A 57671-nucleotide genomic window follows, 5' to 3' on the forward strand; every position below is an offset into this window, starting at 1 on the left:
GTGGAGTTTTGCTCATGGCTATATATACATTATATGGAGGTGAATTTTATGCAAACACAGGTAAAAGCATGGGGAAATAGTCAGGGAATCAGACTTCCAAAAGATATTTTACAAGAGGCCAATGTAGAAATAAATGATATGCTGGAAGTAAAAGTATCGGATGGTATGATTATGCTTGTTAAGACTTTCAGGCATCAAAAATTAGAAGAAAGAGCTGAAAAGTTTGGTGGTAAGTTAAATCTTGATGGAGAATATGAATGGGATAAGCCGGAAGGAAGAGAGGTGTGGTAGAAAATGGAGATACAGCAGGGGGCTGTTTTAAAAGTGGAAAAAATTAAGGATCCTGTATTTGTTGCAAGTAAAAATTTTTTTAATCAGTCGGGAGAAATAATTGGCTGTCCAATATTAGGAGAGAGTACAGAAAGCCCACTTCACATTTATGTTGAAATGGATGAAAATAAAGGTTATATCCAATGTGAACAAATGAAAATGTTAGACTTGAGAGTCAGGGGGTATAAAATAATAGATCGTGTAAAAATGGCAGATGTAATTAATGTAACAGACGCAATACAGAGTATATTCGACTATATATAAATGCAGGGAACCAATCCGAAACCCTGCATTCATAATATCTGCTATTAAGCCATCATTCCTGTGAGAATATCATTCACAAGCTTTCCGTCAGCTTTTCCTTTTACTTTCGGCATCAGTTCTTTCATAATACGTCCTTTATCCTTTGGTGTCGGAGCATCAATTCCAAGACCGGAAAGGACACCTGCGATCACTTCTTTGATCTCAGCTTCGTCCATCATCTTCGGAGCATACTGCTCAAGAACAGCGATACGTTTCTCGCATTCTTCAATAATGTCTGTACGATCAGCAGGAGTCATCTCCAGAGTTTCTTTTGTCTGTTTGATCTCTTTTAAGATAACCTGAACTTCTTCTTCTTCGGTAAGATCGGCACGTTTGTCGATGGCTTTGTTCTTAAGGGCTGCAAGAAGAGCAGATAATGTCTCTTTTGTGTCCTTATCCTTTGCTTTCATGGCTGCGACCATAGCGCTTCTTACTTCATCAATTTTACTCATTGTATATTCCTCCAAACTTGAGGCAAAATGCCTGTCTGCACTTTATTGTAGCAGATGGGAAAAGAATTTTCAATCTCTGGAAGAGGAAAACTTGGGTGGCTATTTTTCAAAAAGTGCGGTATACTGATAGGAATGAATCAGGGATAGATGAGAGGTTAAGCGATAGGATGAGTGGCTGTACATTATGTCCGCGGATGTGTGGGGCGGACAGGGAGAATGGAAAGACAGGTTTTTGCGGAGAGACAGGGGAGATCCGGGCGGCGAGAGCGGCGCTTCATATGTGGGAGGAGCCCTGTATTTCTGGAAAGGAAGGATCAGGGACGGTCTTTTTTACGGGATGTACCTTAAGATGTGTGTTCTGTCAGAACCATGAGATTGCGGGAAGCAAGGTTGGCAAAGTGATCTCAGAAGAGCGGCTTGCGGAGATCTTTCTGGAACTGCAGGGGAAAGGTGCGAATAATATCAATCTTGTGACGCCGACGCATTTTGTGCCGCAGATCATCCGGGCGCTTCAGAGTGCGAAGGAGCAGGGGATGTATTTGCCGGTTGTTTATAATACAGGCGGTTACGAGAGAATGGAAACTTTGAAAATGCTGGATGGTCTGGTGGATATTTACCTGCCGGATTTCAAATATTTAAATACAGATCATGCGAAAAAATATTCGATGGCGGAGGATTATCCGGAGATTGCGAAGGCGGCTCTTGCTGAGATGGTAAGACAGACAGGAGAGCCGGTATTTGATGAGCGCGGAATGATGAAGCGTGGCGTGATCGTGCGTCATCTGCTTTTGCCGGGATGTCTTGCGGATGGAAAAAGAGTGGTGAAATATTTGCATGAAACTTATGGAAACCGGATTTATATGAGCCTGATGAGCCAGTATACGCCACTGGAGAGTCTGGATGCGGTAAAATATCCGGAGCTGAACCGGAAAGTGCCGGAGTATGCGTATGAGAAACTGGTGGACTATGCGATCTCGCTTGGTGTGATGCAGGCGTTTATACAGGAAGGGGATACGGCAAAGGAGAGCTTTATTCCACCGTTTACACTGGAAGGAGTATAGGAAAGGAGATTGATATGAAAAGACAGGTGACAATGGAAGAAATTTCAGATGGAAAATTATATACCAGCAATGATCTGGTAAAAGCAGACTGTGGCGATTGTGAGGGATGCCACGCCTGTTGTACGGGGATGGGAAGCTCAATCGTGCTGGATCCGCTGGATATTGTCCGGATTTGCAGGGGAACAGGAGCGGCTTTTGAGACTTTGCTTGCAGGAAAGATTGAACTGAATGTGGTAGACGGAATCATTTTGCCGAATCTGAAGATGGCAGGAGCGGAAGATGGCTGTGGTTTTCTGACTGAGGAAGGAAGATGTGGGATTCATCCATTTCGTCCGGGAATCTGCAGGCTTTTCCCGCTTGGAAGATATTATGAGGAAAATGGTTTCCGCTATTTTCTTCAGGTACATGAATGTCAGAAAGAGAACCGGGCGAAAGTAAAGGTCAAAAAATGGCTTGATACACCGGAACTGAAAAAGTATGAAGCGTATATTGCCAGATGGCATGGATTACTGATTCAGTTACAGGAATACATTGCAGCACACCCGGAGAGTGCGAAGGCGGTCAGCATGGATGTACTGCAGAGATTTTACCTTACTCCGTATCAGACGGAAGAATTTTACAGTGAATTTTTCCAGAGAATGGACGAAGCAAAAAAGGCATATTGTTAAATACAATTGAAATAATCGGCAGCCAGGGAGATGAATTCTTTGGCTGCTTTTTAATACCCGTTGTGAGGGTGAAGGAAAGGCTGTCCTGTTTTTTGACGAAAATCTGTAAGTAAACTTATTTGTTAAGAATATTTTCTTATATGGACAAACCTGTACACGGATATGGAAGATGTGTGCACAGGAATCCGTGTCTGGGATTTAAAAATATCACAACTGCAAGGCAAGATATAAAAGCACCGCATCCTTGAAAACACGCGGATTCAGCCTGCATTTCTGATAAATATGATTCAGCTTGTACTGCACTGTGTTTTTGTGAAGAAACAGCTTCTGGCTGGTTCCGAGAAGAGACATATTTGCTTCAAAGTAAGTCTGAAGCAGATTTTTTTCTTCATCAGAAAGTGCAGAGATCGTTTTTTGCAGATAAGCATTTTTTTCCTGCTCCGAGATGGAAGAGAGCAGAATTTCCAGTGTCATATCATCGAAAAAAGCAATCCCGTTTTCCGAACTCCGGCAGTATTTCAGCGCAGTGAGTGCAGACTGGTAAGAAAGAGAAAGCTGGAAAAGCTGACATTTCTTTCCGACTGCAATGGAGAGCAAAGCTCCACAGTTTGCGGTAAAATCAGCCAGTATCTGATAGAGAGCGGCTTTGCCGGAGTTTTCCAGCACGGCAAGATATTCATTTGGATAATAAAAGGTATAAAGAGTAATACCAAGCGTGCCGAAAAGTCCGATGATCTTCTGTTCAAGGGAAGAAGAGTTGTTGTGTCCATCCGGTGATGACTGGATGATCAGAAGCCGTTTCTTTGTCCCTGGATTTACCTGAAGATCTGAAAGGCAGGTGTCCAGATAATCCGGATCAGCAATCTCATTCCGGATCAGGGCATCGATAACAAAGTGTTTTTTATCTTCCAGAGAGCGGCTCAGTCGGTTCAGCTCTTTTTCACGGATCAGCAGATGGGTAATCCGGTCGGCAAGATGGACGTACTGGCGGACCTGGTCCGGTTCTCCGGTAATTCCGATTACTGCAAGAAAACTGCCGTGATAATAGAGTGGCATATTGATCCCTTTTTGTGTTCCGGGAAAATCATCATCTGAAAAAACTTCGATTGTCTGTTCTGTCTGGGCGGCTTTGTGACCGATGGCATGAAACGTACCAATCCGGTCGGCGTTGGTACTTGCAAAAATCATTCCCTGCTTATCGATAAAATTGATATCCTGTCCGCAGGTGTCTTTGATTGTGTTTACTACCTGAAAGGCAAGTGATTTGTCTAACTTCATTTTAAACATCCTCCGATTTTGGAAAAGAAGTTGTGGGAATGATGCAGATGCTTATCCAGCATTTAACAGGATAAAGAGAACGGTATCATTACCACTTATTTAAGAATTGTAGCATTATTTGGAGAGAGGAACAAGGTGGAAAGGTACAAGGGGAAGAATTGTAAAGAATACATAAAAAAAGTACATAGGTATTGATGAAAGCGTCAATAGAATTTGTGTCTTTTTTTCGTACAATAGCATTGTCAGATAAATGACAGCGCGCTGACATAATGAACGAGTAGAGGAAAGATTAGTAAAGAGGTAACCAAATATGAGCGAATCAACTAGAATAATGCTGGGACTGGCAATCGGTAAAAAGAAAGAAGAATGGGCACTTGCAATTCGGTTTGGAAAGTGTCCCTTTATGGATAATATGTAGGCAATTTGCGTTATGGAAGTTGCCTGTATATTTGTCATTACTTAAAACTACATAGGCGGATTGTTTACGGCAAAACTTAATCTGCAATATTTGCGATCACTGAGAGGTTTGCAGAGTCATCCAGAGAAATGGTAACAGAAGAACTGTTATCAATGGTTCCGGAGAATGTGTTAGAAAAGGATGTCCCATTTGCAACTTTTCCGGAAACATGGATAGAATAAACACTGGATCGAGGAAGTTCTACAGTTTCGGAAGAACTTGTCTTCACAAGTGAAAGCTCTTCATTTGATGAAGAATCATTGTTACAGATGAAATGAAGATCTGTCAGGTCGTAGATTGTTGTGTTGTTGATGGTCAGTGTAGGAAAAGAAGAAAATCATAAAGAAAAGAGAGTATTTCTGTAAAAACTATACAAAAACACTCTCTGAAATTTGTAAATAATATTAAAACTATAACAGACGGAATACCTGTTCTACAGCTGCTGTCATATTTGATTTTGCATTTTCGGGATCCATTGCTTCAGCTAGTGTTGTGATCCCACGAACGATCGGGAAGAATGCATCGATTCCGGCCGCATTGCAGGCTGTTGCTTCCGGGGTGACGCTTCCGGCAAAAGCAACGACTTTGGAGCCGTATTTTTTTGCAAGTCTTGCCACACCGACAGGAGCTTTTCCCATAGCGGTCTGGTGATCGAGGCGTCCCTCGCCGGTAACAGTGATATCTGTATCTTCTAATTCTTTTTCCAGTTCGACAGCGTTAAGAATCAGATCGATTCCAGGAGTCAGCGTAGCATTTAAATAACTGAGAAATGCAAAGCCAAGACCACCTGCAGCACCAGCACCTTCTGCAGATGCATAATCATTATGAAGAAATTTGGAGGTAATAGAAGCATAATGATTCATTGCCTGATCCAGTTCTTCTGCTATTTCCAGTGTGACACCTTTTTGCGGACCATAAATATAGGTAGCTCCGTTCTTTCCGCAAAGTGGATTAGTTACATCACAGGCAATATGAAAATTGCATTCTTTGAGAATTGGGTTAGCTTTTTCTATTATAATAGAAGATACCCGTTCAAGCGCCTGTCCGCCTTCGCCGACATCCTGTCCATTTTCATCGGAAAATTGATAGCCAAGTGCCTTAAGCATTCCAATTCCACCATCATTTGTTGCGCTTCCTCCAATTCCAATAATGAAATTGCGGATACCGCGTTCCATGGCATCTGCGATCATTTCACCGACACCGTAAGTGGTTGCAGTAAGTGGATTTTTTTCAGATTCTCTTACCAGGATAATTCCGGCAGCGGCAGCCATTTCGAGGATGGCAGTATTTTTTTCTGCCAAATATCCGTAATGTGCATTTACCGGAGTACCAAGAGGACCAGTCACTGTAAGATCAATACGCTCACCACCAAGTCCTGCAATCAGGGCATCTGTGGTGCCTTCACCACCATCTGCAAGTGGTTTTACGACAACATTCGCATCCGGATGTGCTATTAAGATTCCTTCTTTTGCAGCCATTCCGGCTTCAATCGAAGTGAGACTTCCTTTAAATGAATCAATTGCAACTACAACTTTCATAATTTCTAATCTCCTTATCATTGAATTTATTTTATGATAAATCCAGTGTATCATGGATTGAAGAAAAAAAGAATGTTATAAGAAATAATAAAAAGAATAAATAAACATAAAAATATGTCTCTTATAACATTTGCAAAAAGTGGGATATTTCCTATAATATGATGTAAGTGTCAAAAGTAGCAATTGCGTTTGTGCTTGCACAAATAAGCAATTGATACTTACTGACACGTTGAACACCGAAACCGGAATAAAATGGTGTGGATAGGCTATTTTATGGGAGTTTGAGGTGTTCGAGGATTGCGGGAATTGCATGGCAATGGGGCAATCCGGTTACATCAGTGAGTGGAAAAATTTATTTTTGACACTCATATCATAAGATAGTAAAAACAGACAGTAAGGAACAGAAAAACAAAATGCAGGGAGTGGAAATCATGAATAAAAAGGAGATAAAACTGAGTAATGGATGTGATTGCCATTCCAAGAAGTGGAAGGGCAGAACATGTACTGCAGAACTTGGAGGCGGGAAAGGTTCATCTGACAGCGGAGGAATATGCCAGATTAGATGTTGCTTTTCCGGCACCTCGGAAAAAAACATATCTTGATATTGTGTAAATCCCAGTGGAATGTGGACGGTGAGATACAAATTAAAAAAATAGAGAAAGACCACATTTATAGATAAACAAAATAAAACTTATTGAAAATTCAAAAAATTGTTTTGCATTCTTGTTCTTTTTATGATATTGTCTTTAGAGGTACAATAATTCAGGGAGGAACAAGAAATGAATAATTACATGTATCTGGTCCCGATTGCAGCTGTTATTGCTTTATTATTTGCAGCATATCTTGCTGGTAAAGTAGGAAAACAGGATGCAGGTACGGACCGCATGAAAGAGATTGCAGGCGCAATCGCGGAGGGCGCAAGAGCTTTCCTCATGGCTGAATACAAGATTCTGGTCATTTTTGTAGTAGTGCTTTTTGTACTGATCGGATTTGGTATCAGCTGGGTAACAGCAGTATGCTTTGTAATTGGAGCACTTTTCTCAACAGTTGCAGGATACTGTGGTATGACAGTCGCTACAAAAGCGAACGTAAGAACTGCTAACGCAGCAAAAGAAAGCGGAATGAATAAAGCATTATCAATCGCTTTTTCTGGCGGGGCCGTTATGGGAATGTGCGTAGCAGGTCTTGGAGCACTTGGCGTAAGCCTTGTGTACATTGTTACAAAGAACGTAGATGTGCTTTCAGGATTCAGCCTTGGTGCATCTTCAATCGCACTTTTCGCCCGTGTTGGTGGTGGTATCTACACCAAAGCAGCAGACGTTGGTGCAGACCTTGTTGGTAAAGTAGAAGCAGGTATCCCGGAAGATGATCCGCGTAACCCGGCTGTTATCGCTGACAATGTAGGTGATAACGTAGGTGACGTTGCAGGTATGGGAGCTGACCTTTTTGAATCTTATGTTGGTTCACTTGTATCAGCACTGACTCTTGGAGCAGCAGCAGGAGCTGTATCCGGAGTTCTTTATCCGCTTGCGATCGCAGGATGTGGTCTGATCGCTTCTATCATCGGAACCTTCTTTGTAAAAGGTGATGAGAATTCGAATCCACAGAAAGCTCTCACCAAGGGAAGCTATGCAGCTTCTATCGTAGTTATTGTTGTAGCACTTGTACTGAGTAATGTACTCTTCGGAAAGATGAGTGCGGCAATTGCCGTTATCGCAGGTCTGGTTGTTGGTGTGATCATCGGTAACATCACAGAGTACTACACATCAGCAGACTACAAACCGGTTCAGGGAATCGGAGAACAGTCAGAGACTGGTGCAGCTACTACAATCATCAGTGGTATTGCGGTAGGAATGAAATCTACAGCAATCCCGCTTCTCCTGATCTGTGTAGGTATCTTTGTATCTTACTCAGTTGCAGGACTTTACGGAATCGCACTTGCAGCAGTAGGTATGCTTTCTACAACAGGTATCACAGTTGCCGTTGATGCATACGGACCGATCGCAGACAATGCAGGTGGTATCGCAGAAATGTCAGGATTGGATGAATCTGTTCGTGAAATCACAGATAAGCTTGACTCAGTAGGAAATACAACTGCAGCTATGGGTAAGGGATTCGCGATCGGATCAGCAGCCCTTACCGCACTTGCACTTTTCGTATCTTATGCACAGGCAGTTGGTCTTGAAGCAATCAACCTTCTTGACTACAGAGTAATCATCGGTATCTTTATCGGTGGTATGCTTACATTCCTCTTCTCAGCATTTACTATGGAGTCTGTATCAAAGGCTGCATACAAGATGATCGAAGAAGTAAGACGCCAGTTCCGTGAAAAACCGGGCATTATGAAAGGTGAAGAAAAACCGGATTATACATCATGCGTTGCAATCTCTACCACAGCAGCTCTTCATGAAATGCTGCTTCCGGGTGTGATGGCAGTCGTAGTACCGCTGATTGTTGGTATCGTTCTTGGTGTGGAATCCCTCGGTGGATTACTTTCCGGAGCACTTGTTACAGGTGTACTTATGGCAATCTTCATGTCCAACGCTGGTGGAGCATGGGATAATGCTAAGAAATATATCGAAACAGGACATCATGGCGGAAAAGGAAGCGAAGCTCACAAAGCAGCAGTTGTTGGTGATACAGTAGGTGATCCGTTCAAGGATACATCAGGACCGTCTATCAACATCCTGATCAAACTTATGACAATTGTTTCACTTGTATTTGCACCGTTATTCTTATCAATCGGTGGATTACTGTAAGAATTGAATAAAGTAAAAGAAATCCTTCATTTGCGGGAAACCGCAGATGAGGGATTTTTTTGTAAAAGGCACGAATTATTTGATTTATAAATAAGACGAGCAAATTATAGTTAAATACGATAAGACAATCTATAGAAATAGGACTGGTTTGATGTTAGAATGAAAAAGTGATGTAAGATGACAAAGGAGAGAGAAAAATGATAGAAGAAAGTATGATTCGGGAAAAATTTATAAAAGGATATGATTGCTCTCAGGTCGTTCTGTCTTATTTCGCAGAGAGACTTGGGATTACGGAAGAGATGGCGAATAAAGTCTCGGCTTGTTTTGGAGGTGGAATGATGCATGGGGATACATGCGGTGCATTTACCGGAGCAATCATGGCTGTTGGATTAAAATATGGACACTGGGATGTGAATACTCTGCTTCGGCAAAAAGAAGAAATGATGAACAAATATGCAGAATTTAGAGCATTGTTTCTGGAAAAGTTCGCAACAAACAGTTGCAAAGAGTTATTAGGCTATGATGTATCGCTTCCAGAACAGCTTGAAGAAGCACTTTCGAGTGGCAGAATGCTGGATTTTTGTCCTAAAGTAGTGGAAAGTGTGATTGAAATGTTGGAGGAAATATTATAGATGAAAGATGCACTTATTTTATTTACGAGGGTGCCGATACCAGGACAGACAAAGACCAGGCTGATGCCTTTTCTAACTGGGGAAGAGTGCGCGCGTCTACATGCCTGTTTTGTAAAGGATATATATGAAAAAGCAAAGCAGGTGGATGCGGATATTTTCGTGTTTTTTACACCAAAGGATGAAAAGAAGCTGCTACAGCAAGTTCTTGATAATGAGACAGTATGTCTTCCACAATTTGGTGATGATCTTGGTGAAAGGATGAAGAATGCGATTGGAATCGTACTGAGAATGGGGTATGAGAAAGTAATTCTGATCGGGACAGATATTCCGCAGATTCACCCGGAAACACTAAAAAATGCATTTGATAATCTTGGGGGAAAAGATATTGTGATTCATCCTACATTTGATGGAGGGTACTATCTGATCGGAATGAAAAAAGAATATGATTCTATATGGAAAATTGAACGATACGGAACGAATACAGTTATTTATGATACCTTACAGCACATGAGAAATGAAAAGCTCTCTACGGCGGTAGGTCAGATGTATTATGATGTGGATGATAAGGGAGATTTGTACCACCTGTATGAGGATATTGAAAAGGGAGCAATTTGTAACTGTCCAATTACGATTGATTATCTGGAACTGGGACTGAAAGGAAAGCTGGATAAAAATTATGAATAAGTGGGATTTGGATGCATGTATCCATTGTGGAAAATGTACCAGAAGTTGTCTGTTTCTGGAAAAATACGGAATTGATCTGCCGGTATTAAAAGAAAAACCGGAGCTGGCATATCATTGTTTCTTGTGTGGAACCTGCGGGTGTGTCTGTCCAAAAGGAATTGATGGAAAAGAGATTGCACTTGACAGTCGGAGAAAATTGGTTGAAGACGGAGGTGGGAAGCTTCTTGATAATTCATATGACGGACTGCTCTTAGAAAAGAATCCGTACAAATTTGCAAATTACCGCCATTCAAAAAAGAAAGCAGTTTTTTTTACGGGATGTAATTTTCCGTCTTTTTTTCCGAAAACGACAGATAAGTTGGTGGAAGAATTCGCAAAATATGATGTGGGAGTTGTATATGACTGTTGTGGGAAACCGATTGAAGAACTGGGACTTGTTTCAGAGGCAGCGGGGATCATTGAGCGAATCAACTGGAAATTAAAAGAGTCAGGAGTAGAACAGGTGATCATGGCATGTCCGAACTGCTATTATTTTTTAAAAGGACGACTGGATGCGGAGATTATCAGTGTTTACGAAAAAATGGCAGAGCTTAAAATTGGAAATATTTATCAAAAAGAAAGGATTCCAATGTATTATCCATGTCCGGACCGAAAAGACAGAAAGTTTGAATATGATATGAAGCCATTCCTTGTCGGAAAGGTAGAAGATGCATTCAGAGATGTACAGTGTTGCGGGCTTGGTGGATGCGCAGCTGGAAAAGAAGCGGATGTGGCACAGGCACTGACAGACCGTGTAAAAGCATCGAGGGAGCCGGAACTTTATACATATTGCGCTTCGTGCATCTGTAGTTTCAGAAGGAGAGGATATGAAGATGCAAAGCATTTGCTACCGCTTATTATGGGAATCGATGAAAAGGTACCTCTTGGGAAAACACCTATTTTGAATCGGGCAAAATGTAAATTTAAATAGGGGAGTCGTGGGAAAAGAATGACGATTAAAGAATTAGAGGAATTTCGGATGATTTGTCAAAGAGGAAGTCTTGCGAGGGCTTCAAAAGAGCTTTTTATGTCACCACAGGGACTCAGCCGTGTACTGAAAAATCTGGAAAATGAACTGGAATGTACGTTACTTGACAGGGTTGCCTCCGGGATAGAACTGACAGAGAGCGGACAGAGGCTGTATGATTATGCGAATACGGTTCTTAGCGAATATGACAAATTGAAAAAAGAAATTGATATGATACGTGCGAGTGAGGAAGGGACAGTAGAACTTCTGGTTGCCTATGATATCCTGCGTTACCTGACGCCAGACTGTATTCTGGAATTTCAGAAGAAATATCCGAATGTGACATTTTCTTATATGGAATATCCGGATCGGATCGTAGAGAAAATGCTGCTTGACAAAGAAGGGAATGTGGCATTGTCGATCGGACCATTTGCAGGAGATTGTTTTGATATGAAAAGTTTAAAAAAATGCAGTCTGGGGCTTCTGGTCTATGAAGAACATTCTCTGGCGAAAAAAAGAGAAGCAACTATTCTGGATCTGGAAGGCGAGCCTCTTTATCTTGAAAACAGCAGTTTTAAACTCAATGAGTTTATTCAGAGCAGATGCTGGAACCGGGGATTTGAACCGGATATTGTATTTGAGACAAATGGATTTGATCTCTGCTATAAAATGTGCCGGCTGAAGAGAGGGATTTCTGTGACGATTGACTTTGTCCATGAAGATATGAATACAGAGGGGTTGGTCATGATTCCTTTCGCAGAAGATGATATGATCTGGGAAATCGGTCTTCTTACGCTGAAGGACAGAGCAATGGAATCATCGGTAGAAAAATTCTATAAGTATATAGAAAATTACAATAACTAAACGAAGTGTTGAGGGGTAACAACAAAGCAGGAATGAAAAACAGCGTGCTTTTTGTTAATAATTTGTTATAATGAAGGACGGAGAAAATGAAGGAGGAAAATTTTAATGAAAAAGAGAATTGCAGCGCTGCTTTTAAGTACTGTGATGGCGTTTTCCTTAACAGCATGTGGAAACAGCGCAAAGACAGAAAAAGCAGACAACAAAGAAACCAAGCAGACAACCGAAGCCGTAGAGGATATGAGCTTCGATGAAATGGTGGATGCAGCCAAGGGTACAACCGTTACATTTTACGGATGGGGCGGAGATGATAGCTTAAATGACTGGCTTGACAACTACTATGCACCGCGTCTGAAAGAAAAATATGACATCACACTGGAACGTGTACCGATGGATATTGATGCGATTTTAAGTCAGCTTTCTGGTGAAATTTCAACAGATAAAAAAGATGGCGATATCGATATGATCTGGATCAACGGAGAAAACTTCAAGACCTGTAAAGAAAACAACATGCTTTACGGACCGTTTGCAGAAGAACTTCCGAACTTCCAGTCTTATATTGATACAGATGATGAAGAGACAAATGCAGACTTCTGCTTTCCGATTGAGGGATATGAAGCTCCATACGGAAAAGCACAGCTTGTTATGATCGCAGATACAGCAGTAACACCGGATCTTCCGACAAACACAGATGAGTTCATGGAGTTCTGCAAAGCGAACAAAGGAAAAGTAACTTATCCTGCATTACCTGACTTTACAGGAAGTGCATTTGTTCGTAATGTGATTTACGATATCTGCGGATATGAACAGTTCATGGATATGGAAGCTGATAAAGAGACTGTAAAAGCAGCAATTGAGCCAGCTCTTGAATATCTGCGTGAACTGAATCCATACCTGTGGAATGAAGGAAAGACTTTCCCGAAGGATTCTACGGCACTGACCAATATGTACTCTGATGGAGAAGTTGTGATGGATATCTCTTATGGTGCATACTCAACAGCTACCAACATTGAAAATGGTACTTACACAGAGACATCTCAGTCTTTTCAGTTCGATAAAGGAACAATTGGAAATACAAACTACATTGCAATTGCAGCAAACTCAGGAAATGTAGCAGGAGCACAGGTAGCAATCAATGAGATGCTTGATCCGGAAGTACAGGCAGACCGTTTCACAGAGATCCGTACCATTCCGGTTGTAGATTACAACAAATTAAACGATACACAGAAAGAAGCATTTGATAAGGTTGAGATTGGTAAGGGTGTAATCCCTCAGGATGAACTTTTATCAAAACGTCTTCCGGAAATGCCTTCCGCACTTGTACCGATCATCGAAGAGATCTGGGCAGAGGAAGTAGTAGGAAAATAAAATGAAGAAAAAAATGACACCTTATATACTGTTGGTGCCGCAACTTATATTAGGCGTAGTTTTTATTATTGGTCTGGGAACTGGAATCATCCAAAGTTTAGGGGTGATTCCAGCTTTTGGATTAACGGAACCGACGCTGAAATATTATAAGGAGGTACTGACCAGACCGGATCTTTTGCAGTCATTAAAATATAGTCTGTACATTGCATTTATGTCGGCTTTTCTTGCCACAGTAACAGGAACATTTCTGTGTGCAGTTCTGGTGAGTGCCGGAAAAGTGCGCGGAATCATTATGCGGATCGTTCAGATTCCAATCATTGTTCCCCATGTTGTTGTGGCACTCTTTATTGTAAATATTCTTTCGCAAAATGGAATCCTTGCGAGAATCCTTGCAAATGCAGGATTGATTACGGATCAGCAGCAGTTTCCGATGCTGCTCTATGACAGATATGGACTTGGTGTAATTCTTGCCTATCTGTGGAAGGAAATTCCATTCATAATCTATTTTGTGATTGCTCTGATGGCGAATATCAATGGCAGTCTTGGAGAAGCAGCGACCAATCTTGGAGCGAATAAACTTCAGGCCTTCATGAAAGTAACGCTTCCTTTATGTATGAATACAGTGCTCAGTGGTTTTCTGATCATCTTTGTATTTGCACTTGGAGCATATGAGCTGCCGTTCATACTTGGAGCAACGATACCAAAGGCGCTGCCGGTTCTGGCTTATCTGGAATATACCAAACCTGATCTTCGGGCGCGACCGTATGCGATGGCGATCAATGGAATCCTGATCGTGATCTCTCTGATTGCAGCAGTTTTATATTACATATTACTTCGCCGGAGCACGAAGAAGCTGGCAGGTTAGGAGGAACAGGAAGATGAAAAGAAAAAAGAACATCTGGGAAGGCCTGATCATAGGCATTTTTATTTTCCTGGTGATTGTACCAATTCTTACGATCCTTGTCTGGGTAGGGACAGAGAGATGGGCATGGCCGTCACTTATCCCGCAGAAATTTTCGATGAGAGCGGTGAATGGAATACTGAGAAACAGGCAGCAGCTTGTGCGACTTTGTATGTCCAGTCTTTTCATATCGGCTTCGGTCGCGTTCCTGTCGGTTGTGATCGGAACAATGACGGCGAGGGCGCTGGAATGCTATGACTTTTTTGGAAAGCGGCTGTTTTCATTTATGTCGATGCTTCCGTTTCTTGTTCCTGGAACCGTGTTTGCGATGGGGGTTCAGATTACCTTTATCAAATGTGGATTAAGCGGAACCGTTCAGGGAGTCATTATTGTCCATCTGATCTGTTCTCTTCCGTATGCAGTTACGCTGATGCAGGATGGAACAAGAGCAATGGGGGTAAAGCTGGAGGAGCAGGCAAGAGTTCTGGGGGCTGGTGCGCTTCAGGCGTTTTTTAAAGTGACACTTCCGAATCTGTTTCCGATCATGCTTTCTGTGTTTTCGATGGCATTTGTTGTTTCGTTCAGTCAGTATTTCCTGACGTTGATGATCGGCGGGGGAAATGTCAAAACATTTGCGATCGTCATGGTTCCATATCTCGGAAGCGGAGAACGTAATTTTGCCAGCATTTACAGTGTGATATTCCTGGTGATCATGCTTCTGGTGTTTGGAATACTGGAATGGATCGTGGGACGTTTTACAAAGGCACAGGAAGTAGAATATTATTAGGCAGGAGGAGCACATGAGTCTTACAATTAAAGAACTTTGTGTAGATTTACAAAAGACAAGAATACTGAAGAATATAAATCTGGAGATTAGAACGGGAGAATTTGTTTCGCTTCTTGGCGCTTCAGGCTGCGGAAAGACAACACTGTTAAAAAGCATTGCAGGTCTTCTTGAAACGCAGGAAGGGGATATCCGGATCGATGACACATCGATTACAAATCTTGCACCGGAAAAAAGAGGAACCGTGATTGTTTTTCAGGATCTCAGACTGTTTCCGCATATGACGGTAGAACAGAATATCAGCTTTTCGATGGATCTGAAAAAAATCCCGAAAAAAGATAAGCAGGCGCAGGTAGGAGAACTGTTAAAAGCTGTCCAGCTGGAAGGATTTGAGAAGCGTAAGATCCGGGAAATGTCCGGTGGACAGCGTCAGAGGGTCGCGCTGGCAAGAGCGCTTGCGGCAGATCCGAAAATTCTTCTTCTTGATGAACCATTTTCAAGCCTGGATGAGAATCTGCGGTGCGAGATGGCAGATCTGGTAAGAAAGCTGCATCATGAGATGGGTCTTACGGTCGTTATGGTCACGCATGATAAAGAAGAAGCGATGAAGGTGTCTGACCGGATCGCTCTGATGAAAGCTGGAGAAGTGCTTCAGTATGATAAGCCGGAGAGGATGTTCTACCATCCAGAGTCCAGAGCGGTGGCAGATTATATGGGACAGACAAATTATATTTTTGGGAAAGTGGAGAATGGCAGATTCGTAAGCCGGGCAGTTTCATTTGAGACGCAGAAAGCGGAAGGAGAGTATGAACTGATGGTCAGACCATCGGCGATCACGCTGACCGTAGATGAGACGGAAAGAATGTATCAGATTGAAGAAGTTATGTTTGAGGGGGAAACAGCAGAAATCCTGTTGAAGTATGCAGATGGAAAGCTGACAGTATGGATGCTTCACCGTGACTGGATGAAACTGGGGGTAAAAACAGGAGAACTGGTTGGCATCAAAATTGATGAAAGACAGGGGATTTTGTTTCAGAAGTGATAAAAGGAGAATGGTATGCGAAAAATAATTCATGATTGTGACTGTACGTTTGGAATTAACGGGTGTGATGTAGATGATGGACTGGCACTGCTGTATCTTCTGGGGGATCCGGAAGCAGAGGTCCTGGGAGTGACGACAACTTATGGGAACAATACGCTGGAGAAGGTTTACGAAAATACAAAGAAGTTTGTAAAGAAAATCGGGCATGACGAGTTGCGCGTTTACAAAGGTGGAGCAACACCGGGAGAAACCGAAAGTGAAGCGGCACATTATCTTGCCGAGATGGCAGAAAAGTATGCCGGGGAGCTGGAAATTCTGGTGACGGGTTCCGTGACAAATCTTTATGGAGCCTGGAAACACAATCCTGAGTTTTTTCATCAGGTGAAGAGTATCGTATTGATGGGAGGAACAACAGAACCACTGATCTTTGCAAAGCGGGAAATGGATGAACTTAATTTCTCCTGTGATCCGCTGGCAACTTATACGACACTTACCAGTGGAACGGATGTTGCGGTTATTACGGGTAATAATTGCCTGAAGGTACTTTTTACAAGAGAAGAGTATGAAAGAGAACTTTCGGATCTGAGTAAGGGAGTTGTAAGGCTGATCAAGAATGAGACGGATTACTGGTTTGACAATAACTGGGATGAATATGGAATTCCCGGATATTATAACTGGGATGCGATTGCTGCGGCTTACATGATGCATCCGGAACTTTTTGAGATACAGAGAGTGGACATGCAGCTGTCAACAGAAAAGCTTACAAAGGGAAGACTGATTTTGGCAGAGGATGAAACGAAAAAGAACTGCACCCTCAAGATCCCGGTGATTAGAGATGCGGACGAGTTCCGTAGAAATCTGTATGATACCTGGATGAACGTAGAAATTGAAACCGTGAAGTAGAGATGAAAATATCAATTATTATACCAACATACAATGAAGAATCGACAATTGAAAGGCTGATGGAGACACTGGAGCCGCTGAATGAAAGATGTGAGATTCTGTTTGTAGACGGGGGAAGCACGGATGGAACACTGGCACTTTTGAAGGACCGGTATCCGGTGATTCAGTCCCCGAAAGGAAGGGCAAAGCAGATGAACATGGGAGCGGAAGAAAGCAGTGGAGATGTACTTTTTTTCCTGCACTGCGACAGTGAAGTTCCACCTACAGCATTAGAAGAGATTGAGACTGTAATGAAAAAATACCGGGCAGGGTGTTTTGGAATTGCATTTCATTCATATAACTTTTTTATGTTCACCTGCAGGGTGATCTCCAATCACAGGATTAAAGACAGAAAAGTAATGTTTGGAGACCAGGGGATTTTCATTGACCGGAAGTTGTTTTTTGAAGTGGGAAAATTTCCAGAGATGCCGATTCTGGAGGATTATCAGTTTTCACTGATCCTCAAAGAAAAAGGGATTCCGCTTGGGATGACAAGACACAGGATTTATACTTCAGACAGAAGATTTGGCGGAAATACAATCGAAAAGCTGAAAGTAATGTGGCTTATGAACCGGCTGAGAGCCATGTACCGGGATGGTGTTCCGGCAGAAGAGATTGCAAAATTATATAAGGATGTCCGTTAGGGAGTCTGCTTTATGCAGACTCCTTTACTTATTCGGAAAATCAATAAAAGAAATAGAGAAAATCAATGATAAGTGTAAGGGATTTGATTGAATAAAGACTGAAAAAATAATATAATTATAATTTAAAGGGGAAGAAAATATGTCAGTTTATATTCAAAATTTTGTCAAATTTAAGCCGTTTTTAAAAGAACTGGTTTCAAGAGACGTGAAGGTGAAATACCGGCGTTCCATACTGGGGGTTTTATGGACACTGCTGAATCCACTTCTTATGATGACGGTTTTATCCATCGTTTTCTCAAATCTGTTTAAATTTGATATAGAGAATTTTCCGTTGTATTTGTTATGTGGGCAGGTTATTTTTAACTTTTTCAATGACGCTACGACAAATGCAATGTCAGCAATTATCGGGAGTGCATCTCTGATAAAGAAGGTGTATGTACCGAAATATGTATTCGTGATGTCAAGGGTGTGTTCCAGTCTGATCAATCTGATGGCATCCTGTGCAGCGTTATTTCTGATTATGATCGGTATGTGTGCGGAGCTTCACTGGACAATGCTTCTTTCAGTTGTGCCACTTTTTTTGCTGGTGGTTCTGGCTCTGGGGATTGGACTGATTCTGGCGACGATTGCGGTGAAATACAGGGATGTTCTGCACTTGTATTCGGTGCTGATGGCAGTGCTGATGTATCTGACACCGGTTATCTATCCAATGTCGATTCTGCCGGAATGGTTATACCATCTGGTAATGATAAACCCTCTGACCAGTATTCTGATCATGTTCCGGAATGTTGTGATCTATGGCAGACTTCCAGGTCTGGTGATGTTTCTGGTGACAGCAGCAGAAGCTGTACTGTGTCTTGGAGTGGGATGCTGGGTTTTTTATAAGCATCAGGATGGTTTTATCTTTGATTTGTAGGAGTAAGGATGGAGAAAAAAGTAATTGTAAAAGTAGAAGATGTTTCCATCAAATTCAGTCTGGCATCAGAGAAATTTGATGGATTTAAGGAATATTTTATACAGAGAGTAAAGAAAAAGATTACCTATCAGGATTTCTGGGCACTGCAGGATGTGTCGTTTGAAGTCTATAAAGGAGAAACACTGGGACTGATCGGTGTAAACGGAAGTGGAAAAAGTACGATGTTGAAAATCATTGCCGGTGTCATGAAACCAACCTGTGGCAGTGTTAAGACTTCCGGTGTGATCGCGCCGCTGATCGAACTGGGAGCAGGGTTTGATTTTGACCTGACTGCGAAGGAGAACGTATTTCTGAACGGGACGTTGCTTGGATATACCAGGGAATATCTGGAGGAGCACTATGAAGAGATTGTAGAGTTTTCAGAACTGGACCAGTTTATGGATGTACCGGTGAAAAATTTTTCATCGGGAATGTTTTCGCGTCTCGCGTTTGCGGTAGCAACAATCGGACAGCCGGATATTCTGATCGTGGATGAAGTATTATCGGTAGGCGATTTCCATTTTCAGCAGAAATGTGAAGCAAGAATTAACCGGATGAAGGAGAATGGAGCTACGATTTTGTTTGTTTCGCATAATATGGAGCAGGTGAGAAATCTGTGCAGCCGGATTGTATGGCTGGAACATGGAAGAGTTCGCAGTATCGGGGATGCAGATGAGTTGTGCAGAGAATATCAGGAAGCAGAATAAGAGGGAAAAATGAAAAAAATAAAAAAGATGGCAGCAGTCATTATACTGATTCTGATTGCATTTATTTATGGGCATATTCATAAGACCCATGCGATTTATGACCGGACGGTTGAAAATGATCAGTATATCATGCTGGACGGATCACAGAGTCAGATAACACAGGAGTTTATCTGTGAGGAAGATTCGCTGGATGGAATTCAGGTGAAATGCCAGAATTTGCAGGAAGATCCAGAAGCAGAGATCCGAATTTATCTTCAGGATTGTGAAAATGGAGAAACGGTTGCGGAATCTGTGAAGAAGGTGGGAGATATAAAAACGGGCAAATTCAATGAATTTTCGTTTGATACGGTAACCAGATGCAGGGGGAAGGCGTATAAAGTAGTATTTGAAAAAGATTCTATTGCACTTTATACGGAAAAGACATCAGAGGAAGGAACAAATTTGAAAATAAATAGTGAAGAAAGTGAAGGAACTTTAATTTTAAAGACGGTTACATATCGGTTTGATATAGAAACATTTTGTGTATTTCTGCTGTTAGTATTGTATATCTGTGTTTTCTTTCAGTTTTTGAACTGGTTATTTTCCAGATAGTGTGGAAGTGAGAGGATTTGAAAAATGGAAAATGCTTTTTATATCGCAACATGTCGGTTTCATGTAAAAGAAAAAGACAGATTACTTATTACGGGATATTTTCTGGATAACAGACCAGATGGAAACCGGATTGAAATCCGGCTGGATGGAAAGAAACTATTTTATACAACGGATGGAATCCGTCTTCATCCGTTGAAGTTCCGTAAGATAAGAAAAAGACTTATAACCAAACAGTTTTTTCTTTGGATACATCTTCCGAAAGACTGGAGAGAAGCGTCCAGACTGGAAGTATTGCAGTCGTATCGTGGAAAAGAAGAATTGATGAAGACCTTTGCAGTCAGTGAATTGAAGAACCTGGAGAAATGGCTGGCAAACAGCATAGATAAGGTGAATACTGAAGAAAAAGGATTTTCAGTCGAGGGATGGTATTATAGAAGGAAAAATGCATCGATTCGGTTTCTGGATGAGAATCAGAATGAACTGGAGATGAAAGAAGAAAAAATCCGGCGTCTGGATGTGCTGCGAGAGTATCCGGAATGTAAAAAGGAAGAGATTGCCGGGTTTAAGGCATTTTATGAGGAAGGTATTCCGCGAAAACTGGAAGTATGCTTTGAAGAAGAAGAGAAAAATGCGGAAGAGATCATGAATCTCAAAAGAAAACTGCGACGTCAGAAAATGCTGGATGATTTTCGCAAAGTCAGAATCTATTATCGTCAGTTTGGAATCCGTGCAGCGTTTATCAGGGCGGGTGACAAATTGAGTGGGAAAAACGGTACAGAGTATGAAGAATGGCTGCGAAGACATGAGCCGTCCAGGATCAGACTGTACCGGCAGAAGAGAAAGCAATTTACCCGGATGCCGAAGATTTCGATTGTTGTTCCTCTTTACCGGACACCGGAAAGATATCTGCGGGAAATGCTGGATTCTGTAAGAGGACAGTCCTATCAGAACTGGGAGCTCTGTCTTTCAGATGGAAGCGGGGAAGATTCGTCGATTGCAGGGATTCTGGAAGAATACACAAAGAAGGATAGCCGAATCCGGGTGAAGGACAATAAAAAACAACTGCATATTTCGGATAATACAAATGTGGCACTGGATATGGCAACGGGAGATTATATCGCTTTTATGGATCATGATGATCTGCTGACACCGGACGCATTGTATGAGTGTGTGGCAGAATTGAATGAATATCCGGATACAGAGCTTATTTATACGGATGAAGATAAGATTACGATGGATGGAGAAGAGTATTTCTTCCCTCATTTCAAATCGGATTTTAATCCAGATATGCTTTGTACAACAAATTATTTCTGTCATCTGGTGGTTGTTAAAAAGGAATTATATCAGGCGGCAGGAAAATTGAACGGCGAATACGATGGTGCACAGGACTATGATTTTGTACTCCGGTGTGTTGAGAAGACCGATAAGATCCGGCATATACCGAAAATCCTATATCACTGGCGAGCATGCGAAGGATCTACAGCAGGCAGTGCAGACAATAAATCCTATATTGTGGATGCAGGTGCAAAAGCGGTAAGAGCGCATTACAGAAGAATGGGAATTGAAGCAGAAGTCATTCCAACGAAGTATCCGGGAATGTACCGGACGAAATATCCGGTAAAACAAACACCTAAGATATCGGTTATTATTCCGAACAAAGATCACACAGATGATCTGATCAAATGCCTGCGATCGATCCGGGGAAAAAATACCTATGAGAATATAGAAATTCTTGTTATAGAAAATAACAGCCAGAAAAAGAAAACGTTTAAAGATTATAGAAGGATCATGCATGAGTATCCAAAAGTTAAGGTTTTGTACTGGAAAGGAGAAGGATTCAATTATCCGGAGATCAATCAGTATGGAATTGATCATGCGACCGGCGAATATCTGCTGTTTCTGAACAACGATACAGAAATGATCGGCAATGACTGTATTAAAGAAATGTTGAGCTATTGTATGCGGGAAGATGTAGGTGCTGTCGGGGCGAGAATGTATTATGAAGATGGAACGCTTCAGCATGGAGGAGTGATCATCGGGCTTGGAGGAGTGGCAGGACATGCATTCCTTGGAATGGACGGAGATTCGCCGGGATATTTTGCGAGGGCGCAGGTGATCCATGATCTGAGTGCAGTGACAGCAGCCTGTATGATGATAAAAAAACAGGTGTATGAAGAAGTCGGAGGATTTGATCCGAAGTTTGCGGTGGCATTTAATGACGTAGATCTGTGTCTGAAAATACGGAAAGCAGGATATCTGATCGTATATGATCCATATGCGGAACTGATTCATTATGAGTCCAAGTCAAGAGGATATGAAGACACAGAGGAGAAAATTGAACGTTTTAACAGAGAAATTAAATTGTTTCAGACTAGGTGGAAAAAGATTCTGGAAAATGGAGATCCGTATTACAGTCCGAATCTGACACTGGATCATAATGACTTTGGACTGAATCATCTGGCAAAAGTGGAGAGGAGATAGGAGATGTTCAATAAAATGTCTCTGTATCGGGTAAAAAAAGGGCTTGTATATCTTCGGTACTTTGGACCAAAAGAGTTTATGATACGTTTAAAAGAAAGGATCCGTTTTCAGAAGATTGATTATGAAAAATGGTATCAGAATCACAGGCGGACCAAAGAAGAGATGGAAAGACAAAGACAGGAAGCGTTTTCGTATGCACCCCTGATCAGTATTGTTGTTCCGGTATATCAGGCACCGGAAGAATTTTTGAGACAGATGATTCTGTCTGTATGCCGTCAGACGTATAAAAATTGGGAATTATGTATGACTGTTTCAGATGAAGAGAGACACAGAATGGAAGAAATTCTGGAAGAGGATGAGTTCAAAGAAAAAGCGATTCACCTGATCGGTATTTCAGAAAACAGAGGAATTTCTGAAAATACAAATGCAGCGATAAAGGAAGCTACCGGAACATATATCGGTTTTTTGGATCAAGATGATCTGCTTGCGCCGGATGCATTGTACGAGATGGTAAAGAAGTTGAATGAGTATCCGGAGGTCGGACTTCTTTATTCAGATGAAGATAAAGTGACGGCAGATCTGAAAAAACATTTTCAGCCGCATTTTAAACCGGATTTCAATCTGGATCTGTTGCGGGCGAATAATTATATCTGTCATTTTTGTGTGATAAAAAAAAGTCTGATTGAAGAAATGGGCGGTCTGAGAAGTGAATTTGACGGAGCGCAGGATTACGATTTGGTTTTCAGGTGTGTGGAAAAAACGATAACGGCGCATGTGCCGAGGATTCTTTATCATTGGAGGGTACATCAGGTTTCTACTGCGGACAATCCAATCAGTAAAACTTATGCATTTGAAGCTGGACAGCGTGCCATAGAAGCACATCTGCTAAGATGTGGTGAACATGCAGAAGTTTTACCGGAACTGGATAGAGGGTTTTATCGTGTCCGGTATAAGGTGCAGGGGAATCCGAAGATTTCCATTCTGATTCCCAATAAAGATCATGTGAAAGATCTGGAAAAATGTCTGCAGTCCATTTCCAAATCGATTTATAAGAATTATGAGATTACGATTATTGAAAATAACAGTAAAAAGGCAGAGACGTTTGCTTACTATGATAAAATAGAATCGGACCATATCCGAATTCTGAGATGGGATGGGCCATTTAATTATTCGGCGATCAACAACTACGCAGTAAGCGAGACTGATGGAGAATATCTGGTACTTCTGAATAATGATACAGAAGTGATTGGAAAGGACTGGCTAGGAGAAATGCTTGCGAACTGCCAGAGAAAAGAAGTCGGGATTGTCGGAGCAAAGCTTTATTATCCAAATGGTCAGGTGCAGCATGCTGGAGTCATTGTTGGGATTCGGGGAATTGCTGGTAATATGTTCCGGGGACTTCCAAAAGGTTATTCCGGGTATCTGCACAAAGCAAGTACTCAGCAGGATTTGTCAGCGGTGACCGCAGCATGTATGATGGTAAAGCGTTCTGTATATGAAGAAGTGGGTGGATTTGAAGAGCAACTTGCAGTGGCGTTCAATGATATTGATTTCTGTCTGAAGGTACGCAGATGTGGATATCTTGTAGTGTATGATCCTTATGTGAAACTGTATCATTATGAATCCAGATCGAGAGGGGCAGAAGATAATGAGGAAAAGATCAGAAGATATCAGTGTGAGATTGATTATGTACGCCGGAACTGGTCTGAAATCATGGAAAAAGGAGATCCGATGTACAATCCTAATCTTACGCTGGTGAAGTGTGATTATTCTTTGCGTGAAAAAGAAGATGGATAGAGAAAAGATGGTGGTATTTTGATAAAGAACAATCAGCGGATGTTAAATAAAGCGCAGGTATGTATGGATGCGGGAATCATTGGTGCTACATATTTTTTCTCATGGTATCTGAGATTTAAAAGTGGGTTTTTTGTGCAGGACGTAGGGGTTCTTCCGGCGAAAACGTATTTTTCAGCTTTGTTTTTAATAATCCCTGGATATCTGCTTTTGTATAGTATTTTTCAGCTTTATATGCCAAGGAGGGTAAAAAGTTACCGTAAGGAGCTGATGGATATCATCCGTGCCAATGGAATTGGATTTATGATCTTTATCCTGGTACTTTATTTTATAAAGCAGGAGCATTTTTCAAGACAGATGCTGTGTATTTTCTTCTTTATAAACATCTCGCTGGAATTTGCTTCGAGATATCTGATTCGCACAATTTTGTGGAAAATGCGAAAGCAGGGACTGAATCAGAAACATATCCTGATGATTGGAGAGAGTCAGATGGCAGAACAGTATATGGACAGGCTGAGAGAGAATCCAAAGTGGGGATATCAAGTGTTTGCCCATCTGAAAGATGAAGAGAAACTGGAAAGAATACTGGAGGGGAATGAACTGGATGAGGTTGTGATTGCGCTTCGTGCAGAGGATTATGGAAAACTGGAGCGGATTGTGGATGTCTGTGAGAAGGCAGGGGTACACACGAAAATGATTCCTGATTTTGGAAATGTGATTTCTACCAGGCCTTATATTGAGGATGTGCAGGGGATTCCGGTGATCCATGTCCGCAGAGTTCCACTGAATATCATGCGGAACAGGGCGGCAAAGAGGGCAGTTGATCTGATTGGGGCAACGGTTGCAATCATTCTTTTTTCACCGGTCATGCTGCTTACTGTGCTGGTGGTTGCCTTGACAGAGGAAGGGAGTGTGATCTACCGGCAGGAAAGAGTTGGACTGCATAACCAGGTATTTTATATGTACAAATTTCGGTCTATGATCATGCAGGATGAAGAAAAGGAAAAAGCAGAATGGTCTACCAGGAATGATCCGAGGATTACACCGGTTGGAAAGCTGATCCGCAGAACAAGTATAGATGAATTGCCGCAGCTTTTTAATGTGCTGAAAGGGGAGATGAGTCTGGTGGGACCAAGACCGGAAAGACCGCAGTTTGTGCAAAAGTTCCGGGATGAAATTCCACGTTATATGGTAAAGCATCAGGTACGTCCGGGAATGACTGGATGGGCGCAGATCAATGGCTACCGGGGAGATACTTCCATTGAGAAGCGGATCGAATATGATCTTTACTATATTGAGAACTGGACAATGGTATTTGATATGAAAATATTGATTCTGACAATTTTTAAAGGATTTTTTGACGGAAGATGAAGATAGATGTGATCATACCGGTCTACAGACCGACAGAAAAACTGCATAAAGTATTGTACAGGCTCTGCAGACAGACGCACCTTCCGGAGCAAATCATTCTGTTACACACCAGGGATGGGATAAAGCTGGATGTTTCGGTTTGTAAAGACCGGGTTTCTGTTACAGAGATTCCGATTTTGGAAAAAGAATTTGATCATGGAAGAACCAGAGAGCAGGGAATCTGGATGTCAGATGCAGATATTGTGGTCATGATGACCCAGGATGCAGTTCCGGCAGATCCGTTTCTTTTGGAAAAGCTTTCAGAAGTATTAAATGAGCATCCGGATGCTGTGGCAGCTTATGCCAGACAGATACCGGATCAGAACTGTGGTCTGTTGGAAAAATATACGAGAGTTTTCAATTATCCCCCAAAAAGCCAGATTAAATCGCAGAAGGATTTGCCAAAACTGGGAATAAAAACTTATTTTTGCTCCAATGTATGTGCTGCCTATCGGAGAGGAGTCTATCTGGAACTGGGAGGATTTCCGCATCCGGCCATCTTCAATGAAGATTTGATCTTTGCAGCAGGAGCAATCCAAAATGGATGGAAGATTATTTATAAAGCAGATGCACGGGTGATTCATTCTCATGAGTATACTTACAGAGAGCTGATAAGGAGAAATTTTGACCAGGGTGTATCGCAGGCATGTCATCCAGAAATATTTGAAAAAGTAAAGTCAGAGAAAGAAGGCATACACCTGATTTGCACACTTGTGAAAAAGCTTTTAAAAGAAAGAAAATATTTGCAGATTATACAGCTGTTTGTGGAAAGCGGGTGCAAATATCTGGGCTACCAGATGGGAAAACATTACCGACAATTACCGGAAAGTTTCATCATGAAACTGACAATGAATCATAATTACTGGAGAGGAAGGAATGATGAGGATGCTTAAAAAAATTGCAGGATGGTCATGGAAGAAAAAGATAATAGTGATTATTTGCGTAGTGTTGACACTTGTTCTGGGGGCGGCAGGTGCCGTATTCGGATATGCTGCCAGTAAAGTGAACAAAATTCAGAAGATTGAAGTAAAAAAAGAAACGTTGAAAGAGTCTATTACAGAAGAGGTGGAGCATAAAAGCGGATATCTGAATGTGGCAGTATTCGGGCTGGATTCTAGGGATGGGTCACTAGATAAAGGAAATCGAAGTGATACGATCATGATCGTAAGTTTGAATCAGGAAACTTATGAAGTGAAAATGGTATCGGTGTACCGTGATACTTTTATGCGGCTGAAAGATGGAAGTTATAATAAGGCGAATGCAGCCTATTCTTATTTCGGACCGGATGGGGGTGTTGCTCTTTTGAATGAGAACATGGATATGAACATTGAGAAGTATGTATCTGTGAACTTTAATGCCTTAGTCGATGTAATTGATGCGGTGGGAGGAATGAATCTGGAGCTGACTGATGCAGAAGTAGTCCACATGAATAATTATTGTGTGGAGACTTCTGAAGTAACCGGAAAAAGTTATAAGAAGATTGAGCCGGAAGTCGGAGGTAGCTATCATCTGAATGGAGTACAGGCGGTTTCTTATGCGAGAATCCGTTATACAGATGGTGGAGACGCGCAGCGTACAGTGCGTCAGAGAATCGTCCTTCTGAATATCATGCAGAAGCTGCAGCAGATGGATCTGACGACGATCAATAAGATTGCTGACAGTGTTTTTCCACAGATTGCAACCAATTTTTCTTTTACTGAAATTCTGAATTATGCGAAAGATTTTCAAAAATATAAAGTAGGTGAAACACTTGGATTTCCAAATACAAGGTATTCCAAAATGCTTTCTGGTGTAGGAAGTACAGAAATCGCAGATACACTGGCATCCAATGTTGCCGAAGTACATCAGTTCCTGTTTGGAGATACAGATTATCAGGTATCAGGGACAGTAAAAGGAATTGATGATGAAATAAAAGATGCGCTTTCCAGTGGAAAATATGAGGAAACAGACGAGACGGAAAAAGAGAATGAAAAGTCGGAAGACAAGACATCTGAGGAAACGAATCATACAGAAAGTAATATAGAAGTGACGGAAGATGGAAATGCCGGAACGGATTCTGGCAATTCATCAGCCGACAGTGGATCTGGTTCATCAGCAGTGACAGAACCACAGCAGCCGGATACAGAAACACCGCCGGATTATTATGAGGAAGATTACTATTATGGTGATGATTAAAGGAGGAAAAAGGAATGAGAAAAATAACAAAGTGGTTATGCAGTGTATTGCTTGTAGCAGCAATTGGTCTGACAGGATGTGGACAGAAACAGAAGACGGAAAGTACGGCAGAGAAATCCAATGAAAATCATTTTGTGGGAGAGTGGATCGTTGAGCCGGAGTATGCAATCAGCAAGGTTGGAGATGAAAATACGCTGTTTGTAGATGGAAGGGGAGAAAAAAAGGCAATCCTTGGAACTGTAAAAGGTGCAATTGCTACAGTATGGCAGGATTGGAGTATTACAGAAGGAAAACAGGGAGATGAGAAATGGGGGTGCATCCAGGAGCCGGAACAGCTGGAAGAGACTCTTGGCAATCTTGGAATTACAAAGGATAAAGAAATTATTCTGATCGGTGAGACCCTAGATGGATGGGGAGATGATGCGAGACTTCTCTGGGAACTCCGGGCAGCCGGATATGAAGATGTGAAGATGGTAGATGGCGGATGGAAGGCGTTGAAAGACAGTGGAATCAAGACACAGTTCCTCGCATCCAAACCGGAACCGGCAGAAGTAAAAATCGATGAAATTGATTATTCCCATGTGATGACAACCGAAGAATTACAGAAGAATTATGACGAGTACAAAATTGTGGATGTGCGTACCGATGAAGAATATGAAGGAGCAATCCTGTATGATGAAGCAAAGGGAGGACATCTTCCGGGAGCAATTCATATCCGGTACACGGATCTGTTCGATGATGCGGGATATCTGAAATCCAATGAAGAACTGACAAAAATGTTTGAGGATGCCGGACTGTCTAAAGATGATGAGATCGTCACTTATTGTACAGGAGGAATCCGTTCGGCATATACACAGCTGGTAATGGAAATGTGTGGATTTGAACATACATACAATTATGATCAGTCATTCTGGAGATGGGCTGTTGTTGGAGATGTAGAATAATGGTTAGCGTTTTGATGTGTACTTATAACCGGAGATTTTGTTTGAAACAGGCGATTGACAGCGTACTTTGTCAGACGTATCCGGATTTTGAATTTGTCATCGTAGATGACGGATCGACCGATGGAACAGAAGAACTGATTAAAAGCTATCAGGATCCACGGATCAGATATTTTAAACTGAATCGGAATTCGTTTTACTGTTATGCAGCAAATCAGGGGCTTTATCACTGCCAAGGAGACTATGTGGCATTTATGAACAGCGATGATGCATGGTTGCCGGACAAGCTGGAAAAGCAAGTGACGGTTATGGAAGAGGATCGGATGCTCGGGGCATGTTTTACGAGAGTATATCTGGTTGATGAAAGTGGCAATGATCTGTCAGAAGAATGCAGGGATATGGCAGAGCTTTTTGACAGGAAGTGTTCGACACAGAAAGAATATCTGCATACGCTTCTGCAATCTGGGAATTTTCTTTGTCATCCTTCGGCGCTGGTCAGAAAATCCGTTTTGGACAAGATTGGATATTTCAATCTTTTGTATCGTCAGCTGGCGGATTATGACCTGTGGCTTCGGCTTGTAAGTGAGTCAGAGATCACGGTTCTGGAAGAGAGACTGATCCGCTTTCAATGGGATATAAAAGGAAAGAAACAGATCAGTATGTCAACAAGAGAAAATTCAGTCCGCGCATTTAATGAATCTGTCATGATCCGGAAAAATTGTGTTGAATCGATGACGGATGAAAAATTTTGTCAGTTTTTCCGGGAAGATTTCCGGAATCCGGATTCTGTATCACATTTACAGCTGGAATTTGAAAAAGCATTCTGGTTGATGAAATGTATAGAGGAAGTACCGGGACTGAAAGCAGCGGGGATGGAAATGCTGGGGCAGATTATGAGAGAAGCAAATGCAATGGAGACTTTAAGAGAGCATTTCCATCTGGATATTTTTGATCTGTATCAGTGGAATGGAGAACATATGTATAAGACGCCATGGCTGATGAGTGAAATTGAAGAAGGAAGCCAGCAACTGGCGTATTATAAAGATATTCTCAAACAGAAAGATGAGTATATCGGGCAGCAGAAAGAACAGCTTGAAAAACAAAATGCAGCGATTGAACAGCAGCAGGAATATATAGAAGGACAGCGAAGGCAGGCCGCGCATTATGAAGAACAGCTGGATGAACTTGGCAGACGGATGGAACAGAAAACAGGGCAGCTTAAGAAATATGAGGATAAGATCAGGGAGCAGGATGAAATGATCCAGACATATGCAAATTCAACCAGCTGGAAAATAACAGAACCGATGAGAAAAATCATGCGTCTGCTGAAAAAGTGATTTATAGAAAAGATGAATATACTTAATCCGGGATAAGGACAATCAATTAGTGAATAGATTGAAGATATGTTATAGTTAGAAGAAAGAAGATTAGACGAGGAGAAAAGATTATGAAAAGAACAGCATTATTTCTTGCAGGAATTCTTGCGATTTCATCACTTTCAGGATGTGGTGCAAAGAATTCGGCATCAGACAGCAGTGAACCATTTGAAGGAAAGTATGTAGTAACCGCCGATTATGTGAAAGAAAATCTGGACGATATCATCATAGTGGATGCAAGAGGTGAAGATGAGGCGAAAAAAGGTACTGTAAAAGGTGCAGTGGCAACGACATGGCAGTATCTGGCAACCTGTGAAGACGGGGAAGCGGGAGATGCAAACTGGGGATGTATCCTTGATACAAAGCGCCTGAGCGAAAGATTAGGAGAGCTTGGGCTGGCAAAAGATAAGGAAATCGTGCTTTTTTCAAATGCGGAGAAAGGCTGGGGAGAAGATGGCAGGATTGCATGGGAGCTGATCGCGGCAGGCTATGAGGATGTGAAAATCGTAGATGGCGGGATCAAAGCACTGAAAGCAGCAGGAGTTGAGACTGTCAAAGGAGCAGCAGAGCCGAAACCGGTATCGGTAGAAATTGATTCGATTGATGAAACGCATGTGATCAATACGGATGAGCTGAAAGAGATTTATGACGACTGTAAAATTGTGGATACCCGTACAGATAAAGAATATAATGGAAAGACAATGTATGGGGAGGCAAATGGGGGACATCTTCCAGGGGCAATCCAGATCCGTTATACGGATTTGTTTAACAGTGACAGTACATTAAAGAGTAATGAAGATCTGACCAAGATGTTTGAAGATGCAGGACTTTCAAAAGAGGATCATATTATTACTTACTGTACCGGAGGAATCCGTTCAGCTTATATGCAGCTTGTAATGGAAATGTGTGGCTTTGAAAATTCAGAGAACTATGACGAATCTTTTTACAGATGGTGTGTGGAAGGAGATCTGGAGAAATAAAAGAGAAGCAGATCAACGAGATCTGAACATCGTATGAATATGAATGAATTTGAAAAAGCGGGACGTTGGCAATTTAGTCAACGTCCCGCTTTTGTAACCTTTTTGGGAATAATTATTATTTTACAATTTTTTTCTTACCGAATGCAATGATTGCGCCAAGAGCAGCGAGCATTGCAACTGCGAGAGCAGCGATAGGAGCGGTATCTCCTGTCTTTGTTGTAGCAGCAGTAGTGGTTTTACCGTTATTCAGGTTTTTATTGTTATCTTTGCCATTGTTGTCTTTCTTTGTATCAGGATCAGCGACAGGATCTGTTACAAAATGCTTCTGGATCACTTCACTTTTTGCACCGTTTTCGATGGTGAATACGTTGGTGATTCCGGCTTCTTTGAGAAGCTGAGTTGCTTTTGCAGCACCTCTTGCACCACTGTTGCAAAGAACGTAAATTGTTTTTCCTTCAAAATCTGCTTTGTGAGCAGTTACATATTCTGTAAATGCTTTTGCGAGATCATCCGGAAGTTTGTTATCTTTGTCAAAAAGTGGAAGGGAAAGAGATCCCTTTAAGTGTCCTTTTGTGTAAGAAGCTGTAGAACGTACATCAAGAATCAGGTAGTTCTTTGTATCTGCCATTTTATTGATTACATGAGTGTCAGAAACATAGATTGCAGCAGCTTTTACATCAGCATCTTTTGCACCACCAGTGATAGTATGCACTTTTGCAAGATCATATCCGGCAGCTTTTAATAAAGCAGTAGCTGCTCTTGCACCACTTGCACCACTGTTGCAGAGAAGATAGAGTTCTTTTTTCTCAAGAGTGGCTTTGTTGTCTGTTACATATTTTGTGAAATCTTTGGAAAGCTGGTCATCTGTAGTTTTGGCAACTCCGTTTGCATTGAATACAGGTGTTGACATAGAGCCTTTTAAGTGTCCACTTCCATAGTTACCTGTCGCACGGACGTCAAGGATTACTACGTCGTCTTTTCCGACAGCAGCAACAGCTGTTTTTCCGTCTACGGCATTTCCGTCTGTTCCAGACATTGCATACAGAAGTTCCAGGCCTTTTGCACCGTTTGTTATGGTGTATACTTTTCCATCTTCCTTAGTGCTTATGTTATAGCCAAGTTCTCCAAGAAGTTTGGTTGCTTTCTGAGCCCCTCTTGCACCACTGTTGCAGATGATGTAGATTGGTTTGTCTTCTGTTATTATGGAAGGAATTTTTTCTTTGAAAGCGTTTTCAAGTGCTTCAGCTTCAGCTGTGTCAAGTTTGTTGTTATCATCAAACAGAGACTGAGAAATAGATCCCTTCAAAGTACCTGTCTTTGTCTGTGCGTTTGAAGAACGTACATCAATAATGTATGCACTTCCGTCTTTTGCAGCGGCAATAGCATCAGTTCCGCTTACGAATTTGTAGCCGTCTACAGTTACAAAAGCACTTTGTACTGTTTTATCGCCTGCACCACCGGTAATGGTGTAGATTGTGTTCTTGTCAACACCGTTGTCTGCAAGTAATGCAGTGGCGGCTCTTGCACCTCTTTGGCCGCTGTTACAGAGGACGTATACTTTTTTGCCTGAGAAGGTGGTAGAAAGGTTAGCCTGCACATATTCAGCAAAGGTTTTTGCATATGGATCTTGGTTGGTTTCTGCTACAACCTGTTTTCCTTCTTCATTCAGATAGAAAACAGGAAGAGAAAGAGAGTTTTTCAAATGACCGTTTGCAAAGTTCTCTTTTGTACGTACATCTACGATAACCACGTCATTTGAATCAACAGCAGCTACGGCTTCAGCACCGGTTACAGCGTTGCTTGTTCCAAGGAATGCGTAACGAACTTCAAGACCTGTTGCTCCGCCTGTAATGGTATGAATACGACTGGTATCATATCCAGCACGTCGTAATAAAACAGCAGCAGCACGAGCCCCTCTTGCACCACTGTTGCAAAGAAGGTAAAGCTCTTTGTTCTGGAAATTTGCGTTATTAGTTACAGTTTCTGTGAAAGCTTTTGCAGTAGCATCTTCAGAAGTTTGGATGATACTGCCATCCTCATTAAATACAGGTGTTGAGAAAGAACCCTCTAAGTGAGAAATATCATAGTTTGCAGAAGAACGAACGTCTAAAACAGCAACGGTATTTTTATCGGCTGAAATAGCATCTGGGCCGCTTACATTTGCACCAAAAGTATATGCTTTATATGCAGTTTCGAAATCTGTGATAGCATCAGATTCATCAGCTGGAACTGCTTCGTCTTCAGAAACTTCTTCCTGAGTAGTTTCTTCTGGATTCTCTTGATCTTCAGAAACAGTAGTCTGTGCATCGCTTTCTGTAACGGTATCAACACTTGAATCAGTTGCAAAAGCTGTCAGAGAGCCGTTCGCAAGTAATGCGAAAGACAGAAATACTGGTAATAATTTTCTTTTCATTTTTCCTCCTTACTCTCAAAATTAGGTTACGATTACATTGTAACAGTTTTCACAAAAATTTCATAATTGTTTTAATCTATATATAAAAATGAAATAGATAAAATCTATAGGTATAATTGAGAGATTTTATTAAACTAACTGCTGTTTCGTGGTAGAATAAAAAGATAAAAATGAAAAACGGGGATATGAAAATGAAAGGAATTATTTTGGCAGGCGGATCAGGAACCCGGCTCTATCCACTTACGATGGTGACATCCAAGCAGCTTTTACCTGTGTATGACAAGCCGATGATCTACTATCCGTTGTCAGTTCTTATGAGTGCAGGAATTCGGGAGATCATGATCATCAGTACACCACAGGATACACCAAGATTTGAAGAACTTTTCGGGGACGGGCATCAGTTCGGCATCGAATTAACCTATGCGGTGCAGGAAAGACCGGAAGGTCTTGCGCAGGCGTTCATAATAGGAAAAGAATTTATTGGCAATGATGCGGCGGCAATGATCCTGGGGGATAATTTGTTTGCCGGGCATGGGCTTAAGAAACGTCTTTTAGAAGCGGTAAAAGCAGCGGAGAGAGGAGACGGTGCAACCATATTTGGATATTATGTGGATGATCCGGAACGGTTTGGTATCGTGGAATTTGATGAAAAGGGCAAGGCGGTTTCCATTGAGGAAAAACCCGAACATCCGAAAAGTAATTACTGTGTGACAGGTCTGTATTTTTATGATAACCGGGTGAGCGATTATGCAGGACAGTTAAAGCCAAGCAGACGCGGGGAGCTGGAGATCACGGATCTTAACCGGATCTATCTGGAACAGGGAAGACTTCGGGTAGAGCTTCTGGGTCAGGGCTTTACCTGGCTGGATGCGGGCACCCATGAGAGTCTGACAGATGCGACCAATTTTGTGAAGACGGTAGAGACTCATCAGCACCGGAAAATTGGATGTCTGGAAGAAATTGCCTATATGAATGGCTGGATTTCCAGAAACGCACTGCTGGAAGTCTGTGAAAAATACAGACAGAATCAGTATGGACAATATTTGCATGACGTAGCAGAAGGAAAGTTCAGAGAGAATCTATTTTAGACAGGGGAGAGAGTTTATGAAAATCATTGTTACCGGCGGCGCCGGATTTATTGGCAGCAACTTTATTTATTATATGATGGAAAAGCATTCGGAGGATCAAATCATCTGTCTGGATGCACTGACTTATGCAGGGCATATGTCAACCCTGGAAGTAGCAATGAAAAATCCAGCGTTCCGTTTTGTGAAAGCATCTGTGACGGATCGGGTGACTGTATACCGGCTGTTTGAGGAAGAACACCCGGATATAGTAGTTAACTTTGCAGCGGAAAGTCATGTGGACCGGTCGATTGAAAATCCGGAAGTCTTTCTGGATACCAATATAAAGGGAACGGCAGTGTTGATGGATGCGTGCCGGAAATATGGAATCTGGCGTTATCATCAGGTTTCTACGGATGAGGTGTATGGGGATCTTCCGCTTGAACGGCCGGATCTATTTTTTACAGAAGAGACGCCGATCCATACGAGCAGTCCGTACAGTGCATCCAAGGCAGCGGCAGATCTTCTGGTACAGTCCTATCACAGAACGTATGGACTTCCGGTTACAATCAGCCGTTGTTCCAACAACTATGGACCATATCATCTGCCGGAAAAGCTGATTCCGCTGATGATCGTCGAAGCGCTTCATGACCGGCCGCTTCCGGTCTATGGTGATGGGAAAAATGTCCGTGACTGGCTTTATGTAAAGGATCACTGCCGGGCGATCGATTTGATCCTGCGTCATGGAAAAGAAGGGGAAATTTACAATGTCGGCGGGCATAACGAGATGAAGAATATTGATATTGTGAAGCTGATCTGCAGGGAGCTTGGAAAGCCGGAAGAGCTGATTACTTATGTGGAGGATCGGAAAGGGCATGACAGAAGATATGCAATCGATCCGTCAAAGATCCACAGAGAGCTTGGCTGGCTTCCGGAAACTTCTTTTGCAGAAGGAATTAAGAAAACAATCAACTGGTATCTGAATCATCAGGAGTGGTGGAGACCGATCGTAGAAAAGGAAATGAAAATAAAATGCTAAAGTTTTTGGTGACGGGTGCTGCCGGGCAGCTTGGAAAGGATGTTGTACGTGAACTGGAAAACCGGGGATATGAAGTGACGGGAAGCGGCAGCAAAAAGAGAAAAACAGCAGGTCGTTATGTGAAGATGGATATCACAGACAGAAACGAAGTCGAGGCAGTAATGAAAAAGCTCAGACCGGATATTGTGATTCACTGTGCGGCGTGGACGGCGGTGGATGCGGCAGAAGAGCCGGAAAACTATGAAAAAGTATGGGAAGTTAATGGAAAGGGCACAGCAAATCTTGCATCCGCCTGCCAGAAAATTCATGCTAAAATGGTTTATATCAGTACAGACTATGTGTTTGGTGGACAGGGGAGCAGACCGTGGGAACCGGATTGTGAGGAGTTTTCGCCGCTGAACCGATACGGTGAAACGAAATTACAGGGTGAACAGACAGTGAAAGCAGAACTGAAAGAGTATTTTATTGTGCGAATCGCTTGGGTATTCGGGAAAAACGGGAATAATTTCGTGAAGACCATGCTGGAGCAGGGGAAAAGACGGAAAGAACTTCGAGTGGTATGTGATCAGATTGGAACGCCGACTTACACAGCAGATCTTGCAAAATTTCTTGCAAATCTGTCGATGACAAAGCGATATGGAATCTATCATGTGACTAATGAAGGAGAATATGTCAGCTGGTATGATTTTGCAAAAGAAATCTTCGCACAGGCTGTGAAGCTTGGTGAAAAAGAATATGCAGATGTAAAAGTGATTCCGGTTACGACAGCAGAATACGGAATTTCAAAAGCAGCAAGACCGTTTAACAGCAGACTTGACAGAAAAAGGATCTGTGAAGAAGGATTTCAGCCACTGCCGGTCTGGAAGAATGCGCTGGAGAGATATTTGCAGGAAGTTCTTGCAGAGAGAAAAGGATAAAAGGAAAATGGGACAGATAAAGGTAGAAAAAAATGCAGGTGGAATCGAAGGACTCTGCGTGATCGAACCGTCGGTGCATGGTGATCAGCGTGGATATTTTATGGAAACTTATAATCAGAAGGATATGGAGGAAGCCGGACTTACGATGAAGTTCGTACAGGATAATCAGTCCGGTTCTGGAAAAGCAGTGTTGAGAGGACTTCATTTTCAGAAGAGATATCCGCAGGGAAAGCTAGTCCGGGTGATCCGGGGAACCGTATTTGATGTGGCGGTGGATATCCGGAAAGGAAGTGCCACCTATGGAAAATGGTATGGAATTGAACTGTCGGAAGAGAATAAAAAGCAGTTTTACATTCCGGAAGGATTTGCGCATGGATTTTTGGTGCTGAGCGACCAGGCAGAATTCTGCTACAAATGTACGGATTTTTATCATTCGGATGATGAGGGCGGGATTGCCTGGAACGATCCGACGATCAACGTTGCATGGCCAGAGCTTGATGTGCCATACAGAATGAGTGAAAAAGATAAAAAGTGGGGAAGGCTGGGAGAATAAGATGGAAAGAATTCAGGGATTAAAAGAATATGTACAGACAGAACATTATCTGGAAGGAATCGGGATCGGGAAAGAAGAGCAGAAGGAAATTCAGATTGCCTATCAGCCACTGGCACAGGGCGAATATAATATCAACTACTGGTTCGTACACCCACTGACCGGAAAGAAACTGGTGCTTCGTGTCAATACAGGAAGCCAGATGCATCTGGAAAATCAGATTGAATACGAATATCATGCATTGGAGCTTCTGGCGGATTCAGGACGGACGCCAGTGCCGATTTTTGTAGATGGAAGTAAGAAGGAACTGCCGTATGGTGTGATGGTTATGGAGTTTCTGGAAGGGAGTGCACTGGATTATCGGAAGAATCTGATGGAAGCGGCAGAATGTCTTGCGGATATCCACAGTGTTCCGGTAAAAGAAACGGATGGACTGATATCGTCATCGAATCCACTGCAGGCGATTCTGGATGAATGTAATCAGATGGTGCAGACATACTACAAGTCTGATCTGGGAGAAGAAAAGAAAAAAGTACAGATCCGGCGTCTTCTGGAGCTGGGACAGGAGAAGATCAATGAGATCCGGGATTATAGTGGATACAGATGCTGTATTAACACAGAGCTGAATTCAGGAAATTTCCTGATGAATGGCGCAGGAAAAGACAATTATCTGGTTGACTGGGAAAAGCCGCTTTATGGTGATCCGGTTCAGGATCTGGGGCATTTCCTTGCACCAACGACAACTTTCTGGAAAACAGATGTGATTCTGACAGAAGAAGAGATGGCTGATTTTACAAGAAAATATATCCAGGCGGTAAATGGCAGATTTGATGTGAGTGGAATCGAAGAACGTCTGAACATTTTTATTCCGATCACGTGTCTCAGGGGAATTACATGGTGTGCAATGGCGTGGGTAGAATATCAGGAGCCGGGAAGACTGATCCGCAACGAAGAAACATTTAAAAAGATGGAAGACTATTTAAAACGGGATTTTCTGGATATGATCGAAGAAAGATATTATAAATAAAGATTTCAGGGATACGGAGTAATAAAATTCTGCGTATTTCCACATACTACCCATATCGAATAAAATATGGAAAATATGTGGAACACAGGAGGAATAGAATCAATATGAAAGCTACAGGAATTGTCCGCCGGATCGATGATCTTGGCAGAATTGTCGTTCCGAAGGAAATCAGGCGCACGCTACGTATCCGTGAGGGTGATGCACTTGAAATTTTCACCGACCGGGAAGGAGAAATCATTCTCAAAAAATACTCACCGCTTGGAGAAATGGGAAATTTTGCAGACCAATATGCGGAAAGTCTGGCACAGACGCTTGGATATCTGGTGTGTATCACAGATACAGATCAGGTGATCGCAGCAGCAGGACCGGGGAAGAAAGAATTTCAGGAACAGCTGATCACAAGACAGCTTGCGGAAGTGATCGCAAGAAGGGAGCAGTTTCTGGCATCCTCTATGGATCGGAAGTTCACGGTCATCGTGTCGGGACAGAATGCAGAACTGAAATGGCAGGTGGTAAGTCCGATCATCTGCGCCGGAGATGCGATCGGTTCTGTCGTGATCCTGGCAAAGGACGGCAGGAAAAAACCCGGTGAGTTGGAACAGAAGATGATACTCTGCGCAGCAGGATTTCTGGGACGACAGATGGAACAGTAAAGGAATATTTCATAAGAATCTCTCATAGTATAAAAGGACAGGAGGGGTTCTTATGGAAAAAAAGCTGTTTGGAAATATCTGTTTTACAAGACTTGTGAAAGCACTGATGCTTTCTTACTTTCTTACGATGCTGATGCTGCTCGGGCTGTCCTTTGGACTGTATAAGTTTGACTTAAGCGAGAAAACAGTCCGGATCGGGATCCTTGCGGTTTACATAATTTCCACATTTGCCGGTGGATTTGCCATGGGAAAAATGGGGAAGACAAGGAAATTCCTGAGGGGATTTATGCTTGGAATGCTCTATTTTCTGCTACTGCTTGCAATTTCAGCAGGGATCTACCGGAGCGTGCAGGGTGGAATGCAGATGATGATCGCCTGGATCCTCTGCGGGGCAGGCGGAATGCTCGGTGGTATGGTGTCCTGAAGGGGCGGAGATGTAATTTTTGCGTTGACGGTATCAAGGGATATGGGCTATACTTTTATTTTTTAATCCGGAGGAAGCAGTTGCGCCAAAAGGAAGCTTATACTATAGGTGATAAAAATGCCCGGAGGTGATGAGCCGGGCAAGAGGGAGGAACTCGTGAAAAGGAACACCAGACAGCTTTATTTGATGTTTTTTGTTTTTGCGATAGTCATAGCAGCATATTCCTGCCGGCTGCTGGCATGGTTTGATATAGGAGGGAACTATCCAAGCTATGTGCGTGCCGCATTGTATTTATTATTATTTGTCTTGTGGGGGTATTCTCTGGATCAGCGGATTATTCAGAAACCGGTGCTGCACTGTCTTCGCTTGATGGATGTTCTGATGCTTATCTGGTTGACTTTGCGTACTTTGAAATATGAGGTGGTTACAGATCTGACCGTGGCACGTTATTTGTGGTATCTTTATTACCTGCCGATTCTTTTTATTCCGCTGCTTGGTGCATATACTGCAATTTTTCTGGGAAAATCCGAAGATTATCAGCTTTCCAGAAAAAGCTGGTTGTTATCGCTGATTCCGACAGCATTGTTTCTGGCTGTTATCACAAATGATTTCCACCAGCAAGTATTTTCGTTTGCGAGCGGAATTCCGGGGGTGCCGGATAACAAAGTCTTTTTCCATCGTCCGCTTTATTTTGTGAGTGTTGGATGGACGATAGGCTGTGTATTTTTTTCAGTATTTCAGCTGCTGAAAAAAACAAGGCTTCCAAGTATTGGAAAGCGGAGAATGATGCCTTTTGTTTTGAGCTGCGTGATGCTCTTGTATGGAGCACTTTATCTTTTGGGATTTCAGGTCATCCGTGATGTTTTTGGAGACATGAATGTAATGTTTTGTCTCTTTTATGCTGCAATATACGAAAGCTGTATCCATTGCCGTATGATACAGTCAAACACAGGGTATGTCGAGTTATATGAGGCGACAACGCTTGCCTCCTGCATTGCAGATCAAAATGGGCGGATTTTGCTTCGTTCCCGCACAGCAGGAGAGGATATGGTATGTCCAAAAGATGGGGAGAGTATCGTTTATCCGGATGGAATGCGCATCTCTTCGGCACCGATTAAAGATGGTTTTGTCATCTGGGGAGATAACTTGCAGCACCTTACCAAGCTTCGCAAGCAGCTTGATGAGAATAAAAGAAAAAGAGAGAATAACAAAAAGAAATTAAAGGATGCTTATCTTGTGCAGAAGGAGCTATACGAACTAACGGAAAAGAACCGTATTTATGATGAACTGGAAGAAAAACACAAAACCCAGACGAGGAGGATAAAGGAACTTCTTGAACAGTGTAAGAATGCAAAGCCTGAGGTAATGCAGGCGTGTATGAAAGAGATTCTGTTGCTCGGTACTTATATCAAGCGAAGTGCGAATCTGTATTTTCTTTCTCAGGAATACGAAAAGCTTCCACAGCAGGAACTCAGGCTGACGATCGATGAACTGGTACGAGCAATGAATTCCTGCAAAATTGAATGCGGTGCGGTCTATTTAACCACAAAACCGATAGCATCAAAAGAGGTTGTGCGTTTGTTCGAACTGCTAAAAACGGTAACGGAAATGACGATAAATGAGCTGCATTCGCTGTTTATTTCCGTGTCCGATCAGGAAATGAATCTGTCTGTAGAATGTGCGGCTGATTTGTCCCCAATTATCTCTTCTGAGGTAACGGCCGACAGGGAGGATGGATTGTGGCTGATACGTACAGCAATAGGAGGAGAGGATAATGCGTAGGTTGAGGCGCTTTGGGTTTAATCGTATCAAGGAAGGATTTGACCAGCTTCCTACGGCGATCTGCTTTTTTGACAGCAGAGGAAGTATTGTTCTTTGCAACAGGCAGATGTATCGTCTGAGTCATTATTTATTTGAAAGTGATATGCAGTATCTCGGTGAAGTTGAGCGGGCACTTGCGACCCCACCGGAAGGAATTCTGCAGCTTTCGAATATGGAGGGTACCTATCGTTTTCCGGATAATACCATATGGCAGTTTGAGAAAACAGAAGTAACGGATCGATATGGAGAAACCTATATCCAGCTTACAGCTGCGGATGTTACGGAATTGTGCCATGTGCTCGGACTGCTTTTTGTGGAAAATAAGAAGCTTGCCGAGGATGAAGAACATCTGCAAAGGTTATCTGAAAATGTGGAGAAGATTGCCCGGGAGAAAGAACTTTTGACGGCAAAATCTGCTATGCATGATAATCTTGCAGCCAGTATTATTGTAATGAAGCAGTATCTTTCCGGAGATTTCGGCGGGATCGATGTGGAAACAGTTCTGCGGGAATGGGAGAAGAATATTGTTTTTCGGGAGGTCGAACATTTATCAGAAAAAGAGAAATTGTTTGCCAGTGCAAGAAGCAGTGGTGTCCTTGTGCAGATAGAAGGAAAGGAACCACCGGGAAAAGCAGCAGAGATGATGTATGCTGCTATGCAGGTATGTCTGAATAATGCCCTTCAATATGCGAGAGCGACAGAACTGGAGGCAAATGTTTTTGAAAATGAAACCGGCTATACCGTGATGATCTATAACAACGGACAGCCTCCGGAAAGAGAAATCCGGGAAGGTGGAGGACTTACCAATCTGCGTCACCGGATTGAAACGGAAGGCGGAAGGATGCTCGTACAGAGTTTTCCGGAGTTTGCTCTGGTAATAGAAATTCCTAAGATTTAACACGTTAGGGAGGAATGAAAGTGAAAAAAATACTAATTGTTGAAGATCAGATGCTTGCCCGTAAGTATTTGTGCTCTTGCATAGAAAAAAGCACAGAATGTGAAGTGGCATCTGCCCTGACCCGGGCAGATGCAGCATTGCAGAGATGTGGTGAGGGGCATATTGACCTAGTGGTGATGGATATTTGTACAGAAAATGATTCGGATGGATTAGATGCGGCTGAAGCAATCAAAAAATACTATCCACGGATCAAGATCGTAATGGTGACCTCCATGTTAGAAGGACGATTTTTGGATCGTGCAAGGAAAATAGGAGCGGACAGCTTCTGGTATAAGGATTCTCCTTCCGGTGATCTTATTAGCGTGATCGAAGGGACACTTGCAGGTAAAAATTTCTGGCCGGACAAGGTGCCGGCTGTGCAGCTTGGAAAAGCACTTTCCTGTGACCTTTCCGATCAGGAAATGGAAACCTTACGTTTGTTGTGTGAAGGGAAGACGAATGCCGAGATTGCGGCTAAGCTTCATGTGGCAGAATCATCGGTTCGTACCTATATCAACCGGATGTTAGAGAAAACAGGATACACAAACCGCAATCGCCTGATGGTTGCGGCGGTAAGCAAACGTCTGGTCGTACCGAGTAGTCAGCTCGACGTATAAGAAGAAAATAAAATAGGATTTAGATGTGAAAATTGCTCTGCTTTTTATTAGGTAGAGCGATTTTTTTGTGTAAAATGCTTATTTGTCCACATTTATGAGGACAGACAGAGCTATTTTTCTCTGTTAGACTAAAGAAAAAAGAAATGTAGCAGACACATCGGATATATCGCTGAAAGAAAGGAGGATGGTTCGATGCGAAAAATAGTGGTTGATATGCAGAATTTTCTGTTTGCGGATTCCGTAGCGACTGCCTTCAAAAAATCGGATTATGAGATTGATGTAGTCCGTACGGAGTCTCCAAAAGATACGGTTGAACTTTGTAAGCTTTATAAACCGTTTGTTCTTATCATGGAGGTGACGGGCTATACTCCGTGGAAGATTTGTGAAAGAATGAAGCTTCGGGATGAAGTAAAGAGGGTGTGTCCTGACTGTAAAATTGCTTTCATCGTGGATTCCAATACAGAAAAACAGGCGGCAAAAGACATTCGGGATGCGAAGAAAAACGGTCTTATCGACCAGTTCTTCTATGGATCCATGACTGCTGAATATCTGATGGATCAGATTTATGCGATGTAAGGAAATGGAAGAACCACCGAGAAGAAGACCGGTAACGACAGCCTGATGGTTATCTGGACTACAATGATTCTTGCAGCTGCTCTTGCTTTTATGGGATTAACAACCGTTTCCCACAGAAGAAAATAGACATACCTAAGAAAGCGACTTTCTGATCAGGAAAGCCCTTTCTCCAAAACGGCAAATAGATGCTTGCCGTTTTGGAGAAAGAAAAAAGGTTCAGTCTTTACAAGGAGAAATGTAATATGAAGAAAATATCATTACTGTTTTGTTTGATAATCCTGCAGGCCGGCTTATTATGCGGATGCAGACTGCCTCATAAGAGCAGTCCGCAAAAGCCTGTGGAAGGCGAGAATAAAAGCGGTCTTGTGAAAGTGCAGGACGATAAAAAAGAAGAGAAGAAGGAAGAAAAAGAGAAGGAAAAAGAAGAGCCGGGGAAGACAGAAATCGTCGAGACGGAAGATACGGAACTGTCACTTCTCAAAAAACAGATCAATCAAAACAGCTGCGGTGCAGGGGTTGCACTTTTCGGGTATGTGGACAGTGAATTTACAAGGACAGATCTTTCATTTTACCTGGAATTTCATCATTTAACAAAAGAGTATCCGTTTTTGTCAGAAGCAGCCTGTTACATGACGGATGGGCAGGAGCTGTATGCCATCGTTCCGCCAAATGAAAAAGGCAGAGTGACCGTTTATCCTTCTGATATCACGGAAAATGGTGAATATGCAGATGATAAGAGTCATCCGTTATTTGAAGGAAAACCGGGAGAGGCGCTTGTGCTACGTTGTAATTTCAGTGAGATCTATTCCAATGTACTGGTTTCGGTGACAGATGGTGGCGGTGCTATAGATTTCCACCCGTCGATTTCATTAATGGACGGCCATCTGGCGGAACTTGCCGGAGTATATGATTTCTCAGTCTATGAGGAAACACCGGATGAACGTTCGGTTGAAATCGCAACAGAGATCCTGCTGGAGTATGGAGAGGTCAGACAGGGACTGGAAAATGGAATGAAGCTTATGTATACAGGAGAATCAGAGATCATAAATGGAGGCAGCTGTATGCTTTTTGTATTAGGAACTGATAATGGAGAACAGTTTGTGCAGGAACAGCTTTACGGCGTTTGTGATAATCTCATTTATATTTATGATGTTTTTACAGACACATGGAATGTCGCATATTAAACCGTGTTCTTCCGGTGTAACCGGATAACATAGAGGAAGATCATTTCAAAAAGGAAAGGAGAAAATATTATGGGACTTATTAAAGCAGGTATGGGTGCTCTTGGAGGTACTTTTGCAGATCAATGGAAGGAATTTTTCTACTGTGAATCGATGCCAAAGGAGGTACTCGTTACAAAAGGACAAAAACGTGTCACCGGACGTTCAGCGAACACCAAAGGAAATGACAATATTATCTCGAACGGCTCTGGAATTGCTGTAGCAGACGGACAGTGTATGATCATCGTAGAACAGGGCAAGATCGTAGAAGTCTGTGCAGAACCGGGAGAATTTACTTATGATACTTCTTCCGAACCGTCTATTTTTGCAGGCAGCCTTGGAGAGAGTATCAAAGAAACCTTTAAAACCGTAGGAAAACGTTTTACTTACGGAGGAGATACCGGAAAGGATCAGAGAATCTATTATTTTAATACCAAGGAGATTCTGGAAAATCGCTTCGGAACGCCGAATCCGGTTCCGTTCCGTGTTGTGGATTCCAAGATCGGACTTGATATCGACGTATCGATCCGCTGTTCAGGTGTCTATTCTTACAAGATTGCCGATCCGCTTTTGTTCTACTCTAATGTTTGCGGAAATGTGGAGCAGGAATATTCCAGAGAGGAACTGGATGCTACTCTTAAGACAGAGTTTATCTCTGCTCTTCAGCCGGCATTCGGACATTTGTCTGAACTGGAGCTTCGTCCGAATCAGATCGTGACACATAATACAGATCTTGAAAATGCGATGAATACGGCACTCTCAGAAAAATGGGGTGCACTTCGCGGACTGAAGGTTGTAAGTATTGCACTTGGGTCTGTGACACTTCCGGATGAAGATGCAGAACTTATAAAACAGGCTCAGCGTACAGCAATCATGCGCGATCCTACAATGGCAGCAGCAACGCTGGTCGGAGCACAGGCTGATGCAATGAAGACTGCAGCCGGTAATCAGGCCGGTGCAATGACAGGCTTCATGGGCATGGGTATGGCAATGAATCAGGGCGGCGGTATGAACGCACAGAATTTATTTGCAATGGGTCAGCAACAGCAGGAGCAGCAGGCACAGCAGATGGCAGCGCAGCAGGCAGCACAACAGGCCGTTCAGCAGCAGGCACCGCAGGCAGAGGGATGGAAGTGCAGCTGCGGAAACTTTGTTACCGGCAAGTTCTGTCCGGAATGCGGAAGCAAGAAACCGGAACCACAGCCGGCACCGGGTGCATGGAAATGTAAATGCGGAGCCACAGCAACCGGTAAGTTCTGTCCGGAATGCGGATCACCAAAACCGGTAGAGGAAGAAGGATGGACCTGTTCTTGCGGTTCAGTGAATAAAGGAAAATTCTGCCAGAACTGTGGAGCAAAGAAACCGGAAGATGCACTGCTTTACCGTTGTGACAAATGTGGATGGGAACCGGAAGACCCGACACACCCACCAAAATTCTGCCCAGAATGTGGCGACATCTTTGACGAGAACGACAGACAGTAATTCGCGGGAGAGGAGGGAATTCTATGTTTAGACTCCCATCAGAAAAAGAGGATCATAAGGACACAATCGGTGCTTTGATTTTAAGTATCTTCATTATTATCGCAGGAATCGGCGGCATGATATATACGAAGCATGAAAGCAGTGAGTTTAAGAATTCCACGGATGTTCGAACGCTTCATGCAACCGTTTACAGTTGTGAACAAACGCATGAAAAAGACGATCAGGGAGACCGAAAAGAAGAATATAAAGTAAGGTTTACTTATGAAATCGATGGAACAACATATGATGATTTTGAATTTCGCAATAAAGAAATAAGGAGAGGAGATACTGTACTGATTACCGTTTACCGGAACTCAAAAGGAAAATATAAACTGGAACCGGGACCAACTCCGATTTACTTCTTTGCATTTGCTGCAATGATTCCGCTAGGTCTCATTGGTTTCATTGGATTAAGTAAAGATCTTATCAAGTATCACCGGGAAGAAAAAGAAGGTAGAAGACTGTAAGTATGGAAGGAGGGGGTTGCGTGAAGGTACTTTCAGATAAAGCACAAAATAAGGTGATATGTGTATTCTTACTGATTGGTTCGATTGGGCTCGTTGTATATGGAGTTACTCATATTTTTTCCAGTATAGAATATAAACTATCTTCCGATGCTCGTCAGGTAACCGCCGTTGTAAAAGATTATCAGATAAGTGTTAAGACCTATGAAAATGGCGATGAAGATGTAAAGTATCACGCAATTCTGTCCTTTGAAGTGGATGGAAAAACCTATATAGGAAAAGATGTATTTTCCAGAGATATATCTCGGGGGGATGAAGTGACAGAGAAGGCTTACCGGGCTTTGAATGGAGAATACAAGCTTTACACAGGCGATATAGGTGATAACATTACCTCCGTTATGATGATCCCGGCGGGAATCATTATCTCCATATTCCTAATCTATGAAATATTTGGTAAGAGCAAAGAGAAGGAACAAGAGGAACAATAGGTCAACCAGATAGAATGATAGATGAGGAGGGATAAATATGGGATTGTCAGAGGCGATGCTGTTTGCGTTTGCAGCTACCATAATCTGTGCGTTTGCCATTGCTGAGAAAATCATTGACATAGACTTTGAACAGTTTATGCCAAAGAATTTGAAAAAAGCAAAAATGAAAAGAATTCTTGCAAAGCGTGAAACACCGTTGCAAGGGGCAAGGCTTCAGAAGGACATCAAGGATTCCTTTGAAAATGTATTACTTCCACTTGGAAAAGCAGATAAGGGTTATCTTCCAAAGAGAATGGATCTTACATTTCGCAGAAAGATGGTTCATCAGGTGGAACTGCTGGGAAAGCGTAAGCTTTGCCGAGATATCCAGGTGACGGACGTTGTACCACTTCCGAAAAATAATTTCAAAAGATGGAATGATGACGGACGGGAGTGGAGGGAGTCTATCCTGCAATGTAGCTCTTTGGAACGTCTTATTTCTCCTCAAGCTGGTAAGACAGTGCATCAGATCTATCGGAAAAACAGTTACCTTCGGATTCTTCAGTCAAGGCATATCCGCCATTCTGACCGTCAGGGTAAGAACAAGGAATTTTATTCCGATAAAGGGACGATCCTCTGTCCATCCTGTGGAGCTGAGGTGGAACTGAGCAGTCAGCAAGTTATCTGTCCATATTGTGGCGGTGTGATACAAAGTGAATTCTACGACTGGCAGACAGAGGTATTCGAAATTTATGAGAAAATGGGTGCGAACATGCAATACGGACTATTATTGTTTGCTTACTCGGGCATCATGTTCCTGTGCCTGACCTTGTGCCTTTACCTGATCAAAGACACGGATATTTCTCTTACTATAGGTGTAATTGCTACACTGCTTATACTTCTGGGAATTGCGAAAATTTTTCAATCCAAGGAAGAGAAACAGGAAAAGCTGCCGAAGGAGATCGTCAGATACTCGGAAAATTATCTGAGATCCTGCATCAATGATGCACTTTATAAGGATGTAAACAAGCCGGATCTGATGGATTATGGAATCGGATCGATCATACTTAAAAATGTTATAAATACAGACAAAACAACAGAAATCACCGCTACGGCATATGGAAGTGAAACCTACCTGCCTGAGAGTGGAAAACCGTATACAAAGAAAACAAAAACGACACTCGTTTTGCAGAGGGCGAGATATCCAGAAAAAAGGAAGACGGACGGAGCATTTTTCAAGGAAAAAGATTGCCCATCCTGTGGAGCCAATTTCATACCGGATGAACACAATTGTTGTTCCTTCTGTGGTTATAGCTTCCAGGTAGACAATGCCAAATGGGTCATAAAAGCAACAGGAGAATCATAAACAAGAAAAGAAAATGTCCGGAAATCCGGTATTGGCTGAAAAGAGGATGAATTATGGCAAACAAATGTGCAATCTACGGAGACCGTACAGAATGGATCCGGAGAGCGGACGAAGCACTTGCGGAATTTGATCGACAGGCGCATTAAGAGAGGAGGATTTTTATGGCAGGCTTGCAGGAATATAAATGTCCCTGCTGTGGCGGTGCGATAGCCTTTGACAGTACGATCCAGAAGATGAAGTGTCCGTATTGCGACACAGAGTTCGAAATGGACGCATTGAAGGGATATGATGCCGAACTGCAGGACGAAGAAACAGACAGCATGGAATGGGAAACCGCAGCAGGCGGTGAATGGGGAGAAGGAGAAACGGATGGTCTGCGTACTTATGTGTGTAAATCCTGTGGAGGAGAAATTGTAGGTGACGCAAATACAGCGGCAACATCCTGCCCATTCTGTGATAATCCAATCGTTATGATGGGACAATTCTCCGGCTCCCTGAAACCGGATCTGGTCATTCCGTTTAAACTGGATAAAAAAGCAGCAAAAGAAGGGCTCATGAAGCATCTTACAGGAAAACGTCTTCTGCCGAAGATTTTTAAGGATCAGAATCATATTGACGAGATCAAAGGAGTCTATGTACCGTTCTGGCTATTTGATACCGATGTAGACGCTAAGGTCCGTTATAAGGCAACCAAGATCCGTACTTGGAGTGACAGTGATTACAATTATACCCAGACCAGTTATTATATGGTGCACAGAGGCGGAAGTGTTGGATTTGAATACGTTCCGGTAGACGGTTCTACAAAAATGGCGGATGATCTGATGGAATCCATCGAACCGTTTAACTGTGGGGAGGCAGTGGATTTCCAGACGGCTTATCTTGCCGGTTACCTGGCAGATAAGTATGATGTGACTGCAGAAGAAAGCATTGACCGGGCGAATGAGCGTGTGAAAAAATCTACGGAGCAGGCATTTGCCGAAACAGTCATTGGTTACGATACTGTAGTAGCTGAAAATACCAGTGTACAGTTCCATGGCGGAAAAGCCAAGTATGCTTTATATCCGGTGTGGCTTTTAAATACCACATGGAATGGTAACAAATATACATTTGCAATGAACGGACAGACCGGAAAATTCGTCGGCGACCTGCCGGTAGATAAGGCGGCAGCAACTCGTTGGACACTGATGCTGGCGACCACGTTCACGGCAGTAACCTACGGTGCAGCAACACTTCTGCACTTTCTCGGACTGTTTTAGGGGGTGACGGAATGAAAAAGAAAATAATATCACTTCTGCTTGTTCTGGCCCTTTGCCTGGGGATGACGTTTTCGGTTTCAGCCGAAGATGCAGAAGGATTTGCAAATGATTATTGTCGTGTGCAGGACATGGCGGGACTTATGACGGATAGTGAGGAAGCAAAATTAAATGACATACTTGATGAACTGAGTATCCGACAGAAAATGGATGTTGTCGTTGTGACAACAAATACGCTGGATGAAAAAACGGTGCAAGAATACGCCGATGATATTTATGATTACGGAAACTTCGGATATGGACAGGATAAGGATGGAATCCTTCTTCTCATTAGTCTGGGAGAAGAGAATGACTGTTATATTTCAACCTGTGGTTACGGAATCACAGCTTTTACCGATGCAGGGATCAAATACATTTCAAAAGAAATGACGAGTGATCTGAAGGATGGAAATTATTTTTCGGCATTTCAGACTTTTTCAGAGCTGTGTGACGAATTCATTACACAGGCAAGAAACGGAAAGCCGTATGACAGGAAAAGTCTTCCAAAGGAGCCATTATCCCCAATCTGGATTTTGATCTCCCTTGGGGTAGGAGTTGCTCTGTCACTTATCATTGTCGGCAGGATGAAGGCACAGCTTAAAACAGTGCGTTTCCAGTCAGCGGCAGGCAGCTATGTAAAAGACGATAGTCTGGATATTACAGAAAGCAGAGATATGTTCCTTTATGAAACGACTTCGAAAACGGCGAAAGAAAAGAAGAGCTCTTCCGGCGGCAGCAGTACACATACTTCTTCATCAGGAAGAACCCACGGTGGCGGAGGCAGCAAATTCTAGGGAAAATACCTCCTGTCATTTGTTTTAGATTGGATTTTTGCGTTGACGGTAAGTTGGAAAATGTGCTATACTGTATCACATAATGAGCAAAGAAGGAGGATATTACAATGAAACACATTAAAACATTGAATACACAGACTCTGAACAATACAGTAAAGAAGGGCGGATGCGGAGAATGCCAGACATCCTGTCAGTCAGCATGCAAGACTTCTTGTACAGTAGGAAATCAGACTTGCGAACACAGCAAATAAGAGATATTTGTAAGTGTAGTGAATAAGTATGACAAGCAGGCAGCGGCTTTAAAGCCGCTGTCATTTGACGTATGAGGAAAAATTTGAAAAATAAGGATAGAAAGGGGTACCGGTTGTGATTCATCAGTACCAGAACAATGGATATAATATTGTACTTGATGTCAACAGCGGATGCGTTCATGTAGTGGACGAGCCGGGGTACGAAGTTATTGCATGTCTGAACCGTATGAACGAGAATCAGACAGTGCAGACGCTGAAAGAAGAAAGTACATGGAACCAGCTGAAAGATGAGCTGGAAGGGAAATATTCCGAAGAAGAACTCAGAGATATATTGGATGATGTGACAGAGCTGACTGCAAACGGACAGCTTTTTGTTGTTGATACATATGAACCTTTTATCGGGGAGGTTATCAAGCGTAAGACGGTTGTGAAGGCACTCTGCCTGCATATCGCACACGACTGCAATCTTGCCTGCAAATACTGTTTTGCAGAAGAAGGAGAGTATCACGGAAGAAGAGCGCTTATGACTTATGAAGTTGGTAAGAAAGCCCTGGATTTCCTGATCGCCAATTCCGGAACAAGAAGGAATCTGGAAGTTGATTTCTTTGGCGGGGAGCCACTTATGAACTGGCAGGTTGTAAAAGACCTGGTGGCATACGGAAGAGAGCAGGAAAAGCTTCATGATAAGCATTTCCGCTTTACAGTAACTACGAACGGAGTGCTTCTGAATGATGAGATTCAGGAGTTTATCAATAAAGAGATGGATAACGTGGTCATCAGCCTTGACGGACGTAAGGAAGTCAATGACAGAATGCGTCCTTTCAGAAACGGAAAGGGAAGCTATGATCTGATCGTTCCAAAGTTCCAGAAGCTTGCTGATTCACGTAATCAGGAGCGCTACTATATCCGCGGAACATTTACCAGAAACAATCTGGATTTTTCAGAGGATGTAAAGCATTTTGCAGAGCTTGGCTTCAAGCAGATGTCGATCGAACCGGTTGTCGGGGATGAATCTGATCCGTATGCAATCCGTGAAGAAGATCTTCCGCAGATCTTTGATGAGTATGACAAGCTTGCAAGATATATCATTGAGAAAGACAAAAAGGGAGAAGGATTCAATTTCTTCCACTTTATGATCGACCTGGAAGGAGGACCTTGTCTGTACAAACGTCTGTCCGGATGTGGTTCGGGAACAGAATACCTTGCTGTTACACCATGGGGAGATTTCTATCCGTGTCATCAGTTTGTAGGTGATGAAAATTTCCTGATGGGAAATGTAAACGAAGGAATTACAAGACCGGAGATCGCAGATGAGTTCCGTTGCTGCAATGTATATACCAAAGAAAAATGCAAGAAATGTTTTGCAAGATTCTACTGCAGTGGCGGGTGTATGGCAAACGCATACAAGTATGCAGACGGATTAAATGATTCTTATGATCTGGGCTGTGAGATGGAACGTAAGCGCGTAGAATGCGCGATTATGATAAAGGCTGCAATGGCAGACGAAAACTAAGAAAGGGACTTGGACATGAAGAAGAGTAAAGGAATAGTAAGCCTTGTTCTGATTGCTGCACTTTTAGGACTTCTTGGATTTACCTGCTGGCAGGGATTTGGTTCCTCCTACACAGGTTCTGCAAGAAATATCAATCTTGGTCTTGACCTTGCAGGTGGTGTCAGCATCACTTATCAGGCAAAAGACAAGAATCCTTCCGCAGAAGATATGAAGGATACCATCTACAAGCTGCAGAAGCGTGTAGAGCAGTACAGCACAGAGGCGAGTGTATATCAGGAAGGGGACGACCGGATCAACATCGAGATCCCAGGTGTATCCGATGCCAATAAAGTTCTGGAAGAACTCGGCAAACCAGGATCACTGGTATTTCAGGATGCAGATGGCAACACCGTTCTTGAAGGAACAGATGTTAAAAATGCAGAGGCCCAGACGCAGGAAAACTCTACGACTAAGAATAAAGAATATGTTGTAGCTCTGCAGCTTACCAAAGAAGGAACAACCAAATTTGCAGAAGCAACAGCAGCAAATGTAGGAAAACAGATTTCCATTATTTATGATGGACAGACAATCAGTTCACCAAGAGTTAATCAGGCGATCGAAGGCGGAGAAGCCGTTATCACAGGGATGTCAAGCTATGAAGAAGCAGACAATCTTGCAGCTACCATCCGAATCGGTGGACTTTCTCTGGAACTGGAAGAACTTCGCTCTAATGTAGTAGCTGCACAGCTCGGAGAAGAAGCAATCAGCACAAGCTTAATGGCTGGTGCCATCGGACTTGCCATCATCTTCGTATTTATGTGCTTCGTATATCTGCTTCCGGGACTTGCAGCAGGTCTTGCACTTCTGATCTATACAGGACTGATCCTGGTGCTTTTAAATGCATTCAATATCACGCTTACCCTTCCGGGTATTGCAGGTATTATTCTTGGAATCGGTATGGCGGTGGATGCCAACGTTATCATTTTCGCCCGTGTGCGTGAAGAAGTGACAACAGGTATCAGTGTTAAGACTTCCCTGAAGAATGGTTTCCACAAAGCAATGTCTGCGATCGTTGACGGTAACGTAACAACTCTGATCGCTGCAGCTATTCTCTGGTTCAAGGGTTCAGGTTCTGTAAAAGGATTTGCACAGACACTGGCACTTGGTATTGTTGTGTCAATGTTTACGGCACTTGTTATTACCAGAATCATCATTTTCTCTCTGTATGCGATTGGTCTTCGTGATGTGAAATTTTATGCGAAGAAATTCAAAAAAGAAAGAAAAATTATCGACTTCCTCGGAAAGAAAGCCATTTTCTTTGCAATATCAATTGCTGTGATCGCAGCAGGTTTTGTGACAATGGGAGTCCAGTCGGGAAAAGGTGAAGGTGCGCTGAACTACAGCCTGGAATTCAAGGGCGGTACGGCTACAACCGTAACATTTGATAAAGATTACTCGATCAAAGAGATTGATTCAAAGATCGTTCCGGTTGTAGAAGATGTGACCGGAGATCACAATGTACAGGCACAGAAAGTAAAAGACAGCAATCAGATCATCATCAAGACACAGACGCTGAATCTTGACGAAAGAGAAGCACTTAACAATGCGCTTGCTGATAAATTTGGTGTAGACACATCGACAATTACAGCAGAAAATATCAGTTCTACGGTAAGCTCCGAGATGAGACAGGATGCGATCATTGCAGTTATCATTTCAGCAATCTGTATGCTGATCTATATCTGGTTCCGGTTCAAAGATGTACGTTTCGCATCAAGTGCGGTTCTTGCTCTTTTACACGATTTGTTATTTGTGCTTACATTCTATGCACTTGCAAGAACATCTGTCGGTAATACATTTATCGCATGTATGCTGACAATCCTTGGATATTCTATCAATGCGACGATCGTTATTTTCGACCGTATCCGTGAAGAGCTTCGGGTCATGAAGAGAAACGATGATCTGAAAGCGCTTGTAAACAGAAGTATCACTTATACACTGACAAGAAGTATTTACACAACATTTACTACATTTGTCATGGTAGCGGTTCTTTATATCATGGGTGTAAGCTCTATTAAAGAATTTGCAGCACCTCTTATGGTTGGTATTGCAGGTGGCGGATATTCATCTGTATGTATCACCGGTGCATTATGGTATGTAATGAAAACAAAAATCGGCGGCAAAAAAGCAGCGAAAAAGAAATAACTGACAGAAAATGAGGTGTCGGAGGAGAATCCTCCGGCATCTTTGTATTATCTGACTACCAAAGAAAGGAAAAGAGAAAATGGAGAACTGGGTACTTCTGAGAAAAGGAGCGGATTTTCAGCATATCAGTGAGAAATTCCATATCAGTCCGCGAGTGGCTTCCCTGATAAGAAACCGGGATGTGATCGGGGATGATGCAATCGAGAAATATTTAAACGGTACGATTGCCGATCTGTACGATGGAATGCTGATGAAGGATATGGACAAGGCAGTAGCGGTTCTTGGAGAAAAGATAAAAGAAAATGCAAAAATCAGGATTATCGGAGACTATGATATTGATGGAATCCAGTCGACCTATATTCTTTTGGAGGGATTCCGGATGCTCGGAGCTGATGCGGACAGTGACATTCCGGATCGTATGAAGGACGGGTATGGTCTGAACCGGAACCTGATCGACCGGGCGCTGGAGGCCGACGTGGATACGATCATTACCTGTGATAACGGGATTGCGGCGGCAGAGGAGATCGCCTATGCAAAAAGTATGGGAATGACGATTGTGGTGACGGATCATCATGAGGTCCCGTATACGGAAATTGGTGCGGGACGAAGATATATTCTGCCGGAGGCAGATGCGGTTGTGGATCCGAAGCAGGAGGACTGTACTTATCCGTTCAAAGGGCTGTGCGGGGCTGCGGTTGCTTACAAGCTGGTGGAGGCTCTGATGGAAGCCATGGGAAAAGATGCGGAAGATGCAGATTATCTGATGGAAAATGTGGCAATCGCAACGATCGGTGATGTTATGGATCTGGTGGACGAAAACCGTATTTTCGTTAAACAGGGACTGGATATGCTGAAACGGACGGAGAATCTGGGACTGAAGGCGCTGATGGAATGTACTGGTGTGAATGTAGATAAACTGTCTTCGTATCACATCGGATTTGTGATCGGTCCGTGTATGAATGCCAGTGGAAGACTGGATACAGCAAAGCGTGCCCTGGAGCTTCTGGAGGCAAAGAAAGTGGCGGAGGCGGATCTGCTGGCAGGTGATCTGAAAGCACTCAATGACAGCCGGAAGGATATGACGGCGCAGGCGGTAGAAGAGGCGTTTATCCAGGTGGAGAACAGTGAACTTAAGGATGCAGACGTGCTGGTGGTCTACCTGCCGGAATGTCATGAAAGCCTTGCCGGGATCGTGGCAGGAAGGATCCGGGAAAAATATTACCGTCCGGTCTTTGTGCTGACGAAGGGCGCGGAAGGTTTAAAGGGCTCAGGAAGATCGATCGAGACCTGGCACATGTATGAAGGACTGAACCGGGTAAAGCATCTGTTGTCAAAATTTGGCGGGCATAAGATGGCGGCAGGTCTCTCCATGCCGGAGGAGAATCTGGAACAGTTCCGTAAGGAGATTAACGAAAAATCCGGGATCACACCAGAGGATCTGAATGAAAAGATTGCCATAGATATGCAGCTCCCGTTTGAATGTGTCAATGAAAAATTTATCGGAGAGCTTGCGGTTCTGGAACCATTTGGCAAAGGAAATGCACGTCCGGTCTTTGCAGAAAGACAGGTACAGGTGGAAAGTGCGAGAATCCTTGGCAAGAATAAAAATGTGCTGAAGTTGCAGGTGAAGGATCTTCACGGTACAAGGATGGATGCCATGTATTTTGGAGATGTGAATACCTTTGTGGAATATGTGCGTGAAAAATTTGGAGATATTGCCTGTGAGTGTCTGCTGCGCGGACATGGGCATGGAATTGTTATGGCATTTACCTATTATCCTGATATCAATGAGTATCAGGGAGTCCGTAAGCCACAGATTGTGATCCAAAATTATAAATAATTTGAAAAACAGCAATTTTATGCTATACTAATAGATATTGCATATATTTGTAGGTAAGGTGGAGAAGAAAGATGAAAAAACTTGAAGAATATGTTGTCAGCATTCCGGATTATCCGGAAAAAGGAATTATTTTCAGAGATGTAACCAGCATTCTTGAAGATCCGGAAGGGCTTCAGCTTTCCATTCGGGAACTGCAGGATAAGCTTGAAGGCATGGATTTCAACATCGTGATCGGACCGGAGTCCAGAGGATTTATTTTTGGAATGCCGATTGCATATAATCTGCAAAAAGCATTTGTGCCGATCCGTAAAAAAGGAAAGCTTCCTTGCGAGACAGCATCAATCAAGTATGATCTGGAATATGGAAGTGCAGAGATCGAGATCCACAAGCGTTCGATCAAACCGGGAGACAAGGTTGTGATCGTAGATGACCTGATGGCAACAGGCGGTACGGCAGAAGCAATGATCAAACTGATCGAAGGACTTGGCGGTGAGGTTGTAGAAGTTCTCTGCCTGATCGAACTGATGGGATTAAAAGGACGGGAAAAACTGAAAGGATACAAAGTAGATTCCGTAATCCAGTATCCGGGAAACTAATGAGAAAGAAGGGAAGGCTATGGCAGACGATATCGGAATCCAGCAGGAGATGCTGATCGAACCAACACATAAAAAACTGGAGATCGTAGATGGTCATGCGGTAAAGGATGTGGAAGATTATCAGAATCCGGAACTGCTCTATAAAAGTCTGATCGAGCGAGTCAGAAAGTACCATCCTTCGGCGGATGTCTCTATGATCGAAAAAGCATATCATATTGCAAGAGATGCGCATAAAGGGCAGACACGGAAATCCGGAGAAGAGTATATTATCCATCCTCTGTGGGTAGGAATCATTCTGGCACAACTGGAGATGGACAAAGAGACGATCGTTGCCGGTATCCTTCATGATGTGGTAGAAGACACGGTGATGACGGACGAAGAAATCCGTCAGGAATTCGGAGATGAGGTGGCTCTTCTGGTAGACGGTGTCACAAAGCTGGGACAGCTTTCCTATTCAGCGGATAAGTTGGAGGTCCAGGCTGAGAATCTTCGTAAGATGTTCCTTGCGATGGCAAAAGATATCCGTGTTATCATCATCAAGCTTGCCGACCGTCTGCACAATATGCGTACCCTGCAGTATATGCGACCGGAGAAGCAGTTGGAAAAAGCAAAAGAAACCATGGATATCTATGCTCCGATTGCACAACGGCTTGGTATTTCCAAGATCAAGACAGAGCTTGATGACCTGGCGCTCAAATATTCCCAGCCGGAGGTTTTTAACGATCTGGTAAAGCAGATCAATGCAAGAAAAACGGAAAGGGAAGAATTTGTCCAGCAGATTGTGGATGAGGTTTCCACGCATATGAAGAATGCGAACATTGATGCAGAAGTGAACGGACGTGTGAAGCATTTCTTCAGCATTTATAAGAAGATGGTGAACCAGGATAAGACGGTGGATCAGATCTATGATCTGTTTGCAGTCCGTATTATCGTAGATTCTGTAAAAGACTGTTATGCGGCGCTTGGAGTTATCCATGAGATGTATACACCGGTACCGGGACGTTTTAA

At 42.7% G+C, this 57671-nt stretch carries 55 protein-coding genes and 1 pseudogene (1 of these 56 running past the window's edge); 51 read left to right on the top strand and 5 right to left on the bottom strand.

Annotated features, from left to right (window positions below):
* Positions 1–48 precede the first annotated feature (48 nt).
* On the top strand, positions 49–291 hold the full coding sequence (locus PGR14_RS11285) for an AbrB/MazE/SpoVT family DNA-binding domain-containing protein (protein ID WP_044998617.1): 243 nt from the start codon (positions 49–51) through the stop codon (positions 289–291).
* A gap of 3 nt (positions 292–294) precedes the next feature.
* Entirely contained in the window at positions 295–594 is a 300-nt protein-coding gene (locus tag PGR14_RS11290) for a type II toxin-antitoxin system PemK/MazF family toxin (RefSeq protein ID WP_022221087.1), read from the top strand.
* Positions 595–638: 44 nt separating this feature from the next.
* Here PGR14_RS11290 and PGR14_RS11295 read toward each other — a convergent pair whose 3' ends face one another.
* Positions 639–1085, bottom strand: coding sequence for a GatB/YqeY domain-containing protein (locus PGR14_RS11295; protein ID WP_008369771.1), 447 nt, complete (start codon positions 1083–1085; stop codon positions 639–641).
* Between the two features lie 167 nt (positions 1086–1252).
* On the opposite strand from PGR14_RS11295, the gene PGR14_RS11300 reads away from it, so the two are divergent.
* Together PGR14_RS11300 and PGR14_RS11305 are read left to right on the top strand one after the other, a co-directional pair.
* Positions 1253–2146, top strand: a complete 894-nt coding sequence (locus PGR14_RS11300; RefSeq protein ID WP_055247748.1) for a radical SAM protein — start codon at positions 1253–1255, stop codon at positions 2144–2146.
* A 14-nt stretch (positions 2147–2160) separates the two neighbouring features.
* Entirely contained in the window at positions 2161–2814 is a 654-nt protein-coding gene (locus PGR14_RS11305) for a YkgJ family cysteine cluster protein (protein WP_055247750.1), read from the top strand.
* Between the two features lie 207 nt (positions 2815–3021).
* Here the strand turns inward: PGR14_RS11305 and PGR14_RS11310 are convergent, their stop codons facing one another.
* The 3 genes from PGR14_RS11310 to PGR14_RS11320 all read right to left on the bottom strand — a co-directional run bounded on the left by PGR14_RS11310 (position 3022) and on the right by PGR14_RS11320 (position 6087).
* A complete protein-coding gene (locus tag PGR14_RS11310; RefSeq protein ID WP_070098624.1) occupies positions 3022–4092 on the bottom strand; it encodes a CdaR family transcriptional regulator in 1071 nt (356 codons plus the stop codon).
* A 494-nt stretch (positions 4093–4586) separates the two neighbouring features.
* Positions 4587–4778, bottom strand: a complete 192-nt coding sequence (locus PGR14_RS11315) for a DUF5300 family protein (protein WP_055247754.1) — start codon at positions 4776–4778, stop codon at positions 4587–4589.
* A 181-nt stretch (positions 4779–4959) separates the two neighbouring features.
* On the bottom strand, positions 4960–6087 hold the full coding sequence (locus PGR14_RS11320) for a glycerate kinase family protein (protein WP_055247757.1): 1128 nt from the start codon (positions 6085–6087) through the stop codon (positions 4960–4962).
* A gap of 459 nt (positions 6088–6546) precedes the next feature.
* Between PGR14_RS11320 and PGR14_RS11325 the strand changes: the two genes are divergently transcribed.
* The 23 genes and pseudogenes from PGR14_RS11325 to PGR14_RS11435 all read left to right on the top strand — a co-directional run bounded on the left by PGR14_RS11325 (position 6547) and on the right by PGR14_RS11435 (position 31120).
* Positions 6547–6699, top strand: coding sequence for a hypothetical protein (locus PGR14_RS11325; RefSeq protein ID WP_207642808.1), 153 nt, complete (start codon positions 6547–6549; stop codon positions 6697–6699).
* Between the two features lie 167 nt (positions 6700–6866).
* Positions 6867–8846 (top strand): sodium-translocating pyrophosphatase, encoded by a 1980-nt coding sequence (locus PGR14_RS11330; protein WP_055247759.1) that lies wholly within the window; start codon positions 6867–6869, stop codon positions 8844–8846.
* Between the two features lie 197 nt (positions 8847–9043).
* Positions 9044–9478 (top strand): C-GCAxxG-C-C family protein, encoded by a 435-nt coding sequence (locus PGR14_RS11335; RefSeq protein ID WP_117555895.1) that lies wholly within the window; start codon positions 9044–9046, stop codon positions 9476–9478.
* Positions 9479–10162, top strand: coding sequence for a TIGR04282 family arsenosugar biosynthesis glycosyltransferase (locus PGR14_RS11340; protein WP_022221077.1), 684 nt, complete (start codon positions 9479–9481; stop codon positions 10160–10162). It abuts the gene before it with no gap.
* Positions 10155–11132 carry a (Fe-S)-binding protein gene (locus tag PGR14_RS11345; protein ID WP_022221076.1) on the top strand — a complete coding sequence of 326 codons (978 nt, stop codon included), beginning with the start codon at positions 10155–10157 and terminating at the stop codon, positions 11130–11132. The genes PGR14_RS11340 and PGR14_RS11345 overlap by 8 nt, the downstream gene beginning before the upstream one ends.
* A gap of 18 nt (positions 11133–11150) precedes the next feature.
* Positions 11151–12032: a LysR family transcriptional regulator gene (locus PGR14_RS11350; RefSeq protein ID WP_055247761.1), complete on the top strand. Its 882-nt coding sequence runs from the start codon at positions 11151–11153 to the stop codon at positions 12030–12032.
* Positions 12033–12137: 105 nt separating this feature from the next.
* Entirely contained in the window at positions 12138–13397 is a 1260-nt protein-coding gene (locus PGR14_RS11355) for an ABC transporter substrate-binding protein (protein WP_008369741.1), read from the top strand.
* A 1-nt stretch (position 13398) separates the two neighbouring features.
* A complete protein-coding gene (locus PGR14_RS11360; protein ID WP_008369740.1) occupies positions 13399–14262 on the top strand; it encodes an ABC transporter permease in 864 nt (287 codons plus the stop codon).
* Positions 14263–14275: 13 nt separating this feature from the next.
* Positions 14276–15085 carry an ABC transporter permease gene (locus PGR14_RS11365; protein WP_055297509.1) on the top strand — a complete coding sequence of 270 codons (810 nt, stop codon included), beginning with the start codon at positions 14276–14278 and terminating at the stop codon, positions 15083–15085.
* A gap of 13 nt (positions 15086–15098) precedes the next feature.
* Positions 15099–16124: an ABC transporter ATP-binding protein gene (locus PGR14_RS11370; protein ID WP_055158568.1), complete on the top strand. Its 1026-nt coding sequence runs from the start codon at positions 15099–15101 to the stop codon at positions 16122–16124.
* A 15-nt stretch (positions 16125–16139) separates the two neighbouring features.
* The gene (locus PGR14_RS11375; RefSeq protein WP_008369733.1) at positions 16140–17027 is read left to right on the top strand and encodes a nucleoside hydrolase; all 888 of its coding nucleotides are present in this window, start codon (positions 16140–16142) and stop codon (positions 17025–17027) included.
* 5 nt (positions 17028–17032) lie between these two features.
* Positions 17033–17710, top strand: a pseudogene (locus PGR14_RS11380) (TIGR04283 family arsenosugar biosynthesis glycosyltransferase); the annotation flags it as partial.
* Positions 17711–17849: 139 nt separating this feature from the next.
* On the top strand, positions 17850–18626 hold the full coding sequence (locus PGR14_RS11385) for an ABC transporter permease (protein ID WP_270223415.1): 777 nt from the start codon (positions 17850–17852) through the stop codon (positions 18624–18626).
* Between the two features lie 8 nt (positions 18627–18634).
* Positions 18635–19372, top strand: coding sequence for an ABC transporter ATP-binding protein (locus PGR14_RS11390; RefSeq protein ID WP_022221069.1), 738 nt, complete (start codon positions 18635–18637; stop codon positions 19370–19372).
* A 9-nt stretch (positions 19373–19381) separates the two neighbouring features.
* The gene (locus tag PGR14_RS11395) at positions 19382–19963 is read left to right on the top strand and encodes a hypothetical protein (protein WP_055247767.1); all 582 of its coding nucleotides are present in this window, start codon (positions 19382–19384) and stop codon (positions 19961–19963) included.
* A 24-nt stretch (positions 19964–19987) separates the two neighbouring features.
* Entirely contained in the window at positions 19988–22444 is a 2457-nt protein-coding gene (locus tag PGR14_RS11400) for a glycosyltransferase family 2 protein (RefSeq protein ID WP_055247769.1), read from the top strand.
* Positions 22445–22447: 3 nt separating this feature from the next.
* Positions 22448–24241 carry a glycosyltransferase family 2 protein gene (locus PGR14_RS11405; RefSeq protein WP_270223417.1) on the top strand — a complete coding sequence of 598 codons (1794 nt, stop codon included), beginning with the start codon at positions 22448–22450 and terminating at the stop codon, positions 24239–24241.
* 18 nt (positions 24242–24259) lie between these two features.
* Positions 24260–25609 carry an undecaprenyl-phosphate glucose phosphotransferase gene (locus tag PGR14_RS11410; RefSeq protein ID WP_243172262.1) on the top strand — a complete coding sequence of 450 codons (1350 nt, stop codon included), beginning with the start codon at positions 24260–24262 and terminating at the stop codon, positions 25607–25609.
* Positions 25606–26541: a glycosyltransferase family 2 protein gene (locus PGR14_RS11415; RefSeq protein WP_175305219.1), complete on the top strand. Its 936-nt coding sequence runs from the start codon at positions 25606–25608 to the stop codon at positions 26539–26541. The genes PGR14_RS11410 and PGR14_RS11415 overlap by 4 nt, the downstream gene beginning before the upstream one ends.
* Positions 26534–27823: an LCP family protein gene (locus PGR14_RS11420; RefSeq protein WP_242856259.1), complete on the top strand. Its 1290-nt coding sequence runs from the start codon at positions 26534–26536 to the stop codon at positions 27821–27823. The genes PGR14_RS11415 and PGR14_RS11420 overlap by 8 nt, the downstream gene beginning before the upstream one ends.
* Positions 27824–27837: 14 nt before the next feature.
* Complete coding sequence (locus PGR14_RS11425) at positions 27838–28767, top strand: rhodanese-like domain-containing protein (protein WP_055156750.1); 930 nt, start codon at positions 27838–27840, stop codon at positions 28765–28767.
* Positions 28768–28781: 14 nt separating this feature from the next.
* Complete coding sequence (locus PGR14_RS11430; RefSeq protein WP_416387073.1) at positions 28782–30101, top strand: glycosyltransferase; 1320 nt, start codon at positions 28782–28784, stop codon at positions 30099–30101.
* A 110-nt stretch (positions 30102–30211) separates the two neighbouring features.
* Complete coding sequence (locus tag PGR14_RS11435) at positions 30212–31120, top strand: rhodanese-like domain-containing protein (protein WP_008369706.1); 909 nt, start codon at positions 30212–30214, stop codon at positions 31118–31120.
* Positions 31121–31235: 115 nt separating this feature from the next.
* Here the strand turns inward: PGR14_RS11435 and PGR14_RS11440 are convergent, their stop codons facing one another.
* Entirely contained in the window at positions 31236–33533 is a 2298-nt protein-coding gene (locus tag PGR14_RS11440; protein ID WP_270223419.1) for a rhodanese-like domain-containing protein, read from the bottom strand.
* A 191-nt stretch (positions 33534–33724) separates the two neighbouring features.
* Here PGR14_RS11440 and rfbA point away from each other — a divergent pair, with 191 nt between their 5' ends.
* The 24 genes from rfbA to PGR14_RS11560 all read left to right on the top strand — a co-directional run.
* Complete coding sequence (gene rfbA / locus PGR14_RS11445; RefSeq protein WP_055247871.1) at positions 33725–34621, top strand: glucose-1-phosphate thymidylyltransferase RfbA; 897 nt, start codon at positions 33725–33727, stop codon at positions 34619–34621.
* A 16-nt stretch (positions 34622–34637) separates the two neighbouring features.
* The gene (rfbB, locus tag PGR14_RS11450; protein WP_008369702.1) at positions 34638–35636 is read left to right on the top strand and encodes a dTDP-glucose 4,6-dehydratase; all 999 of its coding nucleotides are present in this window, start codon (positions 34638–34640) and stop codon (positions 35634–35636) included.
* The gene (gene rfbD / locus PGR14_RS11455; protein ID WP_022220495.1) at positions 35630–36553 is read left to right on the top strand and encodes a dTDP-4-dehydrorhamnose reductase; all 924 of its coding nucleotides are present in this window, start codon (positions 35630–35632) and stop codon (positions 36551–36553) included. Before rfbB ends, rfbD begins: the two co-directional genes overlap by 7 nt.
* Positions 36554–36560: 7 nt before the next feature.
* Positions 36561–37106, top strand: a complete 546-nt coding sequence (rfbC, locus tag PGR14_RS11460) for a dTDP-4-dehydrorhamnose 3,5-epimerase (RefSeq protein WP_055247873.1) — start codon at positions 36561–36563, stop codon at positions 37104–37106.
* A 1-nt stretch (position 37107) separates the two neighbouring features.
* Entirely contained in the window at positions 37108–38130 is a 1023-nt protein-coding gene (locus PGR14_RS11465; protein WP_055247779.1) for an aminoglycoside phosphotransferase family protein, read from the top strand.
* Between the two features lie 104 nt (positions 38131–38234).
* Positions 38235–38783 carry a stage V sporulation protein T gene (gene spoVT / locus PGR14_RS11470; RefSeq protein ID WP_022220492.1) on the top strand — a complete coding sequence of 183 codons (549 nt, stop codon included), beginning with the start codon at positions 38235–38237 and terminating at the stop codon, positions 38781–38783.
* 52 nt (positions 38784–38835) lie between these two features.
* A complete protein-coding gene (locus PGR14_RS11475) occupies positions 38836–39207 on the top strand; it encodes a TIGR04086 family membrane protein (RefSeq protein WP_008369690.1) in 372 nt (123 codons plus the stop codon).
* A gap of 117 nt (positions 39208–39324) precedes the next feature.
* Positions 39325–40989 (top strand): histidine kinase N-terminal 7TM domain-containing protein, encoded by a 1665-nt coding sequence (locus PGR14_RS11480; RefSeq protein WP_270223453.1) that lies wholly within the window; start codon positions 39325–39327, stop codon positions 40987–40989.
* Complete coding sequence (locus PGR14_RS11485; RefSeq protein ID WP_177999375.1) at positions 40982–41926, top strand: sensor histidine kinase; 945 nt, start codon at positions 40982–40984, stop codon at positions 41924–41926. Before PGR14_RS11480 ends, PGR14_RS11485 begins: the two co-directional genes overlap by 8 nt.
* A 14-nt stretch (positions 41927–41940) precedes the next feature.
* Entirely contained in the window at positions 41941–42582 is a 642-nt protein-coding gene (locus tag PGR14_RS11490; protein WP_055156765.1) for a response regulator transcription factor, read from the top strand.
* Between the two features lie 192 nt (positions 42583–42774).
* The gene (locus PGR14_RS11495; RefSeq protein WP_118218000.1) at positions 42775–43158 is read left to right on the top strand and encodes a hypothetical protein; all 384 of its coding nucleotides are present in this window, start codon (positions 42775–42777) and stop codon (positions 43156–43158) included.
* Between the two features lie 242 nt (positions 43159–43400).
* Entirely contained in the window at positions 43401–44342 is a 942-nt protein-coding gene (locus PGR14_RS11500) for a hypothetical protein (protein WP_270223424.1), read from the top strand.
* A gap of 69 nt (positions 44343–44411) precedes the next feature.
* Complete coding sequence (locus PGR14_RS11505; RefSeq protein ID WP_270223426.1) at positions 44412–45860, top strand: SPFH domain-containing protein; 1449 nt, start codon at positions 44412–44414, stop codon at positions 45858–45860.
* A 23-nt stretch (positions 45861–45883) separates the two neighbouring features.
* Positions 45884–46366 (top strand): DUF3592 domain-containing protein, encoded by a 483-nt coding sequence (locus PGR14_RS11510; protein ID WP_270223428.1) that lies wholly within the window; start codon positions 45884–45886, stop codon positions 46364–46366.
* 20 nt (positions 46367–46386) lie between these two features.
* Positions 46387–46851, top strand: coding sequence for a hypothetical protein (locus PGR14_RS11515; protein WP_195509963.1), 465 nt, complete (start codon positions 46387–46389; stop codon positions 46849–46851).
* A gap of 37 nt (positions 46852–46888) precedes the next feature.
* Positions 46889–48196, top strand: coding sequence for a zinc ribbon domain-containing protein (locus PGR14_RS11520; RefSeq protein ID WP_270223432.1), 1308 nt, complete (start codon positions 46889–46891; stop codon positions 48194–48196).
* Positions 48197–48357: 161 nt separating this feature from the next.
* Positions 48358–49452, top strand: coding sequence for a hypothetical protein (locus tag PGR14_RS11525; RefSeq protein WP_173685106.1), 1095 nt, complete (start codon positions 48358–48360; stop codon positions 49450–49452).
* 11 nt (positions 49453–49463) lie between these two features.
* On the top strand, positions 49464–50282 hold the full coding sequence (locus tag PGR14_RS11530) for a TPM domain-containing protein (RefSeq protein ID WP_173685105.1): 819 nt from the start codon (positions 49464–49466) through the stop codon (positions 50280–50282).
* 107 nt (positions 50283–50389) lie between these two features.
* A complete protein-coding gene (gene scfA, locus PGR14_RS11535) occupies positions 50390–50533 on the top strand; it encodes a six-cysteine ranthipeptide SCIFF (protein WP_008369659.1) in 144 nt (47 codons plus the stop codon).
* A 115-nt stretch (positions 50534–50648) separates the two neighbouring features.
* Complete coding sequence (scfB, locus tag PGR14_RS11540) at positions 50649–52046, top strand: thioether cross-link-forming SCIFF peptide maturase (RefSeq protein ID WP_117834288.1); 1398 nt, start codon at positions 50649–50651, stop codon at positions 52044–52046.
* A 15-nt stretch (positions 52047–52061) separates the two neighbouring features.
* Complete coding sequence (secD, locus tag PGR14_RS11545) at positions 52062–54227, top strand: protein translocase subunit SecD (protein ID WP_270223439.1); 2166 nt, start codon at positions 52062–52064, stop codon at positions 54225–54227.
* 79 nt (positions 54228–54306) lie between these two features.
* Complete coding sequence (gene recJ, locus PGR14_RS11550; RefSeq protein WP_270223441.1) at positions 54307–56067, top strand: single-stranded-DNA-specific exonuclease RecJ; 1761 nt, start codon at positions 54307–54309, stop codon at positions 56065–56067.
* Between the two features lie 71 nt (positions 56068–56138).
* Positions 56139–56663, top strand: a complete 525-nt coding sequence (locus PGR14_RS11555) for an adenine phosphoribosyltransferase (RefSeq protein ID WP_022221132.1) — start codon at positions 56139–56141, stop codon at positions 56661–56663.
* A 19-nt stretch (positions 56664–56682) separates the two neighbouring features.
* On the top strand, positions 56683–57671 hold the start of the coding sequence (locus tag PGR14_RS11560) for a RelA/SpoT family protein (RefSeq protein WP_173686666.1). The gene runs 1336 nt beyond the window's last position; only the first 989 of its 2325 coding nucleotides appear in the window; it begins with the start codon at positions 56683–56685; the stop codon falls past the right edge of the window.

The sequence above is a fragment of the Coprococcus sp. AF99-45 genome (assembly GCF_027663865.1).
In the GTDB taxonomy this organism is placed as follows: domain Bacteria; phylum Bacillota; class Clostridia; order Lachnospirales; family Lachnospiraceae; genus Allocoprococcus; species Allocoprococcus comes.

Bases quoted from the DNA above. Each gene is read 5' to 3' on its own strand.
- PGR14_RS11285 (WP_044998617.1), top strand. From the start codon at position 49: ATGCAAACACAGGTAAAAGCATGGGGAAATAGTCAGGGAATCAGACTT.
- PGR14_RS11290 (WP_022221087.1), top strand. From the start codon at position 295: ATGGAGATACAGCAGGGGGCTGTTTTAAAAGTGGAAAAAATTAAGGAT.
- PGR14_RS11295 (WP_008369771.1), bottom strand. From the start codon at position 1,085: ATGAGTAAAATTGATGAAGTAAGAAGCGCTATGGTCGCAGCCATGAAA.
- PGR14_RS11300 (WP_055247748.1), top strand. From the start codon at position 1,253: ATGAGTGGCTGTACATTATGTCCGCGGATGTGTGGGGCGGACAGGGAG.
- PGR14_RS11305 (WP_055247750.1), top strand. From the start codon at position 2,161: ATGAAAAGACAGGTGACAATGGAAGAAATTTCAGATGGAAAATTATAT.
- PGR14_RS11310 (WP_070098624.1), bottom strand. From the start codon at position 4,092: ATGAAGTTAGACAAATCACTTGCCTTTCAGGTAGTAAACACAATCAAA.
- PGR14_RS11320 (WP_055247757.1), bottom strand. From the start codon at position 6,087: ATGAAAGTTGTAGTTGCAATTGATTCATTTAAAGGAAGTCTCACTTCG.
- PGR14_RS11325 (WP_207642808.1), top strand. From the start codon at position 6,547: ATGGATGTGATTGCCATTCCAAGAAGTGGAAGGGCAGAACATGTACTG.
- PGR14_RS11330 (WP_055247759.1), top strand. From the start codon at position 6,867: ATGAATAATTACATGTATCTGGTCCCGATTGCAGCTGTTATTGCTTTA.
- PGR14_RS11335 (WP_117555895.1), top strand. From the start codon at position 9,044: ATGATAGAAGAAAGTATGATTCGGGAAAAATTTATAAAAGGATATGAT.
- PGR14_RS11340 (WP_022221077.1), top strand. From the start codon at position 9,479: ATGAAAGATGCACTTATTTTATTTACGAGGGTGCCGATACCAGGACAG.
- PGR14_RS11345 (WP_022221076.1), top strand. From the start codon at position 10,155: ATGAATAAGTGGGATTTGGATGCATGTATCCATTGTGGAAAATGTACC.
- PGR14_RS11350 (WP_055247761.1), top strand. From the start codon at position 11,151: ATGACGATTAAAGAATTAGAGGAATTTCGGATGATTTGTCAAAGAGGA.
- PGR14_RS11355 (WP_008369741.1), top strand. From the start codon at position 12,138: ATGAAAAAGAGAATTGCAGCGCTGCTTTTAAGTACTGTGATGGCGTTT.
- PGR14_RS11360 (WP_008369740.1), top strand. From the start codon at position 13,399: ATGAAGAAAAAAATGACACCTTATATACTGTTGGTGCCGCAACTTATA.
- PGR14_RS11365 (WP_055297509.1), top strand. From the start codon at position 14,276: ATGAAAAGAAAAAAGAACATCTGGGAAGGCCTGATCATAGGCATTTTT.
- PGR14_RS11370 (WP_055158568.1), top strand. From the start codon at position 15,099: ATGAGTCTTACAATTAAAGAACTTTGTGTAGATTTACAAAAGACAAGA.
- PGR14_RS11375 (WP_008369733.1), top strand. From the start codon at position 16,140: ATGCGAAAAATAATTCATGATTGTGACTGTACGTTTGGAATTAACGGG.
- PGR14_RS11385 (WP_270223415.1), top strand. From the start codon at position 17,850: ATGTCAGTTTATATTCAAAATTTTGTCAAATTTAAGCCGTTTTTAAAA.
- PGR14_RS11390 (WP_022221069.1), top strand. From the start codon at position 18,635: ATGGAGAAAAAAGTAATTGTAAAAGTAGAAGATGTTTCCATCAAATTC.
- PGR14_RS11395 (WP_055247767.1), top strand. From the start codon at position 19,382: ATGAAAAAAATAAAAAAGATGGCAGCAGTCATTATACTGATTCTGATT.
- PGR14_RS11400 (WP_055247769.1), top strand. From the start codon at position 19,988: ATGGAAAATGCTTTTTATATCGCAACATGTCGGTTTCATGTAAAAGAA.
- PGR14_RS11405 (WP_270223417.1), top strand. From the start codon at position 22,448: ATGTTCAATAAAATGTCTCTGTATCGGGTAAAAAAAGGGCTTGTATAT.
- PGR14_RS11415 (WP_175305219.1), top strand. From the start codon at position 25,606: ATGAAGATAGATGTGATCATACCGGTCTACAGACCGACAGAAAAACTG.
- PGR14_RS11420 (WP_242856259.1), top strand. From the start codon at position 26,534: ATGCTTAAAAAAATTGCAGGATGGTCATGGAAGAAAAAGATAATAGTG.
- PGR14_RS11425 (WP_055156750.1), top strand. From the start codon at position 27,838: ATGAGAAAAATAACAAAGTGGTTATGCAGTGTATTGCTTGTAGCAGCA.
- PGR14_RS11430 (WP_416387073.1), top strand. From the start codon at position 28,782: ATGTGTACTTATAACCGGAGATTTTGTTTGAAACAGGCGATTGACAGC.
- PGR14_RS11435 (WP_008369706.1), top strand. From the start codon at position 30,212: ATGAAAAGAACAGCATTATTTCTTGCAGGAATTCTTGCGATTTCATCA.
- PGR14_RS11440 (WP_270223419.1), bottom strand. From the start codon at position 33,533: ATGAAAAGAAAATTATTACCAGTATTTCTGTCTTTCGCATTACTTGCG.
- rfbA (WP_055247871.1), top strand. From the start codon at position 33,725: ATGAAAGGAATTATTTTGGCAGGCGGATCAGGAACCCGGCTCTATCCA.
- rfbB (WP_008369702.1), top strand. From the start codon at position 34,638: ATGAAAATCATTGTTACCGGCGGCGCCGGATTTATTGGCAGCAACTTT.
- rfbD (WP_022220495.1), top strand. From the start codon at position 35,630: ATGCTAAAGTTTTTGGTGACGGGTGCTGCCGGGCAGCTTGGAAAGGAT.
- rfbC (WP_055247873.1), top strand. From the start codon at position 36,561: ATGGGACAGATAAAGGTAGAAAAAAATGCAGGTGGAATCGAAGGACTC.
- PGR14_RS11465 (WP_055247779.1), top strand. From the start codon at position 37,108: ATGGAAAGAATTCAGGGATTAAAAGAATATGTACAGACAGAACATTAT.
- spoVT (WP_022220492.1), top strand. From the start codon at position 38,235: ATGAAAGCTACAGGAATTGTCCGCCGGATCGATGATCTTGGCAGAATT.
- PGR14_RS11475 (WP_008369690.1), top strand. From the start codon at position 38,836: ATGGAAAAAAAGCTGTTTGGAAATATCTGTTTTACAAGACTTGTGAAA.
- PGR14_RS11480 (WP_270223453.1), top strand. From the start codon at position 39,325: ATGCCCGGAGGTGATGAGCCGGGCAAGAGGGAGGAACTCGTGAAAAGG.
- PGR14_RS11485 (WP_177999375.1), top strand. From the start codon at position 40,982: ATGCGTAGGTTGAGGCGCTTTGGGTTTAATCGTATCAAGGAAGGATTT.
- PGR14_RS11490 (WP_055156765.1), top strand. From the start codon at position 41,941: ATGAAAGTGAAAAAAATACTAATTGTTGAAGATCAGATGCTTGCCCGT.
- PGR14_RS11495 (WP_118218000.1), top strand. From the start codon at position 42,775: ATGCGAAAAATAGTGGTTGATATGCAGAATTTTCTGTTTGCGGATTCC.
- PGR14_RS11500 (WP_270223424.1), top strand. From the start codon at position 43,401: ATGAAGAAAATATCATTACTGTTTTGTTTGATAATCCTGCAGGCCGGC.
- PGR14_RS11505 (WP_270223426.1), top strand. From the start codon at position 44,412: ATGGGACTTATTAAAGCAGGTATGGGTGCTCTTGGAGGTACTTTTGCA.
- PGR14_RS11510 (WP_270223428.1), top strand. From the start codon at position 45,884: ATGTTTAGACTCCCATCAGAAAAAGAGGATCATAAGGACACAATCGGT.
- PGR14_RS11520 (WP_270223432.1), top strand. From the start codon at position 46,889: ATGGGATTGTCAGAGGCGATGCTGTTTGCGTTTGCAGCTACCATAATC.
- PGR14_RS11525 (WP_173685106.1), top strand. From the start codon at position 48,358: ATGGCAGGCTTGCAGGAATATAAATGTCCCTGCTGTGGCGGTGCGATA.
- PGR14_RS11530 (WP_173685105.1), top strand. From the start codon at position 49,464: ATGAAAAAGAAAATAATATCACTTCTGCTTGTTCTGGCCCTTTGCCTG.
- scfA (WP_008369659.1), top strand. From the start codon at position 50,390: ATGAAACACATTAAAACATTGAATACACAGACTCTGAACAATACAGTA.
- secD (WP_270223439.1), top strand. From the start codon at position 52,062: ATGAAGAAGAGTAAAGGAATAGTAAGCCTTGTTCTGATTGCTGCACTT.
- recJ (WP_270223441.1), top strand. From the start codon at position 54,307: ATGGAGAACTGGGTACTTCTGAGAAAAGGAGCGGATTTTCAGCATATC.
- PGR14_RS11555 (WP_022221132.1), top strand. From the start codon at position 56,139: ATGAAAAAACTTGAAGAATATGTTGTCAGCATTCCGGATTATCCGGAA.